41 protein-coding genes and 8 pseudogenes (1 of these 49 cut by a window edge) are annotated in these 50,313 nt (G+C 65.7%); 21 read left to right on the top strand and 28 right to left on the bottom strand.

The annotated features are described in order from the left end of the window. Together H0B43_RS39595 and H0B43_RS39590 are read right to left on the bottom strand one after the other, a co-directional pair. The coding region (locus H0B43_RS39595; RefSeq protein WP_312037660.1) for a phosphotransferase at positions 1-802 on the bottom strand (802 nt) is incomplete at its 3' end. A gap of 88 nt (positions 803-890) precedes the next feature. Then, the gene (locus H0B43_RS39590) at positions 891-2,885 is read right to left on the bottom strand and encodes a glycosyltransferase (protein ID WP_082320796.1); all 1,995 of its coding nucleotides are present in this window, start codon (positions 2,883-2,885) and stop codon (positions 891-893) included. A 691-nt stretch (positions 2,886-3,576) separates the two neighbouring features. On the opposite strand from H0B43_RS39590, the gene H0B43_RS39585 reads away from it, so the two are divergent. The 5 genes and pseudogenes from H0B43_RS39585 to H0B43_RS39570 all read left to right on the top strand — a co-directional run bounded on the left by H0B43_RS39585 (position 3,577) and on the right by H0B43_RS39570 (position 7,526). Continuing rightward, positions 3,577-3,924, top strand: coding sequence for a hypothetical protein (locus tag H0B43_RS39585; RefSeq protein ID WP_005572199.1), 348 nt, complete (start codon positions 3,577-3,579; stop codon positions 3,922-3,924). A 12-nt stretch (positions 3,925-3,936) separates the two neighbouring features. After that, entirely contained in the window at positions 3,937-4,104 is a 168-nt protein-coding gene (locus tag H0B43_RS39580; protein ID WP_185723528.1) for a hypothetical protein, read from the top strand. A gap of 487 nt (positions 4,105-4,591) precedes the next feature. Then, on the top strand, positions 4,592-4,918 hold the full coding sequence (locus H0B43_RS39575; RefSeq protein WP_005566058.1) for a hypothetical protein: 327 nt from the start codon (positions 4,592-4,594) through the stop codon (positions 4,916-4,918). Positions 4,919-6,724: 1,806 nt separating this feature from the next. Next, positions 6,725-6,958: pseudogene (locus H0B43_RS42350) on the top strand (hypothetical protein); the annotation flags it as partial. 82 nt (positions 6,959-7,040) lie between these two features. Then, on the top strand, positions 7,041-7,526 hold the full coding sequence (locus H0B43_RS39570; RefSeq protein WP_252189602.1) for a sigma-70 family RNA polymerase sigma factor: 486 nt from the start codon (positions 7,041-7,043) through the stop codon (positions 7,524-7,526). A 797-nt stretch (positions 7,527-8,323) separates the two neighbouring features. On the opposite strand, the gene H0B43_RS39565 is transcribed toward H0B43_RS39570, so the two are convergent. Then, positions 8,324-8,668 (bottom strand): hypothetical protein, encoded by a 345-nt coding sequence (locus tag H0B43_RS39565; RefSeq protein ID WP_213016572.1) that lies wholly within the window; start codon positions 8,666-8,668, stop codon positions 8,324-8,326. 663 nt (positions 8,669-9,331) lie between these two features. Here H0B43_RS39565 and H0B43_RS42345 point away from each other — a divergent pair. The 3 genes from H0B43_RS42345 to H0B43_RS39550 all read left to right on the top strand — a co-directional run bounded on the left by H0B43_RS42345 (position 9,332) and on the right by H0B43_RS39550 (position 11,206). Beyond that, positions 9,332-9,721, top strand: coding sequence for a hypothetical protein (locus H0B43_RS42345; RefSeq protein ID WP_005563169.1), 390 nt, complete (start codon positions 9,332-9,334; stop codon positions 9,719-9,721). A gap of 213 nt (positions 9,722-9,934) precedes the next feature. Next, a complete protein-coding gene (locus tag H0B43_RS39555; RefSeq protein ID WP_063885181.1) occupies positions 9,935-10,555 on the top strand; it encodes a hypothetical protein in 621 nt (206 codons plus the stop codon). A 3-nt stretch (positions 10,556-10,558) separates the two neighbouring features. Continuing rightward, positions 10,559-11,206 carry an RES family NAD+ phosphorylase gene (locus H0B43_RS39550; protein WP_005563163.1) on the top strand — a complete coding sequence of 216 codons (648 nt, stop codon included), beginning with the start codon at positions 10,559-10,561 and terminating at the stop codon, positions 11,204-11,206. A 398-nt stretch (positions 11,207-11,604) separates the two neighbouring features. Here the strand turns inward: H0B43_RS39550 and H0B43_RS39545 are convergent, their stop codons facing one another. Together H0B43_RS39545 and H0B43_RS39540 are read right to left on the bottom strand one after the other, a co-directional pair. After that, the gene (locus H0B43_RS39545; protein ID WP_005563161.1) at positions 11,605-12,792 is read right to left on the bottom strand and encodes a glutamate--cysteine ligase; all 1,188 of its coding nucleotides are present in this window, start codon (positions 12,790-12,792) and stop codon (positions 11,605-11,607) included. A 771-nt stretch (positions 12,793-13,563) separates the two neighbouring features. Continuing rightward, a complete protein-coding gene (locus tag H0B43_RS39540; RefSeq protein ID WP_043788059.1) occupies positions 13,564-14,115 on the bottom strand; it encodes a universal stress protein in 552 nt (183 codons plus the stop codon). 597 nt (positions 14,116-14,712) lie between these two features. Between H0B43_RS39540 and H0B43_RS39535 the strand changes: the two genes are divergently transcribed. Beyond that, on the top strand, positions 14,713-15,135 hold the full coding sequence (locus tag H0B43_RS39535) for a pyridoxamine 5'-phosphate oxidase family protein (RefSeq protein WP_005563156.1): 423 nt from the start codon (positions 14,713-14,715) through the stop codon (positions 15,133-15,135). 270 nt (positions 15,136-15,405) lie between these two features. Here the strand turns inward: H0B43_RS39535 and hadA are convergent, their stop codons facing one another. Then, positions 15,406-15,921, bottom strand: coding sequence for a (3R)-hydroxyacyl-ACP dehydratase subunit HadA (gene hadA / locus H0B43_RS39530; RefSeq protein WP_005566907.1), 516 nt, complete (start codon positions 15,919-15,921; stop codon positions 15,406-15,408). A gap of 174 nt (positions 15,922-16,095) precedes the next feature. Here hadA and H0B43_RS39525 point away from each other — a divergent pair. Then, positions 16,096-16,264: pseudogene (locus H0B43_RS39525) on the top strand (TetR/AcrR family transcriptional regulator); the annotation flags it as partial. A 304-nt stretch (positions 16,265-16,568) separates the two neighbouring features. Here the strand turns inward: H0B43_RS39525 and phoU are convergent. The 5 genes and pseudogenes from phoU to H0B43_RS39500 form a co-directional block, all read right to left on the bottom strand. Next, positions 16,569-17,216, bottom strand: a complete 648-nt coding sequence (phoU, locus tag H0B43_RS39520; protein ID WP_005566906.1) for a phosphate signaling complex protein PhoU — start codon at positions 17,214-17,216, stop codon at positions 16,569-16,571. Positions 17,217-17,851: 635 nt separating this feature from the next. Continuing rightward, positions 17,852-18,505, bottom strand: coding sequence for a DUF2267 domain-containing protein (locus H0B43_RS39515; protein WP_005566905.1), 654 nt, complete (start codon positions 18,503-18,505; stop codon positions 17,852-17,854). 484 nt (positions 18,506-18,989) lie between these two features. After that, positions 18,990-19,652: pseudogene (locus H0B43_RS39510) on the bottom strand (ISAzo13 family transposase); the annotation flags it as partial. Positions 19,653-20,299: 647 nt separating this feature from the next. Beyond that, the gene (locus H0B43_RS39505; RefSeq protein WP_185723527.1) at positions 20,300-20,905 is read right to left on the bottom strand and encodes an ISAzo13 family transposase; all 606 of its coding nucleotides are present in this window, start codon (positions 20,903-20,905) and stop codon (positions 20,300-20,302) included. Positions 20,906-21,339: 434 nt separating this feature from the next. Then, positions 21,340-22,043: pseudogene (locus H0B43_RS39500) on the bottom strand (IS6 family transposase). Positions 22,044-23,036: 993 nt separating this feature from the next. Between H0B43_RS39500 and H0B43_RS39495 the strand changes: the two are divergent. Continuing rightward, a complete protein-coding gene (locus H0B43_RS39495; RefSeq protein ID WP_185723526.1) occupies positions 23,037-23,210 on the top strand; it encodes a hypothetical protein in 174 nt (57 codons plus the stop codon). Between the two features lie 102 nt (positions 23,211-23,312). Then, positions 23,313-23,582, top strand: a complete 270-nt coding sequence (locus tag H0B43_RS39490) for a hypothetical protein (RefSeq protein ID WP_005571513.1) — start codon at positions 23,313-23,315, stop codon at positions 23,580-23,582. 268 nt (positions 23,583-23,850) lie between these two features. On the opposite strand, the gene H0B43_RS39485 is transcribed toward H0B43_RS39490, so the two are convergent. Beyond that, positions 23,851-24,057 (bottom strand): hypothetical protein, encoded by a 207-nt coding sequence (locus H0B43_RS39485; protein ID WP_082320747.1) that lies wholly within the window; start codon positions 24,055-24,057, stop codon positions 23,851-23,853. A gap of 507 nt (positions 24,058-24,564) precedes the next feature. On the opposite strand from H0B43_RS39485, the gene H0B43_RS39480 reads away from it, so the two are divergent. The 3 genes from H0B43_RS39480 to H0B43_RS39470 all read left to right on the top strand — a co-directional run bounded on the left by H0B43_RS39480 (position 24,565) and on the right by H0B43_RS39470 (position 28,035). Then, entirely contained in the window at positions 24,565-24,930 is a 366-nt protein-coding gene (locus tag H0B43_RS39480; RefSeq protein ID WP_005571516.1) for a hypothetical protein, read from the top strand. 68 nt (positions 24,931-24,998) lie between these two features. Continuing rightward, positions 24,999-25,166: a hypothetical protein gene (locus H0B43_RS39475; protein WP_185723525.1), complete on the top strand. Its 168-nt coding sequence runs from the start codon at positions 24,999-25,001 to the stop codon at positions 25,164-25,166. Positions 25,167-26,265: 1,099 nt separating this feature from the next. Continuing rightward, positions 26,266-28,035 carry a transposase gene (locus H0B43_RS39470; RefSeq protein ID WP_052023917.1) on the top strand — a complete coding sequence of 590 codons (1,770 nt, stop codon included), beginning with the start codon at positions 26,266-26,268 and terminating at the stop codon, positions 28,033-28,035. Positions 28,036-28,513: 478 nt separating this feature from the next. Here the strand turns inward: H0B43_RS39470 and H0B43_RS39465 are convergent, their stop codons facing one another. After that, positions 28,514-30,130, bottom strand: coding sequence for an IS1634 family transposase (locus H0B43_RS39465; protein ID WP_043786706.1), 1,617 nt, complete (start codon positions 30,128-30,130; stop codon positions 28,514-28,516). A gap of 527 nt (positions 30,131-30,657) precedes the next feature. Here H0B43_RS39465 and H0B43_RS39460 point away from each other — a divergent pair. Then, the gene (locus tag H0B43_RS39460; protein WP_005560266.1) at positions 30,658-30,930 is read left to right on the top strand and encodes a DUF4242 domain-containing protein; all 273 of its coding nucleotides are present in this window, start codon (positions 30,658-30,660) and stop codon (positions 30,928-30,930) included. A gap of 766 nt (positions 30,931-31,696) precedes the next feature. On the opposite strand, the gene H0B43_RS39455 is transcribed toward H0B43_RS39460, so the two are convergent. Then, positions 31,697-32,026, bottom strand: a complete 330-nt coding sequence (locus H0B43_RS39455; RefSeq protein WP_005560265.1) for a helix-turn-helix transcriptional regulator — start codon at positions 32,024-32,026, stop codon at positions 31,697-31,699. Positions 32,027-32,520: 494 nt separating this feature from the next. Further along, on the bottom strand, positions 32,521-32,883 hold the full coding sequence (locus H0B43_RS39450; protein WP_005560263.1) for a hypothetical protein: 363 nt from the start codon (positions 32,881-32,883) through the stop codon (positions 32,521-32,523). A 338-nt stretch (positions 32,884-33,221) separates the two neighbouring features. Here H0B43_RS39450 and H0B43_RS39445 point away from each other — a divergent pair. From H0B43_RS39445 to H0B43_RS39430, 4 pseudogenes are all read left to right on the top strand, one after another. Further along, positions 33,222-33,992 (top strand): annotated as a pseudogene (locus H0B43_RS39445) (IS256 family transposase); the annotation flags it as partial. Positions 33,993-34,056: 64 nt separating this feature from the next. Continuing rightward, positions 34,057-34,632, top strand: a pseudogene (locus tag H0B43_RS39440) (ISAzo13 family transposase); the annotation flags it as partial. 669 nt (positions 34,633-35,301) lie between these two features. After that, a pseudogene (locus tag H0B43_RS39435) lies at positions 35,302-36,340 on the top strand (hypothetical protein); the annotation flags it as partial. A gap of 7 nt (positions 36,341-36,347) precedes the next feature. Beyond that, a pseudogene (locus tag H0B43_RS39430) lies at positions 36,348-36,824 on the top strand (IS256 family transposase); the annotation flags it as partial. Positions 36,825-37,977: 1,153 nt separating this feature from the next. Here H0B43_RS39430 and H0B43_RS39425 read toward each other — a convergent pair. The 12 genes from H0B43_RS39425 to H0B43_RS39375 form a co-directional block, all read right to left on the bottom strand. Beyond that, the gene (locus tag H0B43_RS39425; protein WP_185723524.1) at positions 37,978-38,145 is read right to left on the bottom strand and encodes a hypothetical protein; all 168 of its coding nucleotides are present in this window, start codon (positions 38,143-38,145) and stop codon (positions 37,978-37,980) included. Positions 38,146-38,217: 72 nt separating this feature from the next. Then, positions 38,218-39,819, bottom strand: a complete 1,602-nt coding sequence (groL, locus tag H0B43_RS39420) for a chaperonin GroEL (protein ID WP_043789197.1) — start codon at positions 39,817-39,819, stop codon at positions 38,218-38,220. Between the two features lie 274 nt (positions 39,820-40,093). Next, positions 40,094-41,203, bottom strand: a complete 1,110-nt coding sequence (locus H0B43_RS39415; RefSeq protein ID WP_005572954.1) for an NDMA-dependent alcohol dehydrogenase — start codon at positions 41,201-41,203, stop codon at positions 40,094-40,096. 26 nt (positions 41,204-41,229) lie between these two features. After that, positions 41,230-42,729, bottom strand: coding sequence for an aldehyde dehydrogenase family protein (locus tag H0B43_RS39410; protein ID WP_043793394.1), 1,500 nt, complete (start codon positions 42,727-42,729; stop codon positions 41,230-41,232). 232 nt (positions 42,730-42,961) lie between these two features. Then, positions 42,962-44,023: a 2Fe-2S iron-sulfur cluster-binding protein gene (locus H0B43_RS39405; protein ID WP_052024074.1), complete on the bottom strand. Its 1,062-nt coding sequence runs from the start codon at positions 44,021-44,023 to the stop codon at positions 42,962-42,964. Positions 44,024-44,036: 13 nt separating this feature from the next. Beyond that, positions 44,037-44,354 (bottom strand): MmoB/DmpM family protein, encoded by a 318-nt coding sequence (locus H0B43_RS39400; protein WP_043793395.1) that lies wholly within the window; start codon positions 44,352-44,354, stop codon positions 44,037-44,039. Next, positions 44,351-45,442, bottom strand: a complete 1,092-nt coding sequence (locus H0B43_RS39395) for an aromatic/alkene monooxygenase hydroxylase subunit beta (RefSeq protein WP_005572958.1) — start codon at positions 45,440-45,442, stop codon at positions 44,351-44,353. The genes H0B43_RS39400 and H0B43_RS39395 overlap by 4 nt, the downstream gene beginning before the upstream one ends. After that, a complete protein-coding gene (locus H0B43_RS39390; protein ID WP_005572960.1) occupies positions 45,442-46,980 on the bottom strand; it encodes an aromatic/alkene/methane monooxygenase hydroxylase/oxygenase subunit alpha in 1,539 nt (512 codons plus the stop codon). Before H0B43_RS39390 ends, H0B43_RS39395 begins: the two co-directional genes overlap by 1 nt. A 211-nt stretch (positions 46,981-47,191) precedes the next feature. Continuing rightward, complete coding sequence (locus tag H0B43_RS39385) at positions 47,192-47,353, bottom strand: hypothetical protein (protein ID WP_185723523.1); 162 nt, start codon at positions 47,351-47,353, stop codon at positions 47,192-47,194. 196 nt (positions 47,354-47,549) lie between these two features. Beyond that, positions 47,550-47,678, bottom strand: a complete 129-nt coding sequence (locus H0B43_RS42720) for a hypothetical protein (protein WP_005572962.1) — start codon at positions 47,676-47,678, stop codon at positions 47,550-47,552. A gap of 312 nt (positions 47,679-47,990) precedes the next feature. Continuing rightward, entirely contained in the window at positions 47,991-48,191 is a 201-nt protein-coding gene (locus H0B43_RS39380; RefSeq protein ID WP_005572966.1) for a hypothetical protein, read from the bottom strand. A gap of 162 nt (positions 48,192-48,353) precedes the next feature. Further along, positions 48,354-48,785 carry a VOC family protein gene (locus H0B43_RS39375; RefSeq protein WP_043793396.1) on the bottom strand — a complete coding sequence of 144 codons (432 nt, stop codon included), beginning with the start codon at positions 48,783-48,785 and terminating at the stop codon, positions 48,354-48,356. 347 nt (positions 48,786-49,132) lie between these two features. Here H0B43_RS39375 and H0B43_RS39370 point away from each other — a divergent pair, with 347 nt between their 5' ends. Continuing rightward, entirely contained in the window at positions 49,133-49,711 is a 579-nt protein-coding gene (locus H0B43_RS39370; RefSeq protein WP_043793399.1) for a response regulator transcription factor, read from the top strand. On the opposite strand, the gene H0B43_RS39365 is transcribed toward H0B43_RS39370, so the two are convergent. Next, on the bottom strand, positions 49,683-50,313 hold the 3' portion of the coding sequence (locus H0B43_RS39365; RefSeq protein ID WP_185723533.1) for a GAF domain-containing sensor histidine kinase. 464 nt of this gene lie beyond the right edge of the window; only the last 631 of its 1,095 coding nucleotides appear in the window; its start codon lies beyond the right edge, outside the window; its stop codon occupies positions 49,683-49,685. The two genes, H0B43_RS39370 and H0B43_RS39365, sit on opposite strands and share 29 nt — an antisense overlap.

The following is a 50,313-nucleotide window of genomic DNA, read 5'->3' as shown; positions in this document are numbered from 1 at the left end:
CCCGATCAAGCCCAGGGCACGCAGCACCGCCCAACCACGCGCCCTGGGTGACGGTCGCTCCGTCGGCCCGCCCATAGGCGTCGAAGAACCGCCCCGCCGCGCCGGCCGGCAACAGGATCCAGGCGGCGGAAAGATCGGTCGCGGGATCGCCCGCGCACATCTCACCGAAGTCGATCACCCCAGCAAGCATCCCGTCCCGGACGACCACGTTCGCCCGATGCACGTCACCGTGCAGCCACAACGGCGCGCGCTGCCAAACCGGCGCCGCTACAGCCTCCTCCCACACCTCCCGCGCACCCTCCGCGGTCGCGTGGTCGGCAACGACCACGCGACCGACCTCGGCCCCTTCCCACAACCCGGCCAAAGGAATGCCCCGCGCCGGGTTGGCCGGCGCGTCGGGTTGGCCGGCGCGTCGGCGGGCGCCTGCACGTGCAGCGCACCAAGGAACCCGGCGAGGACCTCCGCCGCATCGACACGTGTGACCGGCGCGTGATCGGCCGGCTCCCCCTCGACCCAGCGCGCGATCGTCCAGGTGTGCTCGAACAGGCCCGAAGGTGTGCTCGAACAGGCCCGAAGGTGTGCCGACACGCACCGGGGTGGGCGTGGGCAGCGGCAGGCGGTTCGCCAACACCGGCAGCCACGTCTGCTCTGTGCGCAGCAGAGCAGGCGCGCGCTCGGTGCGCGGCAAGCGTACGGCCAGCTCCTCCCCGAGTCGCCATTGCTGGTTATCCCAACCCCCGTCGACGTCTCGGAGATCGAGGTCCGCCAGATCCGGATGCTGATCCCGCAGCAACGCCCGCACCAGGCCCTGCCCGAACCTGAACTCGCCCTTCAAGAAGCCTCCGATCGCTGCCGACACACTGCGCAATTACAAAGGATGTGCAGCGATATCACCCTCGGGCTCGTCGGTGCCTCGTATCGGATGTTGTCGGCTTCGAGGAGTCAACAGCGTCCTCATCGCCGAAAACCTGCGCCCATCTCGTGTTTCCCGCCAACTCGGCGGCCGCCGCGCGGTAGCGCTGTCGAAGCCGCGGGAACTCCTGGTCGAGTCGACGATGCAGAGTGAGGGAGTCGCGCAACAGTGCCCGGGCGGTCTCGCGATCGCGCTGCCGGTAAACAACGCCGCGGCCGTCTGCAGTGGTCACGGTGACACCATCGACACGACCGAGACGGAACCAGCGCGCCTCGGTCGGTGAATAGTTCGCCTGCGGGACCTGATGATGCCGGATGTCGATTGGGCGGAGGTTGTTCGCCGCCGCCGCGGCCAGGCTCGCGATCTTCCCGAGCCCTGTCGGGGCCCGGGCTCCCGACCGGAGGGTATCGCCGCTGGCACGGGGCAGTGCGGTCGCCGACTCGAGCACCACCGCATCCGGATAGCCGGCCCGCAGCGCGGCGACCTTCGGCAACGCCGACGGCAGCAGCTCGAACAGCTGCTCGGGCCCGGCCAGGAAATCCCGAATCGCCTCGCACTGAATCGCCACCGTGGAGTACTCCAGGCACAGCAGATGTTTGACCACCGCCTTCAGACTCGAACGGATCATCGCCCGCTGCCCGCCGGACTGGTGCAGGGCCGCCACGACCAGGCGATTGCGGAGATGAAAGTACGCCTGCCAGTCGATCGCGTCGTCCTTATCGCTCCAGGCCATGTGCCAGACCGCCACCCCGGGCATGCTGACGGTCGGGAAGCCGGCGGCTCGGGCGCGGAGCCCGTATTCCACGTCGTCCCACTTGATGAACAACGGCAACGGCTGCCCGATCTGCTGGGCGCAGACCCGGGGAATCATGCACATCCACCACCCGTTGAAGTCGACGTCGACCACCCGATGCAGATCTCGGGAATGCTCGGCGTCCGTGAGCGGGTGGGCGGCGAAATCGTGGTCGTACCCGGAAAACGGGGCAGCAGTCCACATGAACGTCGACTGATCGACCGCCTCACCCATCGTGTGGAGGTGCGCGCGTTCCTGCAGGTTGAGCATCTGACCGCCGACCAGCATCGGCGCCTTGGCGAACCGGGACACCGCCAGCGCCCGCAGGATCGAATCCGGCTCGATGGCAATGTCGTCGTCCATGAACAAGATGTACGGGCTATCGGTGCGGGCCAGTGCCTCGTACATGATCCTCGAGTAGCCGCCCGAACCGCCGAGGTTGCCCTGCCGGAACAGCTGAAACTTCTCCCCCAACGCGGTCACCGCTGCGGCGAAACCGGGATCGTCGCGCACCTGGCGGGTGCCCTGATCCACCATCAACACCGCATCCACCGCGGCCGCCACGAGCGGGTCCGACGCCAACGCACGCAAAGCACTGACGGCATCGGCGGGACGGTTGAACGTCGGAATGCCCACCGTCACCCGACCGGTGTCCCCGTCGCCGGGAGCCGGGATCGGCGCGTACCAGCCGGCCGCGTCGATCCGCACGTCACCAGTGGCAGCGGTGATGTCGAACCAGATCCAGCCGCCGTCCTCGAACGGCGCCAAATTGATGTCGATGTCGACCACACCCCGGCCGGACCCGTCGCCCGGGATGTCCGCCGATGCCACCGCGATCCGGGTGCCGTCCGCCTTCGACCGGTACACCTGCACCCCGCACTCGCCGACCACCTCGACCCGCAACACCACCGACTCCAACACCGTCCACCGGCGCCAATACCCGGCATTGAACGCGTTGAAATACGTCGCGAAACTCACCTCGGCACCCGCGGAAACCAGGGCGGCGGTCCGCGACACCGCATGCACCCGACCGACACTGCCTGATTCGAGCAGATACAACGACCGCACATCCGACGACTCACCCGCACGCGGCAACAGCACCCGCTGCAACAACGACACCGCCGACCCCACCCCGGACTCACCCTCCGGCTCAACATCATTGATCCGCACAACCGACACAACCACACCCCCACCACCCGGCCAAGACATGCCCAGCCAACACCGTCGACGTCCTCACCGCACCCTATCCGAGGCCATGGAACCCACCCGGATACAGAAATCCGGCCACACCCCTCGGACCAGGCGTCAGCACCGTCGGCCAGAGCCTCGAAACCTCCGGTCCACGACCGCATCATCGGCGCCCTCGAACAACCCGAACAGCAGTACGTTTCAGTCGGGGGTGAAGAACAGTCCCATTCCGATCATGAACCACGCCACCAGCGCCGCCATCGGCACGAAACGCGCCCACCAACGGCAGAGCGAACTGCCGGGCGGGCCGCCACGGAACCGACACCAACCCGCACGCCACCACCACAACCGCTGGTCCCGCCCAGCTCACCCAATACGAGGCCGACGGCGGATCCGACCCGAACGAGATGAACGACCCATGCGGATACACCCGCGGCCGCGGAACATCGCCGTAGTGCTGCCACAGCATCACCGCCGGCAGATAACAGAAAAACCCCAGCAACAGACCCGCGATGACGCCCAGAGAAATCCGCAAACCCCGCCCCGACCCCGCCGATGTCACTTCGTCCACACCACTGGGATCTGGTCGCTCCACATCACACGCTGACGTCACCCCTTCACTGACGACATTCCGGTGAAAGGGGTGACGACAGGGTGCTCGTGGAGAGGAGAATAACCAACCATGAGCACTACCGACGACGACATCCCGCCGCCACCCGACAGTGTCATAGAGCGCGTCGCTCCCGTCCTCCGTGCCGCTCTGCTCCAGGCCGAAACCCGACTGTCGGAGCGATGCGCCGCCAAGGCGGCGACCGTCGAACTGGAATCTGCAGCCATCAAGGCCGTGAACCAAGCCCACGCCAACTTGAGCAATTTCCTCGTCGCCGACACCGCGAACCCCGACAGTGCAACCTCGCAGATCGACTACTACCACTTCGCCTATGCACTGATCGATCGGATCGCGGAGGCCCGCAAAGCCGGTGTCGACGTGAGGCTCGGCGAGATCGAGATCCGGTCAAATCTCGACTAGGTGGTGATCGGCGTGATCCATCAAGAGATCCGGGAGTGGGTCGCAGAGTTGATGCGACTCGACCTCGCGACGGCCAGCCCCGCCGAGTTGGCCAAGCTGGACGACGTCACCAAGCTGGCGGAGATGGAGTACGTGCGGCAACTGCTGAGCCTGCGCGAGTATCGGCCGCTGGTGGGTTGACCGCGTGAAACATCAGCGCCCCGACCTGCGATTAGTCACTCGAAGAGGTGATCACAATGGGTTCCGCTGGAATCGACTTCAACCTGGCGTTCCAAGCGTTTGTGCATTGGCTGCACGTCATGTTCGGCCTGAACGTGGGCGTCTGAACGTCCCCCCAAAGTGTCGGCCCCGGCCTGGCTGCCTCCGATCACCTGCGCCGGGATCGGCTTTGCCGGTGCCCGGCGTAGCCAGCGGCGATAAACTTGGGTCGTGAGGAATTGCCGATTCACACGAGAAGAGGTGATCGGATGGATAAGCCTTCATAAGCCTTCTTGACTGAGTAGTCACATGATCGATCCCCGGCTGCAAGTTGACCCCTCCTGCAACGAGGGGCAGCAAACCAAGGGGGTCGATCGCTGTCCATGCCCATCCGCAGGTTTGTCCACAGTTCGTCCGCAGGACATTGCGGTCGGGTTACGATCCGTCGGTGACAATAGGCTCCCTCTCGATGGCCCTCCTGCGGCTCAATTACCGGCTGGCTCGCATTCCGTTGCAGTTGGTCGAGGACGTCGGGATAGCCATGCTGGACGAGCGCGCACCGACGCGCCTCGCCTACGAGCAGTTACTCATCACCTGCGATCACGCCGCCGCCATCCTGCTCGGTGACGAGTACGCGGCCGCACGAGCAGACGACATGCGCCGCCGTAGCGCTCGGGTCCGCGTCACGATCGCGCGCCGACATCAGCGTGTCGATGCCGAGACTGCCGCCCTTCTCGATCTGCAGCGTGAACGATTCGAGCGTCGCCAGCGCACCAAGGGCACCGACCGAGCCTGAAGTATCTTTCGTGAACCCTTCCCACAAAGCCCAGGCAGACAGTATGTTTGGGCATGGTAGGCCAGCTTTGGGGGGTGCCAAGCCCTCGGTGTGATGCGTTTGAAGAGTCCGTGCGCAGCATTCCAAGGGGGGCGGCACGGGGGCTGGCCTGCCGTCATTCATGTGTTTTCACATGGTGTCGTAGATGATGTGCTCGGGTATGCCCGCCCCCTCCGCGCGCCGACTACGGCGTCCCAGAGGTCGCCCGTGAGTTGCCGGTAGGTGTCGCACCAGATTCGCCGGAACTCCGTTGTTGTCGGGTACTCAGGAACGTGCGGAGGACCAGTGTGGTGTTTCATGCGGAAACGGTCGGGTGGAACCATCATGGGTCGGTCGACTGCCGCATGCCAGTCACCATACATGCTGCAGTGCAATGGAATTCAATAGGGTTGAAATGAATATTGTTACACTGCAATGCTATTGAGCGCGTGAGTGAAGCACGCATGATGGGCGATGAGTGCTGAGCACAAGCAAGGTGTGATGCATGCACGCTGTCTGGTCTCACGTCCGTGACAGCGAGTCCAGCGCACGATCGAACGCTGCCGCCGCGCCTTCGGCTGACACCGAAGACCCCGGCTGCACACACCCGGGCGGAGTTCGCTCTCGCGGCGAGCAGACTGGCGGATCACCAGATTCCCAGATTGCCCTGCCAAACCGCCAAAATGATATACAGCACTACCACCAGCGGATAGTACGGATTGATCATCGCGCTCACCTCGAGGGAGCGGCCCACCAGTTTGTGACCGGCTCCGGATACCAAGTACCTATTCGACGTGTCCGTTCCTTCTCCTCGGCAAGGGGGCCGGTGGCGATGATCCATCTGGGTGGCAGTCGGTAACGCCGCGGCCCGCCAGAATGTCGGTCAGCATGTCGATTTCGGTGAGCCACAACCCCAGCCGGGTGATTCCACGCTCACGACTGGGGCAGGCGTGGGTGAAGATCAGGATGGATTTTCCGGCACCTCGGGCGTGAACCTCCCACCGCAGGAGCTCGTCGCCGCAGCAATTCTCGAGGCATCGGGTCTCCGGTGGCCCCATCGTCGGACCGTGCAGGTCACGCCGGGAATCGCACCAGGACGCCCACATGTAGCGGCGAGAGTCGGTCAGCACCCGCCACACCGAGTCGCAGCCGTATGGCCGGTACCGTTCCAGCCGCCCCGATGGTCACCCGGTTCTTCCTGCGCTACCCGCCCGCCCGCAACACCGAGGCCGGGACCTGATCGGACGCCACAACGTCCGCGGCCTCCTTCTACCGCGGTTGCGTTCCGCCGCCCCGGGTACGCTGCCGATATCCGGAAAACCCGGGACCCACCGAGGTGAAGTGCCCATGGCCGAATTCGACCAGATCCGGCAGCGCACGACCACAGAGGCCGCGCCGACGGCACTTCGTGTCGCGGCCGAGTTCGCTCAACTGCCGGTGGTGCGGGCGGTGACGAGAACCCTCGCCGTTCTGAACGATTTACCCTCGACGAGGTCGCCGACATCACGCTCGCCGTGGACCAGGTGTGCTCGGAAGTGATCGCCGCCGCACCGGCCGGCGCCGAGCTGCCATCGAATCCGGGCTCCTGATCTCGATCGACGGGTGCGTCAGCTGCGGCGGTGTGCCGAACCAGCGCGGCTTCGGCTGGCACGTCCTCGAAACGCTCACCGACGCCCGGTCCGTTTCTCCCCGGCCCTGCCACGCGCAGGAAACCGGCCGGGACGTGACGATCGAGTTCGTCAAACACCGGGGCCCAGGTAACACCGCCGATGCCCGCACAACACGACGATGCCCGCGCAACCAGACCGGACCCCTGACCCTGCCACGCGCCGGGCGAGACGACTACCGGGGGGTCGCGGCAGCCCTGGGACGGCTGCACTGCCTCGCCGAGTCGGTCGCCGGGTCGGCCGAGGCGGCAGGCCGCGGGGAGGTGATTACCCGGCGCCTTCCCTCGCCGACGACATCGCCCTCCGATTCGGGGGCCGCGGCGAGTCGCACGAAGCCCTGGTGCAGGTCGCCCGACTGGGTCTGGTCAAGGCCGTCGACCGGTTCGACCCCGGCCGCGGCGACGATTTCGCTCGCCGCATACGCGGTACCGACCATCATGGGCGAGGTCCGCCGCCATTTCCGCGACACCGGCTGGTCGATGCGCGTGCCGCGCCACCTCCAGGAACTGCACGCACTGATCACCACGACGGTCAACACGCTCTCCCAGGAACTGGGACGGTCCCCGTCCGCAAGCGAGATCGCGCCGAACTGTGCCTCGACATCCGCGAGGGCTCCGACGGACTGCTCGCGGCGAACGCATACCAGGACCCTGTCGATGGACCGCACCCTCGACGACCCCGACTACCTCCCGCTGACCGACACGCTCTGTACGGACGATCCCGAACTGGCCCACGTCGAAAGCCATGCCGCCGTACACGACGCGCGGGAGAAGCTCTCGCCGCTCGATCGGCGGGTGCTGCTGCTGCGGTTCTTCGGCTCCCTGACACAAACGGAGATCGCCCACCGAGTCGGCGTCTCCCAGATGCAGGTCTCCCGCATCCTCACCCGCATCCTCACCGCGCTCCGCGAGCAATCGGGCTGACCAGCGAAAGGCTGGCTCCCTACCTGCGCGCTGCGGGCGGAAACATCGATCGCGCTCTCGACCTGTACGAGTGGAACACCCAGGTCAGCGCCGCACTCTTCGCGGACTTCAGCTACTTCGAAGTCATCCTGCGCAACGCCTGCCACCACCAGCTCCGACGGTGGGCTGCCAGGCAGAACTCGACCGTCCCCTGGTACCGGCACCCCGCACTGTCCACGCGGTCAGCGGAAGACGTCACCAAAGCCCGCACCAGAGCAACACGAGGACAGCGGCACGAAACCGAAGGCCGCGTCGTCGCCGAGCTGATGTTCGGGTTCTGGCGCTTCCTCCATTCGAGGTCATACGAGGCAACACTCTGGACACCGAGCCTGCGGCACGCCTACCCACACCAAACGCCGCGCCGGCGCAGCGACGTCTACAACCACCTCAACACCCTGCGCAACCGCATCGCCCACCACGAACCCATCCACGGACCCGCGATCGGAGACACCGGCAAAAGACATCGCCGCCCTCCACGACGAACTCCTCGTCATCCTCAGATGGATCGACCCCACGATCGAGACCTGGCTCCGCGCACGCAGCACCGACTCCCACACCCTGCAACCAGCGACCCTGACCCTCCCACGAGCTGCGGCCTGCTGCGGATCACACCACGTGCTGGACAGCGGCCACAACCGTGGCCTGCTCGTCCCCGCCCCGCCGGCCAATCGCGAGTCGCAATGTGTACCGGCCGGCGGGGTCGAGACCGCCCGAGATCTGGGAGCGAGCGGCGCTGACCACACTACGGCGGCAGGCCGTCACCGTCCCAGGATCGCACCGACGCTCGCGTCGTCGAGGCGGAGCGCAGCGGACAGGAACCGTCTCGCCGTCGGCCGAGCCTTTTCCAACGCACGTGCGGTGAACTCGACCTGGGCGGCGGACCCGGACCGGCAGAACGTCCACAGCTCCTTCGCCGCGAGGTGATAGTGGTGCAGGGCCTCATCGATGGTGTACGCGTCCACCTCACCGGCCCGGAAACGGTCGACCTCGGCTGCGACACAGTCGATCAGCTCACCCAGCCGGACCTCGTGGTAGGCGGCGACCAGCGCCCGATCGGCTCGCCGCTGCCCCTCGCTGCCCACAGGCACTGACGATACCGACATCGCGCGGCACCCGCGGCCCGAAGACCACGCTCACCGGGGACGGCGCCCCGCACGCCGCGTCTACGTCGTCCGATCGGCGGGAACGCCGGAAACGACGCCGATCCACCGGCGGCCGTTCCGGTCGATGAGAGTACGCACGAGCAACCAAAACCACACCCGCCGTGAGGAATCCGGCAGTGGTCACCGCGACCACGATCATCGCCGGCACGGTCATGGCACCGACCCCGACCAGGAACGCGACACCGGACACACCACCCAACACCACACAGCCCACCCCCGCCGACACCAGCACGACCCACTCACCCTCCCGCCGCGACGCACAACATTTCACCGACCCCACACCACCAATCGCACGCCACGGCACCCGACGGCACCGGTCTCCCAGCAGACTCGCCTCCGGCACCCATCGTCAGATTGTGCACTAATTATGAAAATTACTTTCTTATCAACTAATTACCCAAATATGTTGGTGATCAACATCTTTCAAAACACCTCAAAGCGGGCGAAACCGACACCCAAACCCTCCCCGCACCCCGGCGCCAGGCCCAACCCTCAACAGATCGCCGGCACCCACACCCCACCCCCACATCACACCCACACAACAAAACAGAACACCAGGTCACAGCCACATCACACACATACTGCCCCCGCCCAGAAGGTAGGGTGCAGGACGCCGTCAGAGACGCAGGCTCAGCTAGGGAGGACCTTCTCGACGGTGCTCACGACCGAGACGTCGAGCTTGTCAAAGCGGCCCGAGATCGCACCTTCCTGGTCCGGGGCGACGTCTTCGTCTTCGTCTCCGCCGACGACGAGTGGATTCACCCGCCGGTTGTCGTGGTCTCCGACCCCATCGGGATCTCGCGGTCGGGCGGAGCGGTGCTGTACTTCCTCCGCATCCGCACCGACCTGCCCCCGCTCCCCCTCACCGGCGCCGAGAAGGTGCTCGCCGACCCCTGTACACGTCTGCGGACCGCGCTGCGGGGGCTGCGGACCTCTGAACTACTGCGGTCAATACTCCCTTCGACCAGCAGTAACGACATGTCCCTCACGTGAGCGACTCACCGACATCGCGACGGACCTTAGGGGCTCCGCCGGCACAGCGGTCCACCCTCAACTCACGGGTGCGAGAAGGCCGGGCCGACACCGGTGAGCTTCCCTCCATGCAGCGGGCGAGAAGATCCAGTGGTTCACGTCGTCCTGGCCCGGCCGGGTGCACCGATTCTAACGCACGGCTACACTGTTAGGTAACGAGAGGAGTTGGTGATCATGGCGGCGGACATCGAGACGCGAGACACCGGTGGCGGCACCCAGCCGCTCGAGCAACTACTCAGCGAGAAGTTCGGCATCAAGATGGCCCGACTCGACATCGAACGCGCCCTCGACGCGCTCCCCACCATCCACCAAGCCTCGGTGGCCCTTCCCGCTGCCGAGGCCGCGATGTACGACGCCGCCGACTTCGGCGAAGACCAGGACGCCTACCGGCGAAAGATGCTCGACAACGTCGCCGCCTACACCCGCCTGCTGAGCACCGCACGCACATCGGCCGAGGTCAGCGCCCTCCTCGAGGTCGATCCGTCGCGGATCCGGCAGCGCGTAGCCGACCGCACGCTATGGGCGCTCAAGGACCAGGGGAAATGGCTCTTCCCGGCACTACAGTTCGAACCCGAGGGACCCCGACCCGGCCTGGTACGCGGCCTGGACAAGATCCTGTCCGCCCTGCCCACCGGGCTGCACCCCCTGGCCGTCGAAGGGCTCCTGACCACTCCGCAAGACCAACTCCGCGACGACGAGGGCAAGCCCGCATCCATACTGCATTGGCTACGTTCGGGCGGCGACATCGCGACCGCCTCTTGCGTCGTGGAGCAACAGAGATGGGCGAGCGCCTGACGGATGTCCATCCTCCCTCTCCCCCCACCTCCGTCGCCCGATGAACTGCGCGCCATCGGAATCCGGCCGAACGAATACCGCCACAGCGATACGACCGAAACCTGGTGGCGGGTGCACCGCACCACCGCCGTGCACACCCTGGCGTGGAACGCGTTCCGCACCTTCGGGCCTGTGCTGAGATTCGATCCCCACCCGCAACCGCGCGGACATCACCCCGCGCACGGCGTCTGGTACGGCGCAACCAACCCCGGTGCCGCGCTCGGCGAAGCGTTCCAACACGATCGGACCATCGACCGCGCATTCGAGATCCCCTACTTGACCGGCCTGCGTTTCACCCGCACCCTGCACCTCCTCGACGTCTCCACCGACAGCACCGGCCACTGGCCCACCCGCGCCGGCGGAACCTATGCCATCTCCACCGCCGGACACGACCACACCCAGAGGTGGGCCCGCGCCATCGTCGACGCATTCCCTCATCTCGACGGCATCAGCTACAACAGCCGCTTCACCGGGGCCCTCTGCGCAGCCCTGTTCTCCCGAGCGCAGGACGCGATGCCGACCGCTCCCCTCACCTCACGAGCGCTGACCGACCCGGCCCTCGCCACCCGACTCGCCGGCGTCGCCGACAAACTCGGATACAAAGTCGTGTGACATTCGTCTGTTCCCGACAGCCCACCACGACCTCCCACCAACGGGGATACTCGCTACTAACTTCGAATTCCCGGTGCGGGAATCGCGTTGAGGTCGACGCCCAGCCGGACGCCGCTGGAGAGGGCGTCGAGTGGCAACCGGAGGTGTAGGCGTCGAGCTCGTTTTCGCTGATCTCGCCCAGGTCCTTTGCAGTCATCGTGCGCTCGGCCATCGGAAGTTGGCTCACGCGCCCACGACCGCCGCCAACTCCGGGGTTTCATTGTCGGAGAGCAGTTCGATCCAGTCGGGTCGCATCTTCGCCCATACGCCAGTCACCCTGCGAAATCGTGGGTCACGTTTCGTCTTCTCCAGCACCTCGTCTCCACGGGGCTTCCCTGATTCCGGCGGAATCTCCGTTCTCATCGGTCGACCGCGTGGTGGTCGCGGTTGTCGCGGTCGGTGGATCCGCACCCCTCGGTTGTCCAGCGCGCGGCCATCTCGGTGACGCCGGTCAGGCCCCCGGTACGCAGGGCGCGGCGCTGCCGGACGGCACCGTTGCCGGCGGCCAGGACCGCCGCCACCGCCGTACGCGTGTGTTCGTAGTCACCGGATTCCTCCAGACACGGCCGGACGTGGATGAGCAGCTGACCCACGAGTTGGGTGGCCGGAACCAGGCGCCGCGTGCCGGGGTCGAGTCCCGAACCCGCGAGGCCGTCCCGTGCCGCCCGCCAGCACGCCGCCCGCAACTGGTCCCGGCCGATCGGGTCCGCGGGGCGGCCGACGGCCACCGCACCCAGGGCGGTGGTGACCAGCGCCCGGATCAACGTGGCCAGCAGCACCGTTTCCCCGACCGTGGCGGGCACGTCGCTGATACGGATCTCGACCGTGGGCAGATGCGCGGACAACCGCACATCCCAGTAGACCATCGCCGTGTCGAGGATGCTGCCGCTCTCGCACAGCATCGCCACCACCTCGTCGTAGTGGTGGGCCGACCGAAAATACGGGGGTGGTCCCGCGCTCGGCCACCGCGCCCACAGCAGGTGCCGCCAACTGGCGTGCCCGGTGTCGGCGCCGCCGGTGATCGGGGAGTTCGCGGTCAACGCCAACAGGGTCGGCAACCACGGCCGCAGATGATTACTGACCTGCACCGCGACCTCCCGGTCGGGCACGCAGACATGGACGTGGCACCCACAGATCACCTGCTCGGCCAACACCCCGAACCGCTGAGCCATCCGCTGATACCGGGGCGTGTCGGTCACCGACCCGGCCGGCGGACACCACAGCGGGACCCCCACGGCCAGCAGCCGGGACCCGGATCGCGCCGCCGCCTCCGCCGCCACGAACCGGGACCTGCCCAGTTCCCGACGCAACGCCGGCACACCCGCACAGACCGGTGTGCAGGTTTCGACCTGACACTTCGACAGCTCCAGTTGCAGATCGATGCCCACGGCCGCGGCGGCCGCCGCCACCGTCGTGCCGACCAGATCCGGCCGGCCGGTGACCGGATCGACGAGAACGAACTCCTCCTCCACCCCGATCGTGGGCGTGTTCTCAATCCGAGTGTCACAGAGTGCATCGAGTGCGTTCTTCGACAGAACGGATGCCATCGTGACCTCCTACCCCGGCGGCCGGCACCGACCACCCGCCACCGCAAGCCTTCCACGCGCGCACCGGGGAACACCAGGAACAGACAACCGCACGGCAGTCGCTGCGACCTACCGGGCCAAGTCCCTGAATCACACCGTCACAGGCTTTCCGAATACCGCGATCTCAAATTCACGAGCGGACCGCGGCCACCGCAGTCGGAAGCCGCACCGACCGCGGTGCCACATCACCACACGATGCTGCCGTTGGTAATGCCCGACGAGCACGCCCATCGGCGCCGCCACCCCGATTCGCGGCGGAGCCGCCGGCGCCATCGCGGCAATTCTCCGGAACACGGCGGAGAAGATGACAATCCTCCGGTCCGTATGGATCGTTGTCGCCGGCTCGCGGCCGGGTTTCGCTACCGGCGGCGGGCGGCCTCCGAGTCGACCTGCCGATCGATGTCCGGGTCGTCGACGAAAACGAGGCGGCCGTCGTCGAGGACCACTCCCCACCGGCGCGCCGGCGCACGATCGGCGCTAGGTCCGAATGATGACGAAACGCCATGAGCCGGTGCAGCTTCGCGTATCAGCGGGCTTCGACCGATTGCCGGTGATGCGGGCGGCCGCGGAGACCAACACCCTCCGCGGCGCCGTATGCCGCCTCGCCCGCGGCTGGCCCCTCCCTCCCGGCCCCGCAGCGGGGCGACGTCGATCCGATCGCGGGTGAATCACGGACTCGCGGCGTTGTCCGGTGGTCGGTGCGGGTGCCCGGAACTGCCTGTGGCATCTCACTCAAGGCCCGGCCGCCGGTGGCGCGGCGTCGACGCGTGTTTCGGGGACCAGGACCACGGGACGGCGGCCGTGGTGGACCAGGTGCGAGGACACCGACTCCCCCAACGCCCGCTCGAGGACGGACACCAGCCCTCCCCGTGCGCTGCCGATGATGATCATCAGGGCGTCATTCGCGTCGGCGATCGTCGCCAACAGGTGCGCCGGGTTGCCCTCGTGGGAGTAGTAGCTCCAGTTCCCGGGCAGTGCTGCGAGCATGGTGCACGCCTCGGTGCGTTCCCGCTCGACCGTCTCGACGATCCGCCGTTCCCAATCGTCGCGGTCCGGTTCGACCGGAAAATCGTCGAGGTCGACGACGTGGGCGACATGCAGATACGCGTGGAGCGGGACCGCGAGGCCCATGGCGAAGGACAGCGCCTGATGGCTGGCGGGATACCGGTCGAACCCCACCACCAGATGGCACACCGGCTCGGTCGCGGCCGCGGGCCCGTCCACGCGCACCGGTTTCCGCCAGTCCCGCACGCCTTCCCGGTCGGGGGGCTTCTTTTTGATCATCTGCTCCTCCTCACCACCGGCGACCATGGGAAGCCGGCCGCTCCTGTCGCCCACGGTCACCGCCGCCGCGCCCAGCGCGCTCGTCGCAGCGGCGGGGGCACCGCCGGTGTTCGATCGGCGCACGGTCTCGACGCCCACGGCGCTGAAGGTGGTGTACCCACAACAGCACCCGACACCCACCATGCCGGATCACCGCAGAACGCCGTGCACAAGCGCCAGCCCGGTTTACGAAAAGCGGTTCGCCGAGTCGGCCACCGCCACCGCCGCTATCCGGACAGCCGAACACGCACCGGACCGGCCGTGGATGCGACCGCATCAGGATCAACCGGCAGCGCGGGCGCCAGGTCGAGTTGCGCGGGAAAGCAGCCGTCAGCCGCGCAACGAGGCGGTGCAGACACCCCATACAGGTGTCCCGGCGGAAATCCAGTGCCGAACGAGTCACACCGGACACAAAAGCCCCGGCGGTACCAGCACATGGGGGTGTGGTCATCGTCCAGTTCGGGAACTGGCTTGCCGAAGTGACCTTGTCCTCTGTTTCAACACCCCGGGGTGAGTTGATTTTTGTAGTGGTCGGGCAGTCGAGCTGAGGAGACCCTCATGGCCACGACAGCCCCGGATTCGGCGCTCCCTGTGGCCGAGTGCATTCGCTTGCTGCGGTCCGTTCCGGTCGGTCGAATGGTCTTCACCGACAACGCGCTGCCGGCGCTGCGTCCGGTGACCTTCGCCGCCATCGGGGGCGACGTCGTCATCCCCACCGACGACGAGACGTTCGAACGCTTCGACGGGGAGTTCCTCGCGTTCGAAGCAGGGGACATCGATCTGATCACCCGAACCGGATGGAGCGTGACTGCCATGGGAAAAGCCACATACGTGTCCTTCGCGGAAACCATGGCCAGATTCCACGACCAGAGCGCGGTCCCGTGGTCGACCCATCCCGGGGACTACCACCTCATCCTCGACATGGAATACGTGAGCGGCCGACGCGTCACGCTGATACGCCGTCCCGGTGACAACCGATGAAGGTGTGTGACCAGATGCAGGAAACCACCGGATTCGCGTGGCACGGGCTCGTCGAGACACACGACCCTCCGGATTCCTCATGCCCAACCGGTGCGCGAATATCCGCTGACCGGTCCTCGATCCGTTACACCCTGTTCGTCGGCTCTCCCCCTGACAACAACCGTCGCAAGACAGTCCCGCATACGACAACGCCACGGCATGCACACGCGGAGCTGCACAAGCAGGTCACCGACCCGAACGAGCGCGCCAGAACTCAGCCACGCGGCTGGTCTATCTACGCCCGGTCGTGCGCGCTTGGGTCACCGACCCGGGTAGTTTCGGCGCGTACGCCACCAGCGTTGTCCACATCGTCTGCACCGGTGCGTCGTTCTGATCCCTGATGATCGTCTTCATCACGAGGAAGTCGCTGCCCGCCGCCCGCCGGAACGAGTCCAAGAACACGTCACAGTACAGCCGGTCGCCGACCTCGATGGGCCGGTGAAACTGCACGCGTTGATCGGTATGCAGTAGCTCGCTCGGGTCGTACCCGGTCACGACCTCGTCGAACATGCATTGCTGGGCGATCATGGCCACGATGGAGCCGAAGGTCAGCGGGGCGATCGCCCCGTCATAGCCCAGGGCTCGGGCGGCGTCGTCGCTCTGATGAGCAGGGTGACGATCCCACAACGACGTGGCGAACTCGCACACCTTGTCCCGGCCGACCTCGTAGAAGTCGGTAACCCGGTGGTGGTGACCGACCAGACTCGCGGTGCGCTCGGCCCTGGTGTCGTCGAGGGATGTGCCCACAGGCGGAGAACTTACCCCGTCGGGTGTTCCTCCGCTCGCCGTCGGGCGCTGCTCCTGCACGGCTGGCGTGTCGAGACGTGGCGGACGGCAACGGATCCCAGCACTCCGACGGACCGACGGATACGTTCTCGCCCGTGTAGTCGGACGGAGACGAAGGGTACGCGTTCAGTGGCCGCACACCGGGCGGGGGTCATCTCGGGCACACCCCGTCGACCAGGTCGCACGCTTCGCTCTGCCTGCACTCGACGGACTGGTGCTGCGCTGGGTCGTCGAGCGCGACGACGACGCCGCCCTCGACGACCTGATCCAGATCATCGTCACGAAGGCACCCGAGGTTCGCTGACCGCAGCCACGATCTGGGCTACATGTGCCGCCAGGTTGTCGGCTGTGCTCCGGAGAACCAGCGGTTCTCGCAACACGCTTGGTTTTGTCAGCAGCAGCCTGGTGGACGGTCACAGAGGGTGCCCCGCCAGCGAAACGGGGGGTCATCGGAGGCGGGGGGCCGGATGCACCCTGTCTTCGATGGGGGAAACGAAGTGAAGTGCACACTCCCGGGTGGTCCCGGGGAGTGGAGCGGCGACAGACCTCATCCGATGATCAGCCGCGCGCGGCCACAGCACCGGCCAGGGTCTTCCGTCAGCGGGAAACTACTGGGGGAGCTGTTCTCCGGTCACGAGGAAGATCACCCTCCGTCCGACCTCGACTGTGTGGTCGCCGAAGCGTTCGTAGAAGCGGGCGAGCAGGGTCATGTCGACGGCCTCCGGGATGTTGCCCGTCCAGTCCGGGTCTTGGATCAGGTCGAGCAGTTGACGGTTGAGGGCATCGAGTTCGTCGTCTCGTCTGGCGAGTTCGGCGGCCTGCTCGGGATCTCGGGTACGGAGGACCCGTTCGGCAACCCCGGCAGACTCGGCCGCGGACAGGCCCATCTGGGCGAGGAGCTGTTCGGCCTCCCCGGAGGCGACGTGCTCGGGGTGGCGGCGGCGCACGCTTTCGGCCACATGTTGCGCCAGCCCACCCATCCGGCTCAGATCCGACACCAGATACACCCCCGTGAGGACCTGGCGTAGGTCCCGCGCGACCGGTGCCTGCAGCGCCAGCAGCGCCATCGCCTGCTCCTCGGCCGGCACGCGCAGTTCCTCGATCTGTTCGTTGAGATCGAATACCCGCTCGGCCAGCGGAAGGTCGGCGCCTACCAGGGCCTCGGTGGCCACCGCGATGGCCTCACCCGCCAGGTGACACATCCTCGCCAACCGGTCGGTCAGCTCGTCGAGCTGCTCGTGAAACTTCATCCGCATACGCATCATCGTCATCCATCCCGCCGGTGCCCGCTTCGCGGGCCCGCCATCCGCGGCCGCTCGGCGGAAAGGGTGGTTAGACAGTTGGCGTCACGACCGATCGTCGTACCGCCCAACAGCGGTTGTTCTCATCGCTACCCACTCAACTGCGAAGTCCGACCAGCAAGTCGTCCCCGCCTGGGCCGATCAGTGTGGCGAGCGTCGGGACCAGAGGCGCAGGCATGATGGGGCGCAGCGTGAGCCTGAGGAACAGATGGTGGTGGTGTGCGAGGTGTTGATCGGGTGGGCCACTTCCCCGTGTTCCTGATGCATCGTCGTCATCGCCACATCGAGTGCACTCGACAGCGCGTCCTGCACCGTGGTCGCAGTTGCCCAGACCCAGACGGCGGCGGGTCTCCTCACATCCGCCGGCTGGAACAACGTCACCTCCCGACCGTGCGGCACTCTGCATGTCCACCGAAGTCTTCGTCTGAGCCGGGATCCTCGGGCGAATCCGATTTCGGACCGCGAACTGGTCATCTCGCGGTCCCAAACTCCTGGTCGCTGGGCATTGATCGCCGACCGCCGCCCTCGGGTCCTGCTCTTGGGGCTCGGCATCGCGCCGGTTCTCGCCGGCAGGCCGAGATTAGGCCGGGCTATCTCTTGGCCGTGCCCGCCACCATGAGGATTCGGTGCGCTTCCTGAGCCGCCCTTGCCGCCCGGCTACCGGCCGGTTCCTCCGTCGGGAGTTCTTCGAGGCCATGGGCCAATGCCGAAACCGCATCGGTCAGCGCCTGCAGCCTGTCCTCGAGGGCGTTCAGCCGGAGATGCTCGGCGGAGGATCGCGGCGCGGCGGCCGGAGTGGGGGTTCCGTTCACGAGTTCGCCGCGGAGCCCGGTCGGCATCTGCGCGAACACATGGTCGAGTTGCCCGGGCGAGAACAGCGCACCCAGCCCGGCGGAGATTGCACCGGCGGTGGCAGGGACGTCGGCCGGGCTGATGCCACCTTCGTAGGCGAACAGGGTGGTGAACCCGGTGGTGTCGTAACGGATGGGCACCTTGCTCGGTACCCAGCCCTCGAAATAGACCCCGCGCAGCAACTCGGGCAGCTGGGCGGCCAGATGCACCGCACTGTCCACGGTGAGTCGGTCGCGAACCAGATGCAACCATGCCCGCAGCACCCGGTAGGTGTAGTTGCGATCCTCGGTCCCGAGCCGCTCGGCGACAACCTTCAGCCACTCATGCGCCGTGTGCTGGGCGTGCGCGAGAGGGTCGTTTTGGTGCGTCATGAGGTCCTCCTGCAGTGTCATGCCTGTCTCCATAATGGTCCGCCCCGATGGCCGCCAACAGGGGGCGAATGACCTCCACTGCGGGGCAGTTTCCGGTTCGATCACATCGGGTGCGGTGAGCAGCCGTTGGACTCTCGAACATGCGAGCGGGTCCGCGGGGCCCTCAGGTGGCCGAGGGCCGGCCGAGTACTCGGTCCCCCCAGTCGGTGAGCGGGCTGGGGTCGGGCCAGATGATCGGATCGTCAGGTAGCGACGAGGATTCGCGCGGGTCCTCACCCTCGGAGTGTCGCTCCGGATTGTCGTCGACCAGGGAGCGCCGCACAGCCCCGCACCGGCCGGTCGGTCGGTCGGTGACCGGTCCGGGCGAGTCGTTCGCCGGAGCGGCGGCGGATCGGCAGGAGGGCACGGAATGCGGACCACGGGACGGACTTCGTCCTCGAGCACGAACGTCTGCTCCTTCGCTGCACCCATCTGCATCGGGATTAAGGGTCCGCGATGAAATAAGTTAGTCGGGTTCGGGCGTGTCGGGGTGTGGGTGGAGGGTGTAGTTCCATTCGCCGTGGAAGTCGTGGCGGGTGAGGATTCCGGTGTCGGCCAGGGATGCCATGTCGCGGTCGGGGATCTTGATGCCGGTGGGGTATTCGGTGGTGTCGAGTTCGGCGCGCACGGATAACCCGGTGCGGGTGGTGGTGGCGGCGATGGTGTTGACGATGACTTCGTGACTGGTCAGGGGGCGTCCGCGCCAGTTCATGGAGATGTGGGAGAACAAGCGGTGTTCGATTTTGTTCCATTTGCTGGTGCCCGGGGGCAGGTGGCAGACGGTGATCGTCAGCCCGGTGCGCGCGGCGAGGGCGGCCAGTTCGGTCTTCCATTGCCGGGTGCGGTATCCATTCGATCCGCCGCCGTCGGCGCAGATCAGCAGTCGGCCGGCCTGCGGGTAGGCATCGGTCCCGACCGCGTCCCACCAGCGGCCGATGGTGGACACCGCGAACGCCGCGGTGTCGTGGTCGGTGCCCACCGAGACCCATCCGGCGTCGGCGGCGACGTCGTAGACGCCGTACGGGTTGGCTTTGCCGAGGGCGGGATCGATGAAGTCGTGGACCTTGACCTTCTCGGGCTGCCCGGCCGGGGACCATTCCCGTCCACCGTTCTTGTATGGCCCGACCAATGAGGTAGGCCGTCGGGCGTGGTGCCAGCGCAGCTGGACCCGACCCGACGACCCCCTCCCGAACCGGACGTGCTCGCTTTCCGAGCATCACGGCTCTCCAGTGACTGCAGGACACCCAGCACCGTTTCGGCTTCTCGCATCACGCGTACCTCCCGGCCCTCGGGTATCCGATCACCTGGCCCACTTGGCCCTGTGGACGGCTTTCCCGTCCTCCTCGGTGGGGCGTTACTCCCACGACTACTACTGAGCCTCTGTCGCCATAGGGCACATGGCGCGTGCCCGTTAGGCGATCCCACGTTCGTCCTTGCCATACGTCATAGAGCGATTTAGGTGCCCCGTTCATCCCCTTGAATTCCCTCATTGGGAATCGCTCCGCACCACGGAGGCTGTATCGGATAAGAGCTGACTCCGATACACGATGCGGCGCCGGTTTCAGGTACATTTCCGACGGACGAAAAGTTGCGTCTTCTGGGGATTGGGGTTCAGGCAGTTTCGCTTTCACCATGTCGCTCGGGTCCCGCAGCACCCCGCTCCTGATACCTGGACACGGTCGCTGCTTCAATGGCATGCTACGGTTCCCTTCACCTTTCGGATCCAGGTAAGCCATCAGACCCAGGAATATTTCCTCCGAATTCCTCCCAGCTGAACTAGGAATATGACAAGGCGCCTCGTGGCGCACGCTCTTTCTTCTTGGTGTCCACGCTGATCACCGGATCCGACGAGGCCATGTGCTCCTCGGTCCGATCGTGCAGATAGCGGAACTGGGCATCGCGGTCGGGGTGCTGGCCGCCCTCGGCGGTCTTGGCGTTGGCCTGCAGACTGTAGCCGAGTTCCTTCAGCAGCCGTCGGACCACGAAATCGCTGACCTGAAAACCCTTCTCGGTCAAAGCGCGCGCGAGTGTGCGGGTGGATTTACAGGTCCATCGCAGCGGTGACTCCGGGTCCCCTCGCGTGTCGGGATCGATCAGCGCCTCGAGTGCGGCCACGAGTTCGGGCTCGTGCGTTTCGGCGCGTTTACGTCCGCCACCGGGTTTACGTGAACGTTCTACCGGCGCTTCGGATATCGATTCGGCTTCGGTGCGTCCCCGGCGCACGGTGTCGGCGGCCACGCCCGTCGCGGCGGCCACGATGGCCACCCCGCCGGGGCCGAGTTGTGCCGCCTCGGTCCCCAGCCACAACCGGCGCTGCCGCTCCGTCAAATGCGCACGCATCGCCTCGAAACGCCGGCCCAGAGTGTCCACCGCATCCGCCACAGCACAACGATAGCCTCACCACACTCGAAAACGAAGTTAATTCATCGCGATCTCTAACGATCACGGAGCCAGTGGTCGTCATTCGAAGCGACGCTCAACACCTGAATCGACCGGCGGGAACCACCGCACACCCGGAGGGAGAGTGGCCGTTTGGGGCAGCGGGTGGTTGCGGCCGCGGAGGTCGCGTACGTGGGGCCGTGTCCGGAGTGCGGGCGAGCATGGTGGTCCAGGTGGTCTGCATGCCGGTGCCGTGCAGGTCGGCGATGACGTTCTTGATCACGATGACGTCTTGTCCGTGGCTGCGGCGGAACGAATCGACGTAGATGTCGCAGATCAGGCGGTCCCCCACCGTGAGGCGTTTTCACGTTACTCGATAGGTTCAGTGGCACAGCGTGTCCGGATGCGATCTGAGAAGCGTTGTCGCCGGTCCCTATTCAGGCAGCGACGGTGCTCCCGGTGGACTCGTGCCAGACCGCGAAGCGGTCGGCCATCACCTGTCGGGAGTCGCTGGCGGAGAGCCCATGCCGGCGGGGTCGAGGAGATGACGCCGAACGCGGATAGGAACCGCTGTGCGTGCGCTGGTGATGTGAACCGTCGCATCGCCCGCTCCCGCTGTCGGGTCGGCTGATGGGAGTTCTCCGCCCGGTTGTTGAGGTACCTCGAGCGGCGATGCTCGACCGACGGCATGAGCTCGCGGTGCGCGATCTGGTAGCTGGCCAACTTGTCGGTGATCAGCACCCGCGGCGCGTACCGCAGCCCCTTGAGCAGCTTCCGGAAGAACCGCGTGGCGGCCTCAGCGTTTCTCCGGGACTGCACCAGCACGTCGAGGACGATGCCGTCCTGGTCGACGGCCCGCCACAGGTACTGCCGACGACCGTTGATCGTCAAGATCACCTCAAGATGCCACTTGTCGCCGGGGCGCGCGCGTCGGCGGCGCAGCCGGTTTGCGTAGGCCTGGCAGCCGAACTTGGCGCACCAGCGCCGAACCGTCTCAATAGGACACGACGACACCGCGTTCGAGCATCAGTTCCTCGATGTCGCGGAGGCTGAGCGTGACCCTGAAGTTCAACCACACACAGTGGTCGATGATTTCGCTCGGATAGCGGGGGCCCTTGCAGGACGGTTCTGTGAAGCTCACGACCAGGATCCTCCCATCCACCCTCAGCAGCTCGTCAACGTGACAATGCCTCCCCGAAAGACATCGTCGACGCCACTCCCCCACCCCACGCCGCGCCCGCGCGCATGAACGCCTCGCACGCCACCGCGCCCGAAACCAACAGCCCAACGCCTCAACCCATCCCAGGTCACAGGCGCGGACACAGCTGGTGTACCTCGCCGCCATACGCATCTGCCAGTTCACACACACATCGAGACCCACATGCTCGACGAGATGCTTCCGGGCACAGAACAACCGGCACCTGGCGCTGGCTCGGCACGCCACAACGAGAAACGCCGCAAGAATCAGAGGTAGCGGCCACGTCGGCGGCTGGCTCACCAGATGGCGAGCTGCCCCGAGTCGTGCGGTCGCGGTGTGGTCGGCGCGGTGTCCCTGCGGCCCGCGCTCGCTAGTTCAGGCCCGAGTTCGACCGACTTGATGGCGAAGCCGCGCCGCGCGAGTTCGACGGTGGCCGTGCCCGTGCTCCTCCGATCTCCAGTAACGCCTCACCTGGGCGCAGTCCGGTCGTAAGAACGAATTCGTCGTAGAGCGCCGACGGAGAGCGAGGCCGAGCGTCGTGGTACCGCTCGGCGGCGGCGTCGAAGATGTTCCGAAGCTTGCGACGATCAGATGATATGTACTCGATCATCACCGCTCCTTTGGCCGATCAATCCAGCACTAGAGTCACCCGCGTTTCGTTCTCCCATCGCCTACTCCGCGATGGACGGCAGCACGATGCCCATCCCCAACGGGGCATCCGGCACCGAAACTCGGAATCTATCAGCGGACCGCCCAACGGGACGGCGCTGGTCAGGAAGTGTTCAGGCGCAGCACTTCTGACCACTCGCCGATCAGAAGGCCGCTGCACTAGGCGGGAAACGCTGACGAAACCGTGCAGTCCGCTCCTCAAACCGACATGCACTTCGGCGGATCCTCGGCGCGACGAACTTCGGACGGGAGCGGATAGTGGAGGCCATGCCTGACAACCGCCGTGTCGCCGGACTGGAGAAATGGACTACGGAACGGCTCGAGGAGTTCCTGGAGGAGCTCGAGCGTGACGGCGTGCCACACGCCGATTCGGGAAGACCCTCACTCACCTACGACACGGTTCGTGCCGAACTCGCTCGTAAGCGATCCGAGCAGCTCTAGGCTCAGAAACGGTCCGTGCCGGAAAAAGTCCAGGCGAGACATCTATCGTGTCGGACCGCCAGGGAAGGATGAGGAGATGTTGGACAACGAGGGGACCGGCCAGTGACCGCGGCCGCCGACCTAGACGAGCAGTTGGGCACCGCACGGGACACCCTCCACGCGCTTCGCCGTATCGTGCTCGACCTCGCCCGCGGGTATCAGGCGCTCACCGCCGTAGACTTGGATACCGACAAACTCGGGCACCCGATCACCGCTGCGGAGGCACTCAACGCCGCGCGCGATGCCCTGGCAGATGTGGAGCGGGCCCTGGTAATGGCCGACGACGCGGCCGACATTGCCCAGCGGTACACCTCGAGGCTGAAGGAACGCTGATCGGGCAGTGATAGCCGCCCGCCTGGGCCGTGCACGGTCATGCGAACCTATACGGTGGTTCTATTTCGGTCGACTTCCGCCCCACTCAAGTGTGAGTCCCGGATTCTGCACGTCATGGTCGGTCATTGAGTAGATGACCTTTGCTCGCCCGCCCGCACTGCCGCTGCACCATCGCCGGGCGCCGCCTATCTGTGCCTGACGACGTCCGACGGTTGCGTGAGGTGGTGACACGGCTTCGGTGCCGAGCGCGAGGATCCTCCCGCGGATGTCATCGTGCGGTGTCTGCAATGAACCGTGCAACCCGCGGCGGCAGTCTGCGGCCCTCCTCACCAGTCGGGGACTCGAGCGGCAGCAGGCCCAACTGTTCGAGACGGGGGACGAGCTCACGTGGCACCGGCCCGTCAGGGTCGGCCCGCAGTCGGTCCTGCTGCTCAGCGGTCAGAAGTCGCCAGCGGTGGTCGAGGTCCGCGGTCATGGCGATGATGCTACCGTCGCCGCGCGCAACGCACGGAACCACCGAGCGCGGGAAAACGGCGGCGGCGGCGCTGCACCTCGCCGGTGATGGTTCGCTGCGCCCTCGCAATTCACCGATTTCCCCACGGCTCCTGAAAATTCGGAGCCGAAAGCCTCGCTCCGGGGGTCGGCGTCACCAAACGCGGGTTCCACGGCACTTCGCCGACCCGACACGCTGCTGAACGACATGCTCGACAGCTGAAACGCGACAGCACCGGCCAGGGACGTCACCGAGTCGAGCGTGAGGGTGGCAATGCACAGACGAGTACCCGGCACGCGGGCCTGCCCGGTAGTGGTCGGCGCCCGGGCCGATTTGCGGCTCCGGTGAACCCGCACCAAAGGGTCGAATCCTGCCACGGGCACAATAAAATGGCAGGTCAGAGTCGATATTTCGTAGTTTCTAACCTGACTTGCCCGTTGAATTGTCGGTGATCCCCGCGCTCCGGGCGCCCGGAGGAGAATCAAGGCCATGAGCACCCAGGACGATGACCACGCGATCCGCGACGGCGTGAACCGTGTTCCCCCGCCACCCGACAGTGTCATCGAGCGCGTCACCCCCGTACTCCGCGCCGCTCTTGTCCGGGCCGAAACCCGACTGTCAGGGCGATGCGCCGCGAAGACTGCGCCCGTCGAACTGCACGACGCAGCCATCAAGGCGGTGAAGCTCGCGCATGCAAACCTGAGCACTTTCCTTGCGGCCGACACGGCGCATCCCGACAGTCCCACCTCGCAGATCGACTACTACCGCTTCGCCTACGCACTGATCGATCGGATCGCCGAGGCACGCAAGGCCGGTGTCGACGTCAGGCTCGACAAGCTCGAGATCCGGCGCTGACGTCAATTCAGATCAAATCAACGTCGGCACGGGTGGGGCAACCCACAGTGCAGAGGTGGTGATCGGGGGTGATCCATCAAGAGATCCGGGAGTGGGTCGCCGAGTTGATGCAACTCGACATCGCGACGGCCAGCCCCGGAGAGTTGGCCAAGCTCGACGCCGTGACCGCGCCGGCCGAAGGACAGTATGTGCAGCAGCTGCTGAGCCTCCACGAATTCAGGCCGCTGGTGGGCTGACCGGGGCTAGAACGCCAGAGCTCCGACCTGCGATAAGTCAGTGGGGGCGGGTCGTCCACTCAGAGCGTGGATCGCGCCGCCGCCTGCTCTGTGGTGACGAGGCCGGCTCACGTGCATGCGTGCGCACTACGCCAGCGAACTACGGCCGTCCCGGTCATCACCCTCGAGCAGCATCCGGCGAAGCAAAGGGAGGACGCCGAGGAGCGTCCAGGATGGCACGCCGGGGAGGAGCGACTGCGGCACCGCCACAGATGTCGTGACAGCAAAGGTCGTCTATCTCGTTGATCGCCACAACCAGGGGCCGACCAAGTAAACCCTGTGTTTCGGCCTTCCCACTCCCCCACACCTGCCGCTAACCTGTGCACCGGGTCAGCGCGTCGAGGGTGCCGACCGCCCGGGTGGGGCACTGAACTGCCGTGCAGCATCAGGGCGTTTCGGCGGCGCTGACCCGCCTCAAACTCTGATCTCGGCCGCCGGCGCGCATTTCCCTCACCCCCGCAATGTAAAACGCCGTGGCGGAACGCGCTGCAGATCCTTAAGGACCATCAGCGCGTCAGGACAGATCGACGACTTTCAGATGTCCCTGTTTCAGATCCCCCAAGCCAGCGACTTCAACGTTGGGGATCGGAACGGTGATGTTCAGTCGTTCACCACTGTGGAGATGCGAGTCCGCAGCAACCTGCCTTAACCCAGCCTTAACCCCAAAGCTGCGGCTAGACGGCGGGCACCTCCTCGACACCCTCGGCGAGGCGAGCCGTCCGATGGAAACATCCCAAATCAATGAACTGTATTCGGGAATAGCCCGCCACCTCCACTGTGCCGCTGCGAAGCCTGCCCCAGCCGACCACCAAAGCCGTCGTCGGCGTGTGTGACAGATGGTTAGAACACGCCGATCGGGCAGGTATGTCACTACCCGAAGCGGCGGTCCGCGCGAGCGTTAGCGTGCGTACCGTAAGACCTAGTCCGAAGTTACGGCGAGTCTGAGTGCCGGGTTCGCCTCTGATCTGCCCGTTCTCGGGTTCGGAGCTCTTCGAATGTAGTCAGAATTGTTGGCGTGTCGCGGCGACTGATCGTCGTGAATTGCAGTACCGTGACAGGTATGGCAAAGCGTGGGGACGCGGTCCATGTGGTCAGAGTGCGGAAGTCGCATGTGGACAAACAGGGGCAACACCGCGACTACGAGTCCGCCTATCTGCGGCGGACGTTCCGCGAGGGCACCCGGGTGCGCAACGAGACCGTGGCAAACCTGTCCACGCTGCCCGCGCACGTGATCGACTGGGTCGAGGCCGGGCTGAAGGGGCAGACGCTGGTGCCGGCAGACACCGCGGCCACGGTGCTCCGCTCGGTGTCGCACGGACACGTGGCCGCGGTCTGGGCCCAGGCCAAGGCTCTGGGCCTGCCGGCCCTGCTCGGCCCGGCCGGCCGGCAGCGGGATCTGGCGATGGCGCTGATCCTCGCCCGGGCGGTGGCCCCGGCCTCGAAACTGGCGACCGCCTCCTGGTGGGCCGACACCACCCTCGGGGTGGACCTCGAGGTCGCCGGGGCGGGCACCGACGAGATCTACGCGGCGATGGACTGGCTGGTGGGTCGCCAGGACCGCATCGAAAAACAGCTCGCCGGAAAGCATCTGGACCCGAAGGTGAATCCCTCGCGGATCGCGATGTTCGACCTGTCCTCCTCCTGGGTGACCGGCCGGCACTGCGACCTGGCCGCCCGCGGCTACTCCCGCGACGGGAAGAAGGGCTGCGAGCAGATCGAATACGGGCTGCTCACCGACCCCGAGGGCCGTCCGGTCGCGGTCCGGGTGTTTCCCGGCAACACCGCCGACCCGGCCGCCTTCACCCACGCCGTGACCGCGGTCAAGGACACCTTCGGGCTGGAGAACATGCTGATGGTCGGCGACCGCGGCATGATCACCGCCGCCCGCATCACCGCCCTCAAAGAACTCGGCGGACTCGGGTGGCTGACCGCGCTGCGGGCCCCGCAGATCGCCGCCCTCGCCGCCGACGACGGGCCGCTGCAGATGTCGCTGTTCGACACCCAGAACTTCGCCGAGATCACCCACCCGGACTACCCCGGGGAACGGTTGATCGTGTGCCGCAACCCGGCGCTGGCCGACGAGCGGGCCCGCAAACGCGGCGAACTGCTCGATGCCACCGAGGTCGCGTTGGCCCCGATCCGTGCCGCGGTGACCGCGGGCCGGTTGTCCGGGGCCGGGGCCGGGAAGATCGGCCTACGGGTCGGCCGGGTGCTGGGAAAATACAAGGTGGGCAAACACTTCCACCTCGACATCGCCGACACCTCGCTGACGGTGACCCGGGACCGGGAGCGGATCGACGCCGAGGCCGCCCTCGACGGCATCTACACCCTGCGCACCACCGCCAGCGCCGACGAGCTCGGCACCGCCGCCGTGATCGACGCCTACAAGAACCTCTCCCGGGTCGAACGCGACTTCCGGTCCCTCAAGGCCATCGACCTCGACCTGCGCCCGATCCACCACCGACTCACCGACCGGGTGAAGGGTCACGTGCTGATCTGCATGCTCGCCGCCCACCTCACCTGGCACCTGCGCCGGGCGTGGGCGCCGCTGACCTACACCGACGAGAACCCGCCGCACCGCGAGGATCCCGTCGCACCGGCGGCCCGCTCGGCCGCCGCCAACAGCAAGGCGGCCCGCAAGACCACCACCGACGGTGACCTACCGGCCCGCTCCTACCAAGCCCTGCTGGCCCACCTGGCCACCCTGACCCGCAACGACCTCCAATACGGCGAGGTCGGACCGATCGTGGCGACCCTGGCCGTCCCCACCCCGACCCAACGACGCGCGTTCGAACTCCTCGACACCGCCATCCCCCTGGCGGTCAGGTAGCCAGAACAACCACAACCGAAACCAACGAACCCCCAGCTCAACTGGGGGTTCGCTCGTCCACCTGACCGTAACTTCGGCCTAGTCAACAGCCTCGAGGAGTCATCGATGGGTACTACGGAATTGAGCGGACCTCCCCCCGCCGGACAAGCCGACCTCAGCTCACTCCTCGATCTGGCGGACCTTCCAGGTGTGAGGGAAATCCAGGCCTCCGCGGACTCCCTCCGCATCGCGTACCCGGACACTGATTTCGTCATCAAACTGGCATACCGTACTCCCCGATCATCTTTCTCGACTGACTGGGAAGTTACCGTCCGTGAAGCGAGTCCGGGCCTCGGTACCTGGTCAGGCCGGTGGCAACGAACGTTTGCCACGAACCACACGGACTTGGGTCCTCTCATCACCGAAGAAATCCGGGAGACTGCTTCTCATATTCGGAGAATGTTGGACCTGAGTTGGCTCATTTCGTTAGTGCGTGAACTCAGGGCTCCACAATCCGGTCGAGCAGGGCCTTCGTGTTGGCCTCGACGTCGGGTGGGAACGTGTGGCGAGTCCCGTTGATCGCGATGGTCGCCGACCGTAGTGGTCTCAGCAGTTTCACGACCTTCCCGATCGCGAATCCGCTACGTTCCTGCACCACCCGCGAGACCGCCAACGCCGTGAACACCACGGTCAGGTGCGCCTCGATCGCATCACGGGTCCGGTGGAAGATCGGCCGCGCCCGCAGATCCGTCTTCGACATCCGAAACGACTGCTCCACATGCCACAACTCGTGATACTTCCCGATCACCTCACCCGGATCCATCACCGACACAGGAAGATTCGTCACATAACCCTTCAAGCCCACGAGCATCCGCGCCCGCTCCAGCGAGGCCGTATCCAGCCGTCGGCCCTTCGCAGTCGCCTTGACGAACCGTGTCGACTTCGGGACGGTGTCACCGTCGACCACAGCACGAGCCCGCGCCTCCTGCGCGTTCAGGGTCTTCTCGTCACGAGCCGCCCGACTGCGCGAGTACTGCCACACCGCCCGCCACGCATTCGGATGCTCCGCCTGATTCCAGACGGGTTCGGCGCGTTTACGGGTGTTGTTCACCACCGAGCGACCATGCCGCGGCGTGATCGTGTCGATGATCTGCCCACCTTTGAAAACTGTACCGTTCCAATGGAAATGGGAACAGAGATCACCGGGCGCCTTCGTCACCCGTGACCCGACGATGAACTTCAGGCCCGCCCGATCCAACGCCGCCAGATTCGCCGCCGACAGCATCCCGGCGTCGGCGGCCACGACCATCTCGACGCCCTCGAGATCGTGGCGGGTCTGGAACTGGCGCACGATCGGCACAATCGTGTGGGTTTCAGCGGCGTTGCCTTCGTAGCATCCGATTTCGAGGGGGAAGCCGGTGCGGTCGACGAGCAACCCCACCACGATCTGCGGGTCGACCCGACGTTCCTTCGAGTACCCGACTTTGCGCAGGTCATCCTCTTTTTCGGCTTCGAAGTACAAGGTCGTCACATCGTAGAGCAACAGGCTCAGGCCGCCGGTTTCGGCAGCGTGGGCGAAGCACTGCTCGGCGATCTTGTCCCGGTACTCGCCGGTGATGACCTGCTTGAGGTGGCGTTTGATCGTGGCGTAGCTGGGCGGGTCGGCGCCGAGGTCGTGCAGGACCCGGCCGGCGTCGAGTTTCGAACCGGGTTCGACGATGCGGGCGATCACCAGATCGCGGAACACCTCATCGTCGACGATTCCGAAGCCGAGTTGCTCGTACACCTCGGTCATCACCTGGCGCAGCAGCACCGATCCGGTGGATTCGGTACGTCCCGGCGCATCGATCCTCGCGGGTTTCTCGGCGGGGTCAAGCAGTGTCTTCTGCCCGGTGGGCAGGGGTTTTTCGACCGGGATCTGGGGTGTGACACCCAGATCGAGAGCCTGCTGGTCGGGTTCGAGCCATGCCCGGGCGCGTTCGAGGAGCATCCCGAGTTCGAGGTCGGTGTGGGCGGAGCCGATGTGTGTGACGATCTCCTGCCGGCCGTTTGCGTATCGGGCGATCTGCACGGCCGTGGCCCCGGATTTGGTGCGCACCTTCCTGATAAACGCCACCCGCCGAGCCTAAACCGATGCGATTAGTGCGTGAAATCCGCCCGATCCGAATACAAGCAAGCAGGTCACAGGCGTGAGTACCCGTTCACCGCCGAAACGTGAGCCAACTCAGGTGGTCAGGCCGGTGGCAACGAACGTTTGCCACGAACCACACGGACTTGGGTCCTCTCATCACCGAAGAAATCCGGGAGACTGCTTCTCATATTCGGAGAATGTTGGATGATCACGCGCTGAACGAAGCCGGTCATCTGAGCTGAATGTCGGCCAAGCCAAGAGGCTCCATTCGTGGAGCATAGCCACCGCTGCAACGGAGGGACACAATAAGGTGTGGAATCTAGTCGCGATCTTCAATACTCGCACCGCAGATATCTAGCGAAATTTGAGCCGGCACCACTTGAGTACTTGCGCAGAATTACCGGCTTAATGGCGGCTAAATGGGGTAATCCACCCCAACCAATCGTCAGCCCGCCCCCCAATTGCCTCCGTGCTTCGCGTGGCGGTAATTCTTCAGAGTCGAGGAGTTACAAATGGACCGCTACGTAATCGAGCGCACTTTACCCGGCGCCGGTCAGCTTAGCGAGCAGGAGCTACACGATATCTCAGCAAGGTCGAACGAAGTGCTGTCTGAGCTGGGCGATAACGTGTGCTGGGTGCAGAGCTTCGTGACCGACGACAAGTTGTACTGCATTTACGACGCAACTGACCCCGCTCTGATCTTGCAGCATGCCGAGTTAGGCGGATTCCCGTGCGACTCTGTTAAACCTGTCAGCGTCGTAATTTCACCACAGAGCGGACGCTGACCCACGCCGAAGATTCTTTCATGCACACCTCGTTTATCCCAAAGGGTCTTTGAGATCTCTCTCAGGATGGCCTAAACCGACAGGGCGAGTCGCCGGTGGAGGATCTACTCGCAACCGTGATTCCGGCGGCCGGGAATTACCCGTCCGAGCGGCAAGCCGGATCGATTCCCGCCACGCGTGGAAGACGGTGATGCCAGGATGCACCGCAATTCCTAGTCGCGGTCGAGTGGCGTGATCAACAGTGCGGCTCGGCCGGGATTGAGATCTTTCGCCCACCTCAGTACGCCACCGCCAGCGAGAGTTGTCACTGCGCCGCAATTCGAGCAGCGCGGAATCGTCGCTGGCACCAAGCACGATGGCCCGTGCCACGTCTCTGTCAACGGCCAAGTTGATGCGGTCGGCACCATGTCACCGCGCGTCATTTCCTTTGCTGCCCTTGGGTTCTTCCACTTCTTAGGCAGCACGAGCGGGGTTGCCTTGGGCACGCGCAATCCAGGACGATCAGCGCCAGCCGCACCGGCCCGGCCGGAAGCGGGATAGAGCATCCAGTTCGGGTCCTCGATGCGTACGATCTGCAGGCAGCAGCGGCAGAGCCCGTCGTCATTGACGTGGTTGCGCTGTCTGCACCGCAGGCAATGCTCTCGTCGCAGAAAGGTTCGCCGCCACTTCGCGCAGGCAGAGCAGGCGGTGTATTGCCGTCGTTCGCCCCAGCCGAAGCAGATTGGGCACTGCACGATCGGCCAGTTCTTCCTACCCGACGCCATCGTCAGTTCGGTGGCAGAGATAGGCGGGCTCGGCCTCGCCTGGGCGTCGGCCGCACGGGCTCGTTCCCGCGGCCGACGGCTCGACGCGCATGGTGTTCGTGTTCGTCGGGGACAGCGAGGGGTTCGGCCTCCAGCAGATCGGCAACCGTGCCGTCCAATGCGGCGCAGATCCTGTCCAGGTCGTCGACGCGGACGGTGGTCGGTTTGCCGCTCCATGGTGCGGCGACCTTGCTCAGCGATCGCGTGAACCCCACGTTGGTGAAGGCGGCGAGGAGGTCGCTGGGCCGCCAGATATCGCGTTTGGCTGCGGCCCATCGCAGGTTCCCTTGCATCGCAGTTCCCCTTGTCCATGACGAGTCGTTGCAGCGCCCGCTCGGCTGCAGCCAGGCTGGCTGGCGGTTTCCGGGTCGGCGTGCGCGGCCAGATCGAAACCGTGGTCATCACGCGGTCGTGTCCCGGCAACTTCTTAACCTCCCACAGCGACATTCCGCGCTCGTAGTTTTGGTCGCGCAGGCATGCCGGAGCAAGTGGGGATGCAGCTCGGTGACCGGTCCGCTAAGGAATCGGTGACCCGCGTCCTTGAGGGCGCGCCGAAACGGCGACGGCGTCACCGCGATCGCCGGCGGATCCACGTTCAACGCACACACCGCCGACGGGATCCGTTCGGACGAGAACAGCGGCGCCTCCGGGTTGTCTGGGTCGCAAAATTCCGCGCGGACTTCTTCGACGTACCACCAGAGCAGCGCTCGGCCTTCCTCGAACAGATACCCCCGCGATGACGCGGCCCGGATCCGCGAGCTACCTTGCTGTGCAACAGGAATCGGCCTCACTGCCCGGATTCCCAGTGCACGTCGCCGATCCGCACCCCACAGAACTCGGCGGCACGAACACCGGAGAGGTAGGTGAGCTTGCCCATCACGTAGTGACGTCGAGCGATCACCGGCTTCCGGGCCTCGTTCAGCGATTCCCGCCAGCGGCCGAAGAATTCGCGCATGGCACGGTGCGACGGAAGTATGCGAAGTCCGTAGTCGCCGCGATGCCGCGGACGGTTGAACGGGTCGATCGGCGACTCGAACGCGACACCGAAGCGGCGGGCGATCTCGCCGGCGTATCGCTGTTCCAGGAACGCGAAGTAGTGGTCGATCAGGGTCATCTTGCGGCGCACCGTCGCCCGGCCGCGTTTGCCCACCTCGGCGAAATACTTGTCGACCTGACGCGGGGTCAGCTGCCACGGCCCCAGTCTGTAATGCCCGGCAGATCTCGATGATCGGCTTTGTCAACCCGTCCACGGTCGCCGGTGCCAGCCCGGCCGTGTCCCGTGGCCACTGGTACTCGGCAACAGTGTCGAGGAAGAAGCCCTACTTGCCCCCGCCCGACAAGGCCGGGGCGTTACGCCGCTGGTTGCGTCCATGACGATGGTGTACGAGCCGGATCAGGACGTCACCGGCGTGTCGTAGCCGGAAAGTAGGCGGTCATCGCGTGATTCTTCGAGAGAGCTACCAACTCGACTCGACGAAAGAGCACGCGATGACCACTGCCCACGATATCGACCTGCACCAGTTCTTGACCGATCGCCTCACCGACGCCAGCCCTGACCTGCTGCGGAGTTTGCTGTCCACGTTCATCGACGCGCTGATGGGCGCCGAGGCCGACACCCTGTGCGGCGCCGGCTACGGCGAGCGCTCCGAGGACCGCACCAACAGCCGCAACGGGTACCGACACCGCGACTTCGACACCCGCGCCGGCACTCTCGACGTCGCGATCCCCAAGCTGCGTCAGGGTTCGTATTTCCCAGAGTGGTTGCTGCAGCGCCGCAAACGTGCCGAACGTGCCCTGACCTCGGTGGTGGCCACTTGCTACCTGCTCGGAGTCTCCACCCGCCGGATGGAGAAGCTCGTCGATTCCCTCGGCATCACCTCGCTGTCGAAGTCGCAGGTCTCCGTCATGGCCAAGGACCTCGACGCCCAGGTGGAGGCGTTCCGCAGCCGACCCTTGGACGCCGGGCCGTACACGTTCGTCGCCGCCGACGCCCTCGTGTTGAAGGTCCGCGAGAACGGGCGGGTGGTCAACGTGCACGCCCTCGTGGCGGTCGGCGTCAATGCCGAGGGCTACCGCGAGATCCTGGGCCTGGAGGTGACCTCCAGCGAGGACGGCGCCGGCTGGTTGGCGTTCTTTCGGTCGCTGGTCGCCCGCGGTTTGTCCGGGGTGCGGTTGGTGACCTCCGACGCGCACGCCGGCCTCGTGTCGGCGATCGGCGCTACCCTGCCGGGAGCGGCATGGCAACGCTGCCGAACGCATTGTGACTGTAAGGTAATAACATGGTGTTTTGCGGTTTGAGTCGGGTCGGTGCGGTAGGGCGGTTGTGAGCGAGGTCGAGGACCGGTTGCGGGAGCGGTTCGAGGTCTTGTTGCCGCATCTGAACGAGCGGCAGCGGCGTTTGGCGTTGGCGGCGGAGGCCCGGTCGCTGGGGCATGGCGGGGTGCGGGCGGTGGCCCGGGCGGTCGGTGTCAGCGAGACCACGGTTCGCAGGGGCGTGTTCGAGTTGGAGGCCGGCGAGCAGCCGGCGCCGACGGGTCGGGTCCGCCGTCCGGGTGGGGGCCGCAAGGGTGCGGACGCGCTGAATCCGCAGCTGGTGCCTGCGTTGTTGGCGCTGGTCGAGCCGGATGAGCGTGGGGATCCGGAGTCTCCGTTGCGGTGGACGACCAAGTCGCTGCGACACCTGGCCGAGGAGCTGACCCGGAAGGGCCATCCGGTGTCCGCACCGACGGTGGGACGGTTGTTGCGGGACAACGGATTCAGTTTGCAGGCCAACGCCAAGACGTTGGAAGGCGAGCAGCACCCGGACCGGGACGTGCAGTTCCGCTACATCAACGAGCAGGTCAAGGCGCACCAGGACGCGGGCGAGCCGGTGATCAGCGTCGATTCGAAGAAGAAGGAACGTGCGCCACGAGGCGCCTTGTCATATTCCTAGTTCAGCTGGGAGGAATTCGGAGGAAATATTCCTGGGTCTGATGGCTTACCTGGATCCGAAAGGTGAAGGGAACCGTAGCATGCCATTGAAGCAGCGACCGTGTCCAGGTATCAGGAGCGGGGTGCTGCGGGACCCGAGCGACATGGTGAAAGCGAAACTGCCTGAACCCCAATCCCCAGAAGACGCAACTTTTCGTCCGTCGGAAATGTACCTGAAACCGGCGCCGCATCGTGTATCGGAGTCAGCTCTTATCCGATACAGCCTCCGTGGTGCGGAGCGATTCCCAATGAGGGAATTCAAGGGGATGAACGGGGCACCTAAATCGCTCTATGACGTATGGCAAGGACGAACGTGGGATCGCCTAACGGGCACGCGCCATGTGCCCTATGGCGACAGAGGCTCAGTAGTAGTCGTGGGAGTAACGCCCCACCGAGGAGGACGGGAAAGCCGTCCACAGGGCCAAGTGGGCCAGGTGATCGGATACCCGAGGGCCGGGAGGTACGCGTGATGCGAGAAGCCGAAACGGTGCTGGGTGTCCTGCAGTCACTGGAGAGCCGTGATGCTCGGAAAGCGAGCACGTCCGGTTCGGGAGGGGGTCGTCGGGTCGGGTCCAGCTGCGCTGGCACCACGCCCGACGGCCTACCTCATAACTCGGCCAGCTGCCCACCCCGGGGCGCGAGTGGCGCCCGCAGGGCGATCCGGTGCGGGTGGTCGATCACAGCTTCTTCACCGGACCGAATGCGGAACGGGCCATCCCGTACGGCGGAACTACACCATCGAACCCACTCACGTCGACGCCGCTCCGGTTCCCGGCCGGGACCGCGAAGGCGAGCGGGCCGCGGCCGTCGCGATGCTCGCCGACCCGCGCCTGACCGGCATGACTGGCGACGAGCTGGACGAACTCACCGCACGGCTGGCACCGGCCCAGGCCGCGCGCGCCGAGCAACGCCGCTGGCACCAACGCGGCGGCCGGCGCCGCAATGCTCCGGGTGCCGGCGGGCGACGGCTGCTGTCGGACGCCGCGGCCCTGCTGATCACCGTCGTGTATCTGCGGCAGGTCTGCCCTCAGCGGGTGCTCTCGGATCTGCTCGGGGTGAATCCGAACTCCATCGGCGAAATCATCGCCGAAACGCGGATGCTGCTCGACGAACACGGCCATCACGTCACCCCGACCATCGGGCTTCGCTTCAGCACCGCCGCAGACCTCGCGGGATTTCTCCGTGACGGCACGGCACCCGTCCCGACACCGAATCGGCCGCTCCCCGAGGCACTGTCGCATCCGGCTCTGACCGGCATGAGTCGCCGGCAACTGGGCGACCTCGTCGAACGTCTCGCCGTCCGGCAAGCCGCCATGGTCGAGCGACGCCGCTACGCCCAACGCGGCGGCGAACGCATGCCAGGGGGCCGCGGCGGAATCTTCCTCCAGAAGATCACCGATGCCGAACGCGTCCTGGCCACCGTTCTGCATATGCGCCAGCTCTGCAACCGCGCCGTCCTGGCCGAACTGTTCCAGGTCAGCCCTCGCACCATCGGCAATGCCCTGCTCGACGTGCGGCCACTGCTCGAACAGGACTTCTACACCCCGGCACCGGCAACCATCCGCTACCGCACCGCCGCCGCCCTCCTCGCTGCCATACCACCACGAGAGGGCGACACACCCGAATCGACACATTAATTCCTTACAGTCACATTATTCGACGAATCTCATGTCCCAGACCCCGAAGAACTCGTGGCCCTGGGTGCGAGCGCTCCTGCACTCGGTCTACGACCAACCAGACGCCGATTCTGTTCATGCTCAATATGATCGGGTGATTGATGCATTGTCGGAGAAGCTCCCGAGGATCGCCGATCACCTCGATACGGCCCGGGTGGATCTGCTCGCGTTCACCGCGTTTCCGAAGCAGATCTGGCGTCAGATCTGGTCCAACAATCCCCAGGAGAGACTCAACAAGGAGATCCGGCGGCGGACCGATGTCGTCGGGATCTTCCCCGACCGCACCGCCCTCATCCGGCTCGTCGGCGCAGTCCTCGCCGAACAGCACGACGAATGGATCGAAGCCCGCCGCTACCTCGGTCTCGACGTGCTGGCCCGCTCCCGCGGAACCCACACACCATCCGAACCCGCCGAGGAGGTGACACCGGCGGCCCTGACCGCATAACCACCAGCCGAGGAATCACACGACGACGTCGTACACCACCTCACGGGACTTGACCACGCCGCTCCAGCGTGTGAGGCGAGCTCAGGCTCGAGCATTCGCTCGAAGGGCGGTCCGCCGTCACTATTCGAAGCGGACGGGACGATTGAGAGCTCGCCTGTCCTCGACACCGCGCAGCGCCCGACCCGATCCCGACTTGCCCCGCCGTTTGGGGGGGTGTGAGATGACCCGTTCGGCCAGTGGCGAGGCGAGTGGGTTGTCACTAGATTTCTCGGGGGACCATCAGAGTCCGTGTTGCCGAGCTACCGGTGACACATCGAGGTCGAGGTGTATTGCTGGGGTGATGTGGTGTCCACCGTAGTGGTGAACTTTGTCGGTGTCCGGGCGTGCCCGGGGCGACGGCGCACAGCGGGCACCAACCTCGGCTGCGGTGTCACCGATATGAGGCGCCTCGAGCATGCGCACGCTGAGCATTGCGCGACCCAGGGTTTCGACCTTTTCTGCGCGCCGCCGCCGCATCGCGTCCTCTTCTCACAGAAGCGGACCGGAGCTGCGTGCCCTCCTCCGCGCCTCCGTTGGCGCTGCGATCGCGCACGGCACCAATCGCTGGCCCTTCACATGGGCGCCGCAAGGTGGAGATCAAACGCAGATGGCGCGGCCACGACCGCGCCGTCGCCCGCAGCGTCGAGCTTCGTGATCGTGACGACTCGATCGTTCGGGCGGTGGCGAGCCACCGGTATTGATGCGCGATGGATGATCCGATCGCGGTGGGTCTCTTTGCACAATGTGAACGAGTTGCTCTGGGATAGCCAACCGGATCATGGGTTCGGTGAAGGGCGAGAATACTCCTGAGGCCACCACGAACGCGGCGCTCTGCAAGCTCCTCTTTCAGTATTAGCAGTTTCGCTCCGATGAAAGGCGGTGGCCGAGCATGCTCGCGCCGGACGACTCGCGTCACGGAACCGTGAACGCCTACTGCAACCTCGCCTGTCGATGTTCATCATGTAGACGCGGGAACACGGTGAGCCAGCGCGCATACATCGCGGTGATCCGGGCGCACACCCGGATCGTCGGACAACACGGCACCTCATCTGCCTACAACTGCGGCTGCCGCTGTGGTCTGTGCACGACGGCCAACACCGAACAAAGCCAGGCGCTACCGCCGCACCCGTCTCGCCGAATCACCCTGGCGCACATAGCGTTTGCCTGGATTGTCGTGCAGGTGACCGTGATTGGTCACAGCTTGGGCCGTCGCCAGCGGGACAGCAAACAGACCGAGCCCGATGAGGAGTATCGCGGTGAGAGCGATCTTTCGAACGAGCATTCCTGGTCTCCTTGCCTGCGGTGCGGCGGTGGTGTCGTCGCGGCTTACCCGTCGGTGAAAACGGTCTCCCTGTCAGAGGGGAGGCATTTCCGAGAGCGGGATGTGGGGTTTGTCGGCGATGAGCACTTCGGCGGTCAGGAACATCGCCGCAATCGACGCCGCATTTTCCAGCGCTAATCGGGTTACCTTGACCGGGTCCATGATTCCGGCGGCGATCATGTCGCCGTACTGTCCGGTTGCGGCGTTCAAACCGTGCCCGAGCGGTAGGTGTCGGACCTTGTCGACCACGACCCCGCCTTCCAGGCCGGCGTTGACGGCGATCTGCCGCAACGGTGCGTCGAGAGCCACCCGCAGGACGTTGGCGCCGGTCGCATCGTCACCGGTGAGGTGCAATGCGTCGAACGCCGTGACGGCTGCCTGCAGCAAGGCGACGCCACCGCCGGCGACGATGCCTTCTTCCGCTGCCGCCCGCGCATTGCGTACGGCGTCCTCGAGCCGATGTTTGCGTTCCTTGAGTTCGATCTCGGTCGCGGCGCCGATCCGGATTACCGCTGCCGCCCCGCTGAGCTTGGCCAAACGCTCGCGGAGTTTGTCGGTGTCGTAATCCGCGGTCGATGCCTCGATTGCAGTGGTGATCTCCCTGACTCGTCCGGCGATCGCGGTGGCGTCGCCGGCGCCGCCGACGATCGAGGTGTCATGTTTGGTGATCAGCACCCGGCGGGCACTTCCGAGCAAATCGAGGCTCGCCGCCTCGAGGGTGACCCCGATAGCGTCGGATATCACCTGGCCGCCGGTGACGACGGCCATGTCGCGCAGCATCAACTCGCGTCGGTCCCCAAAACCGGGCGACTTCACGGCCGCTGAGGTGAACGTGGCTTTCACGTTGTTGACGACCAGGGACGCGAGAGCAGAGTCGGTGACGTCTTCGGCCACGACGACCAGCGGGCGACCGGTCTTCATCACCTTCTCCACAATGGGAGTCAGTTGCTTGATCGAGCTGATCACCGACGAGACGAACAGGATGTAGGGGTTGTCCAGGACGACCTCGAGCCGTTCGAAATCGGTCACGAAGTACGGACTGAGGTAGCCCTTGTCGAATCGCAAACCCTCCACCAGCTCGAGGGTGAGGCCGAAGGTGTCCGACGCCTCGACGGTGACGATGCCGTGCACGCCGACCTTGTCCAGCGCGTCGGCGACAATGGTGCCGATAGCGGGGTCACCGGAGGAGATCGTCGCGGTCGCGGCGATCTGTTCGGTGGTTTCGATCGGTCTGGCCGCGTCGTTGATCGCCCGGATTACCCCGACCAAACCTGCGTCGATCCCCCGCCGCATCGCCATAGGGTTCGCGCCGGCGGCGATGTTACGCAGACCCTCGTGCACCATCGCTTGAGCGAGCACGGTCGCGGTGGTCGTTCCGTCACCGGCCACGTCGTCGGTCTGCTTGGCGACCTCTTTGACGAGTTCGGCGCCCATCTTTTCGTAGGGGTCGTCGAGTTCGACACTGCGCGCGACGGTGACCCCATCGTTGGTCACGAGGGGTTTGGCGACGTCGCGGCCCAGCACCACATTGCGACCCTTGGGGCCCAGGGTGACCTTGACGGCATCGGCGAGCTTATCCACTCCCCGCTGCAGGGCACGGCGGGCGTCTTCGTCGAAGGCGATCATCTTGGCCACGTCGGCTGCACGCTCTTTCTGTCTCTCGGGTGAGTTCTTCACCACGGGGCCGCGACCGAGGACACCCGGTCGCGATACTCGTCCAACTGCTTCCAACGGCGTTCGGGCCTCGCGCCCCAAACCTGTTTACCGGCCACGCCGCCGCACCACGCCCGAGCGCCAAGGCCTCCGGGCGCAGTATCACCGCGCCGACCGACTGAAATCACTACCAAGCAGCCGTGGCTGCGCCGCGTGCGGAGGAGTCGCGTTGGCGCAGCCACGGGTCCCGATCACCTCACGCGTGGATAATCACGCCGCGGATGTTCTTACCGTCCCGCAGGTCCTGATAACCCTCGTTGACCTGGTCGAGGGTGTATCTGGTGGTGATCAGGTCGTCGAGGTTGAGCTTGCCGGCATCGTAGAGTCGCAGCAGCCGCACGATGTCGTACTGCGGGTTCGACGAGCCGAACAGGGTGCCCTTGATCGTCTTCTCGTTGAGGGTCAGATCGAGGCCCGAGACATGCACGGTGAGCTTCGCCGGATCCGCCAGCCCGGTGATCACCACGGTGCCACCCTTACCGATCACCGCGGTCGCCGCCGAGACCACGTCCTCGTCGACCGTGCCGACCAAGATCAGCGCCTGATCGGCGCCCTGCCCCCAGGTGATCTCCTTGACCTTTTCCGCAGCGCTGGCCGCGTCGGCGAAGGCGTGGGTGGCACCGAACTTCATCGCCGTGTCACGTTTGAATGCCACCGGGTCGACCACGACGACATACTTCGCGCCCGCGCTCACCGCACCCTGGACGGCGTTGATGCCGAGCCCACCGATGCCGTAGATGACGGTCGTGTCGCCGGGCCGCACACCGCCCGCATAAACCGAGGTGCCCCAGCCGGTCGGAACGCCGCAGCCGACGAGCACCGCAGTCTCGAGCGGCAACCAATCGTCGATCTTGACCACCGAGTGCTGGGAGATGGTGGCGCGTTCGGAGAAGGTGCCGAGCATGCACATCGCCCCGAAATCCAGACCGTTGCCGTGGAACCGGAAACTGCCGTCGCTCATACACCCTTCCAGGATGCTGGCGCCCATGTCACAGAGATTGGAGCGACCGGTGGCGCAGTACCGGCAGGTTCCGCAGTTCGGGATGAAGCTGCACACCACGTGATCACCTGGTTTGACCTTGGTGACACCGGGACCGACTTCTTCGATGATGCCCGATCCCTCGTGTCCACCGACGATCGGATAGCGCGGCGGCAGGTCACCGTCGGTCAGATGCAGGTCCGAGTGGCACAACCCGGCGGCGGTGTATTTGATCAACACTTCGCCGACGCCGGGACCGTCGAGGTCGAGTTCCATGATCTCGAATGGCTTTCCCGGCTCGAGTAGTACCGCAGCCTTGGTCTTCATTGAAACTCCTTGTCGGTAAGAGATTGTCAGAGGGCGATGTTGACGGACTTGATCTGCGTGTACAGGTCGATGGCGGAGCCGCCGAGTTCCCGTCCCCAACCGGACTGCTTGTAGCCGCCGAACGGCATCGCGGTGTCGAAACCGTTGTACTGGTTGATCCACACCGACCCGGCCTTGAGCTTCTTCGCAGTCCGGTGCGCCTTGGAGATGTCCTTGGTCCAGATGCCGGCGGCGAGCCCGTAAATCGAGTCGTTCGCCGCGGCGACGACACCGTTGTCCGCATCGAACGGCAACGCGGCCACCACGGGACCGAAGATTTCTTCGCGGACCACGCTGAACTCCGGTTTGACGTCGACGAACACAGTCGGCTCGACGAAGTACCCGGTCTCGCCCCACCGTTTTCCGCCGGTCAGAGCCCTGGCGCCGTCGGCCAGCCCGTCTCTCAGGTAGCCGGTGACCTTGTCGAACTGCTCCTGCGAAATCAGGGGTCCTAGCTGGGTGGCCGGATCCATTCCGGGACCGATTTTGACCTTGCTCGCGGCGTCGGCCATCGCTTGGGTGAAGTCTTCGAAGATGTTGTCCTGCACGTAAAGCCGTGTGCCCGCGACGCAGCACTGCCCGTGGTTGAACAACCACGCGTTGAGCGAACCTTCTACGGCGAGGTCGAAGTCGGCGTCGGCGAACACCACATTTGCGCTCTTGCCGCCGAGTTCGAGCGACACCTTCTTCAGGTTGCCTTTGGCCGCGTCGACGATCTTCTTGCCGACCTCCGTCGAACCGGTGAACGCGATCTTGTCCACATCCCCGTGTCCGGACAACGCTGCGCCGGCGTCACCGAATCCGGAGACGATGTTGACCACACCCGGCGGGAACCCGGCTTCTTGGAACACTTCTCCGAGCAGCAGCGCGGTGAGCGGGGTCTGCTCGGCGGGTTTGAGGATGACGGTGTTCCCGGCGGCCAGGGCCGGCGCCAGTTTCCAGGCGGCCATCAGCAGCGGGAAGTTCCACGGCACGATCAGTCCGCACACCCCGACCGGCTCGCGCAATGTGTAGGCGTGGAACTCGCCACCGGGGGCGAACGGCATGGAGACATTGATGGTGGAGCCTTCGATCTTGGTGGCCCAGCCGGCGTAATAGCGGAAAACATCCGCCGACCAGGCGACGTCGACAGCGGTGGCGATCCCCACCGACTTGCCGTTGTCGAGTGCTTCGAGCTGGCCGAACTCGGCCGCGCGTTCGCTGAGGATGTCCCCGACGCGCCACAACAGGCGTTCGCGTTGGTTGGGTTTCATTTCCGGCCACGGTCCAGTGTCGAACGCCTTTCGGGCGGCGCGGACCGCCCGATCGATGTCCTCGGCTTGGCCGTGGGCCACCTCGGTCAAGGTCGCCCCGGTGGCCGGGTCGGTGGTGGCGAAGGTTTTGCCCGAGGCGGCGTCGACCCACTCGCCACCGATCAAGAGCTTCTTGTTGCCGTTCAGGAACCCACGAACCGCAGGCATGATCGGGTGTTCTGCTACAGCTGTCATGACAAACTCCTGGAGAAAATTTTGTGTATGAAACCTATTCTTGGCGTGTCGGGTTGGGCGCGAACGCCTAGCCGCATTCCCTGCTGTTGAGCTGGCCGCCGAGTGCTTCTCGCGGGCCAGGTTCGTGTATCGCGGGGATGATCGTCGGCGGGTACCCGCCTCCCGGTCGGGGGTCCGCGAGGAGAACCCTTCTGCCTCGCGGATCACACCTTTCGTGAAGGGCGTTCATGAATCATCGCCTTGCCCAGTTTGGTCGGTGTTCAGATACCTGTACCGGGTCCGATTCGGTGGCGGAATAAAATTTGTCGGCGTGAATGCGTGCCTCCGGCAGGCCCTTGGCTTCGAGGAGGCGCCCGACGGCATCGCACATCTCCGGCGCGCCGCACAGGTACGCGTCATACAGTGATGCGTCCGGGATGTCTTCGGCGACGGCTCGGGTGACCCGGCCCGCGCGCCCGTTGCGCGGCAGTGTGTCCGGGGAGCCTTGCGACAGACACGGGATGAACTGGAAATCGCGTAACCTTCGCGTCAGCTCGGCGAGCTCGTCGAGATACACCAGGTCACCGGTGGTGCGGGCCCCGTAGTAGAACCGGATCGGGACGTCGACCTGCTGGTCGGCGGCGTCGGTCAGAATCGACAGGAGCGGCGCGATCCCGGAGCCGATCCCGACCGCGATCACCGGACGACCCGTCTCCCGCAGAAACATCGTCCCGAACGGGGCCTCCAGATGCAGGTGCGATCCCGGACCGATCCGGTCGAGCACGCCGCTGAACACCCCGTTCTGCACACGTTTGACACAGAAGGTCAGCTCGCGTCCCGAACTCGGCGGGTTCACCAGCGAGTAAGAGCGGCGGTCCCCGGTGTCGAGGGTGAACTCCGCGTACTGACCGGCCCGAAAGCTCAGCGGCTCATCCAGCTCGACCCGCAGTTCGACCAGATTCGGTGTCATGGAGCGCTGCCCGAGGACCGTGGCCCGCCGCGTGCTGGGAGGTGTCATCGGCGGAAGCGCCTCGACTCCCTCGTGCTGGTGGATCTCGATCACCAGATCGCTCTTGGCGAAGGCGCAGCAGAGCAGGATCGCCCCGTCCTCGCGTTCGTTTCGCGGGATCGCATAGACCGACCCCGCCGAGTCGTCGACATCGCCGTCGAGCAGCCAGTGCTTACACGACGAGCAGTTCCCGTGCCGGCAGCCGTATTGCAGGTTGATGCCGTTGTGCAGGGCGGCGGTGAGGATGTCCTCGTCCTCGCCGACGGAGAACTGCTCCCCCGTCGGCTCCAGTGTTACGCGTGCCATCTCAGCCATCGGTTCAGATCTTCGCCGGTTCGAGTTGGGACATGTCCGAGGTGATGATGAAGGCGTCGTCCTCGACCTGTGCCCGCCCGTAGTAGCTGGTCATGCAGACCAGGAACCGCGACATCGTCAACGGTTTGCCAAGGTATTCCTCGACCTCCGCCAACGGGATGCGGATCGACCCCTCGGCCTCAAACAGGAAGAACGTGCCCCGATCCTGTACCCGGATCTGCGGGCACTCCTCGGCGACATAGTGCACGGTCGCCTGCGCTTCCTCGCTTTTCATCAGGACGAGCCCGATCGTTCTCCGTCCGTGCTCCCCCGTGCCACTCATGACGTCACCGCCGCGGGAACCCGCAGACCGGCCCGCTCCAGGATGTCGGCGGTCGAGCTGACGACACGCGCTCGGGCACGTTCGCCGACGCCGGACCCGGCCGGTGCGGCGTCGAAGACCGGCAGGAACGCGTCGACGGCCGCCAACGCATCCGGATACCAGGAGTCGACCCAGCCCTGGACGAGTTCGCGGTTGCGTGCTGCCGGAACGGGCCGCCCCGTCCGGTCGGTATCGGCGGTGAGCATCTTGATCAACTCCTGCGTTGCTGTGCGGTTGCGAAGCCGGTCCGCCTCCGCGGTCATCTCGATCACCGGGATGACCACGTCACCGTGCAGCGGGGCGAGCCGCCGGAAGAACTCGCTACCGATCAGGGCGGTGAACAGCGGCTCCACCACCAGGTTCGTCATCAGTACCATTTCGCCCCAGTCCTGCAGCGAGAGCAGCCGCTCCACCAGACGCCGCGCGCCCTGACACGCCGGATCGTTGAGCCAGGCCTCGGCGCCGGCGCCCTCTGTGTAGCCGGGGGCGTGCTCGTACAGGTCCAGGCTGTAGAGCGCGATGTCCTGCTGGTGACGAAGTCGGTCCATCCCGCTGAAGGTGTAGGTCATCGACAGGGTGTCCGACAACGCCTCCCGGGTGACGAACGCATGCGCCTTGAACATCCCCCACTGGAACGAGGCGAACGCCTCGTAGTAGCGCGAGACGAGATCGAGCCACCCCGGCGCGATGTCGCCGAATGCGCCGTTCACTTTCGCGGAGGTGATCGCCCCCTGGATGGACCGTTCCTGCTGGGCTTGCAGCTTGATGTACGGCCGCTGCCACAGATTGGACGGGTCGCGGTACTGGAACCAGTTCGGATGCACCAGTGCGGTGGTTCGGGCATCCTGACAGCCGAGACCATCGGGCCGCAGCAGATACCAGCCGCCGGAGTCGAACTGGTCGAGGTCCGGCTGGGCGTTGCAGATGACCGCCTCGTACTCGCTCAGCCGGCGTTTCTGCGGTCGGATGTAGGTCAGCTCGCGTGCCGAGTAGAACCCCTCGCCCACCGTCTCGGACACCGCACCCTCGGAGATCAGTTCGGTGCTCATCAGATCTCCTTAAACGCGTCGGCCGGCAACGCCTTGAGCGGGTCCTGGATGACGAAGCCGGTGCGCCGGATGTCCTCGATGGTCCACAGCCAGCGTTCCTCGGTATGCAAGTGCGGCTGTCCCATCAGGGTCCGGCCATCAGAACGCAGCAGACCGGCGTCCTCGATGTAACGGGCCAGCTCGACACCGTCGTTGACCTCCCACCAGGTCATACCGCTGTGCCGCTCCGGGGCCTGCCGGAAGATGTGCTGGCAGGCCTCCGAGCAGAAGGCGTGCCGTTGACCGGCCTTGTCGATCGACAGCCGGATCTCGTTGATATCGGGCCGCGGCATCACGGCAGGCATCTGACACGTCCGACAGATCGGGGGCATCGCGGGGAACAGTTCGAGCGCGAGGTGGCCCTTCCGCGGGTCGCCCATCTCCCGGTAGGCCTTCCAGAAGTCGCCGAAATGCTCTTCCCAGCCGGGGTACTTGTCTTCGAGGAACGCGAAGTCCTCCTCGACCATGTAGTCCGACCGCCAGGCGTGCACCGGCCACAGCGCCGCCGACACCATAGCCGCCGAATGCCCGCCCCATTCCACATGCCGCTTCGCATCGTGGATCCAGCGCGGAACCTTCAGGCCGAACGGCTCCAACCGCTCGATGTAGCTACCGGCCCAGTCGTCCCAGATCCATTGGTCCCAGTACTCCTTGTAGGACTTGAGCCGAACCTTCGAGAAGTAGTCGTAGACCGCGCCCTGGAAATTGTCGAGGAAGGTGTGCTGACGCCAGAACGCAGTGTCGAAGTCCTCCTGGAGCATCGGCAGGTTCTCCGGCTCGCTGAGCACCGCGGCAAGCGTCGAGTAGCCGTTCGCCATGTGCCGCGCCTCGTCGGACTGGATCGACAGGAACACCGACGGGGTTGCCTGATCCCCGTTCGCGGCCGCCACCTCCGTCACCGCCACGAACAGCGGGTTGGTGTACGCGGTCTCCGCGACAACCTGCAGATTCAGTGAATTGGTGATCGGGTCGTCGTTCATGAACGCTTCGAACACCGCCCGACCCGGTCGCCCGATCGGGTCGAAGGCGCGCATCTGGAACCCCGAATTGAACCCGGCCGGGTCCGGGGCGTGCTTGGCGAAGTACCGCATCAAGTACGCCTCCTGATTGGTGTGGCGCACCTCGTCGATCATCTGCGCGAGATACCCCTGGCGCAGTTCCGGGTTCTCCACCGTGTCGACAAGCATGGCGGTGCATTTCATCGCGGCGTACTCACCGAAGTCGACCAGTGCCAGTACCGGCTTCATGATCTCCATGAAGCGGGGCTCGGCCTGCCCGGAGTTGTTCATCCGGCTCAGCGCATCCTCGAGCGCACCGTACTGCCGGTCGTCCTTCTCCTCCTCCATCCCCACGTACTCACGCACCAGGGTGCGGAACGGGTCCTTGGTCTTCGGCGGGATCTTGTACTTGGTCGGATACAGCGCGTCACGACGAAAGTAGCTCGGCTCCCAGTCGAACGACTTGATCTTTTCGTGCTGAGTTGTGACCGATGGAGTCATCTACCCCGCTCCTCTAGAGTCCGACGACAGTGCCGACCACCATCGCGTTGAGACCACCATCACACGCCAGCCTGGGGTGGACTACCTCCGATCGGAGGTAGTCGATAGTCGATACTGGGGATTCGCAGCGGCCCGAACCCACGGCGGTTACCGTAAAAACATGCCCCCGCACCGTCGAGGCTAGGGCGGCGTACCCGCCCATTCCACCGCCTCAGTGGCCCATTTTGGTGTCTCGTGTGCCCAGCCGCGCGTGCTGCGGGTGCTGGTGGTCGACGACGATCCGATCGTGCATCTCGGCGTGGACCGGCTGGCCGACGGGGCGGACGCCGGCAGAGTTCCCGACAGCGGCGTTCCGCATGGCGCGCGAGTTCATACGCTCGCCATACACCCGATGACACTTCAATCATTACTTCACCATGCCAAGGTCTCCCCTAACACCGCGCGCGACTCTTCGCGACTGACTCGCGCCCAGCACCTCAGGGCATTGTTTACGCTGGAAGGGCCGTCGATCGACGGGGCGTCCACGAGAGCGCGCGGACATCGGCGAGGACAGGGCAGCGAGTGGTGGGTCAGGCCTCAGCGGAGAGCATCTTGAGGAGCCAACGGGTCACGGGTTCACTCGAGGCCGGGTTCTGTCCGGTGACCAGGTTGCCGTCGACGATTACCTGCGGACCCCAGGCGCTGCTCACTTCGACCATGGCGCCGCTGTCCCACAGCCGGGTCTCCGCGTAGCCAGGACGCCTGCTCCGCGAGCCCAGCTTGAGCCTCCTCCTCGTTGGTGAACGCTGTGAGGCGACAGCCTACGAACGCACACGTGCCGTCCTCCCGCGCGGCGGAAAACAACCCGGCGGGCTCGTGCCACCTTGCCGCTGTCGAGCGTCTGCACCAGGGTCGCCCCGAGCGCCTCGGAGACGGCCAAGTCCGCGATGGCACCGTGCCCGCCAGGCAACATGATCGCGTCGAAGTCATCGGGTTTGGCGTCCTCGAGACGGGCCGGGCAGTCAAGTTCGTCACGGATGCTCACGATGTAGTCGCGGAACTCCTGACCCTTGGCTGCGTTGCCACGGCGCATCTCGGGTGAACCCGGCCTCGTCAGCGATCGCCAAGACGCCGCCGACGGTGGCGATGGTGAGGCCGACCCGCTCCGCTCCGAAGATCTGGTCGGGGACGACCAGTCCCTCGTGCCAGTTGTCACCGGTGCCCGCTCGCATGCTTCGACCCGTCGGAGAGGGTCCGGTGGTCGGTCGGCACAATCAAGACCCTGCTCATGCCGGCCTCCTTCGCAGATGTCGTTGGTGACGGCGTGATCGTCCGGGCACGATGCTGCCCGCTCTGGCTATGCTCACCAGTGATCGAGTCGCCACCGGCTCGCGTCAGCCGACCGCGATGAGCTCAAGCTGGATGTTGTCGGGGTCTCGGAACACCACCGTCGAGTAGACGAACGGCTCCTGCTCGTCCCTGATGCCGGTGTGCTCGATGCCGAGCTCGTCGAGCCTGGCAAGCCAGGCCACCAGCTCGTCCCGGGTGGCCACGCTGAAGGACACGTGGTCCAGTCCCGTGCGGGCCTCGTCAAACGGCTCGCCTTGGTTCGCCTCGTTGGTGTGCAGCCCGATCGCCGCACCCGAGCGCGGGTCGACGAGAAGCACGGCGTAGCCGGTATTCTCTCGGTCGAGGTGCGGGAATGTCACCGGAACTCGATCCATCCCGAACAGCCGCTGGTACCAAGCCACACTGGCTTCGATGTCGGTGACCGTCGGAGAGAAGTGGTGGACCCCCGTAATGCTGGGCCCTGCGCCCTCACTCATGCCTGCCTCCTCGCTTTGCACGTCACGTGCACCTCGCCCAGCCTCCAGATTTTGATGGCTCGGGCGCGGTCGATGGTCGTCTGCGCCGCGGCGATGGACCTGCACGCCCTCCGGGCCACCACCGACGACTATGACGTTGAGACCAACATCACACGCCAGCGAAGGGTCGCCTACCTCCGATCGGAGGTCGTCGGTGCTGGTGTTTCGCGGCAGCCCGAACGCGCGGGGGTTACCGTGGATGCATGCCCCCTCACCGTCGAGGCCAGAGCGGCGCACCCGCGCATTCCATCGCCACAGTGGCCCATCCAGGTGTCTTGCGTGCCCAGCCGGGTGTGCTGCGGGTGCTGGTGATCGACGACCATCCGATCGTGCATCTCGGCGTGGAACGGCTGGTGGAGGGGACGGTGGGCATTCAGATGTGCCCGGGGGCGCGCACGGCGACCGAGGGCGTCGCGATCGCCGCCGCCGAACGACCCGACGTGGTGCTGCTGGATCTGCATCTGCCCGACATGGCGCTGCCGGACGCCGCAGCCGCGTTGCGTGGGGCATGCCCTGGACTGAAGCTGGTGCTGTTCACCGGGGACAGCAAGCGCACGGTGGGCCAGATCGCGGGGCTGGTCGGGATGGACGCGGTGGTACACAAGGATAACGCCTGCACAGTGCTGGTCACCGCGATCGGGGAGGTCGCCGCCGGACGACGCTACTGCGACCCCGTGATCAGCACCGGGGATCCGCTGGCACTCTCGCGGCGCGAGTACCAGGTGCTGGAGCGCCTCGCCATGGGCGAGAGCAACACCGAGATCGCGAAGCAGCTGTCTCTGGCGCCGAACACGGTGAAGTCCTACGTTCAATCGTTACTGGCCCACCTCGACGCCCGCAACCGGTTGGACGCCGTGGTCAAGGCGCAACAGGCCGGAATGCTCTAGCGCCGGGAACCCACGCCCGCACCGTACTGCCGCCTTCCTCGTTGGCTGCGCAGGACAACCACCCACCCACCCGGTCGACGCGCTCTGCCATGGTCCGAAGGCCCAAGCCACGCTCATCCTCGAGCGTGATGTCCCCGGCGGTGCCATCGTCGGCCACGGCCATGCCCACCCCGTCCTCCGCCCGGTAGAGGCTCACGACCACGGAGTGGGCGCCCGCGTGCTTCTCGACATTGAGCAGGGCCTCGCGGGCGGTGCGCCGCAACACATCGGTCCGCGCGGCATCCAGCAACGGCAGATCACCCAGGACCACCAATTCCGCCGCCACCCCGGCGCGCTCGCCGAACTCGCGACAATCACCCTGCAGAGCGACCGCGAGTGCCTTGTCCTCGGGTGGTTGGTGCAACGACAAGGTCTGAGCCCGCAGCTCCGATGTTGCCCGTTCGGTCAGAGCCAGGGCATCGGTCAGCAGTTCCAACCTGGGGCCGAGCGCCGTGCCCGCCTTCGCCGACGTCAACGCCACCCGAAGACTGAACAACGTCGCACCAACCGAATCATGCAGCCGGACCGCGAGGCGTTGACGTTCTGTGAACACGGCGACCTTG

This window comes from Rhodococcus sp. 4CII (genome assembly GCF_014256275.1).
Classification (GTDB): domain Bacteria; phylum Actinomycetota; class Actinomycetes; order Mycobacteriales; family Mycobacteriaceae; genus Rhodococcus_F; species Rhodococcus_F wratislaviensis_A.
This window is presented reverse-complemented; position numbering and strand designations above follow the sequence as displayed.

Bases quoted from the DNA above. Each gene is read 5' to 3' on its own strand.
- H0B43_RS39585 (WP_005572199.1), top strand. From the start codon at position 3,577: ATGAGCACTACCGACGACGACATCCCGCCGCCACCCGACAGTGTCATA.
- H0B43_RS39575 (WP_005566058.1), top strand. From the start codon at position 4,592: ATGGCCCTCCTGCGGCTCAATTACCGGCTGGCTCGCATTCCGTTGCAG.
- H0B43_RS39570 (WP_252189602.1), top strand. From the start codon at position 7,041: ATGGGCGAGGTCCGCCGCCATTTCCGCGACACCGGCTGGTCGATGCGC.
- H0B43_RS39565 (WP_213016572.1), bottom strand. From the start codon at position 8,668: ATGTCGGTATCGTCAGTGCCTGTGGGCAGCGAGGGGCAGCGGCGAGCC.
- H0B43_RS39555 (WP_063885181.1), top strand. From the start codon at position 9,935: ATGGCGGCGGACATCGAGACGCGAGACACCGGTGGCGGCACCCAGCCG.
- H0B43_RS39550 (WP_005563163.1), top strand. From the start codon at position 10,559: ATGTCCATCCTCCCTCTCCCCCCACCTCCGTCGCCCGATGAACTGCGC.
- H0B43_RS39545 (WP_005563161.1), bottom strand. From the start codon at position 12,792: ATGGCATCCGTTCTGTCGAAGAACGCACTCGATGCACTCTGTGACACT.
- H0B43_RS39540 (WP_043788059.1), bottom strand. From the start codon at position 14,115: ATGATCAAAAAGAAGCCCCCCGACCGGGAAGGCGTGCGGGACTGGCGG.
- H0B43_RS39535 (WP_005563156.1), top strand. From the start codon at position 14,713: ATGGCCACGACAGCCCCGGATTCGGCGCTCCCTGTGGCCGAGTGCATT.
- phoU (WP_005566906.1), bottom strand. From the start codon at position 17,216: ATGCGGATGAAGTTTCACGAGCAGCTCGACGAGCTGACCGACCGGTTG.
- H0B43_RS39515 (WP_005566905.1), bottom strand. From the start codon at position 18,505: ATGACACTGCAGGAGGACCTCATGACGCACCAAAACGACCCTCTCGCG.
- H0B43_RS39495 (WP_185723526.1), top strand. From the start codon at position 23,037: ATGCCTGACAACCGCCGTGTCGCCGGACTGGAGAAATGGACTACGGAA.
- H0B43_RS39485 (WP_082320747.1), bottom strand. From the start codon at position 24,057: ATGACCGCGGACCTCGACCACCGCTGGCGACTTCTGACCGCTGAGCAG.
- H0B43_RS39480 (WP_005571516.1), top strand. From the start codon at position 24,565: ATGAGCACCCAGGACGATGACCACGCGATCCGCGACGGCGTGAACCGT.
- H0B43_RS39470 (WP_052023917.1), top strand. From the start codon at position 26,266: ATGGCAAAGCGTGGGGACGCGGTCCATGTGGTCAGAGTGCGGAAGTCG.
- H0B43_RS39460 (WP_005560266.1), top strand. From the start codon at position 30,658: ATGGACCGCTACGTAATCGAGCGCACTTTACCCGGCGCCGGTCAGCTT.
- H0B43_RS39455 (WP_005560265.1), bottom strand. From the start codon at position 32,026: ATGCAAGGGAACCTGCGATGGGCCGCAGCCAAACGCGATATCTGGCGG.
- H0B43_RS39425 (WP_185723524.1), bottom strand. From the start codon at position 38,145: ATGCTCGTTCGAAAGATCGCTCTCACCGCGATACTCCTCATCGGGCTC.
- H0B43_RS39415 (WP_005572954.1), bottom strand. From the start codon at position 41,203: ATGAAGACCAAGGCTGCGGTACTACTCGAGCCGGGAAAGCCATTCGAG.
- H0B43_RS39410 (WP_043793394.1), bottom strand. From the start codon at position 42,729: ATGACAGCTGTAGCAGAACACCCGATCATGCCTGCGGTTCGTGGGTTC.
- H0B43_RS39405 (WP_052024074.1), bottom strand. From the start codon at position 44,023: ATGGCACGCGTAACACTGGAGCCGACGGGGGAGCAGTTCTCCGTCGGC.
- H0B43_RS39400 (WP_043793395.1), bottom strand. From the start codon at position 44,354: ATGAGTGGCACGGGGGAGCACGGACGGAGAACGATCGGGCTCGTCCTG.
- H0B43_RS39395 (WP_005572958.1), bottom strand. From the start codon at position 45,442: ATGAGCACCGAACTGATCTCCGAGGGTGCGGTGTCCGAGACGGTGGGC.
- H0B43_RS39390 (WP_005572960.1), bottom strand. From the start codon at position 46,980: ATGACTCCATCGGTCACAACTCAGCACGAAAAGATCAAGTCGTTCGAC.
- H0B43_RS39385 (WP_185723523.1), bottom strand. From the start codon at position 47,353: ATGAACTCGCGCGCCATGCGGAACGCCGCTGTCGGGAACTCTGCCGGC.
- H0B43_RS42720 (WP_005572962.1), bottom strand. From the start codon at position 47,678: ATGGTCGAAGTGAGCAGCGCCTGGGGTCCGCAGGTAATCGTCGACGGC.
- H0B43_RS39380 (WP_005572966.1), bottom strand. From the start codon at position 48,191: ATGCGAGCGGGCACCGGTGACAACTGGCACGAGGGACTGGTCGTCCCC.
- H0B43_RS39375 (WP_043793396.1), bottom strand. From the start codon at position 48,785: ATGAGTGAGGGCGCAGGGCCCAGCATTACGGGGGTCCACCACTTCTCT.